Below are 57671 nucleotides of genomic sequence, written 5' to 3' on the forward strand. Positions count from 1 at the left end.
CTGTTGCTGTTGCTGTTGCTTTTGAGCCTGTTCGACAATCTCTAGATTCTTCTTCGCATAAGCATGTTCAGGGTTGCTTTCAAGAATACGTTGATACTCTTGGATCGCTTGGTCGTACTTACCTTGTTGGGCTTGGGCGTTAGCAAGGTTGTAGCGAGCATCTTCACCAGAAAGGTCTTGCAGCGTCTGCTCTGCGGCTTCGAAATCACCGGCTTTGTATTGAGCAATGCCTTTCCACTCTTGTTGGGTGAACTGTTCAGCAGCTTGTTGGAAGTCCTCGTCCTGATACAGCTGATAGCCTACTTGATCATCGGTTTTCCACGGGTTCGCAAACGCAGTATTTGGTTGGCTAAAAGAGATAACTCCAGCTAAGGCACACCAAATAACCCCTTTCCTGAATAATCCAAGTGCCGGAAGTAATAGCAAAGGCAGTAACCAGAAACCGTTGTTCACTCTGGTGTTGAGTGAGTTCTTGGTCTTGGTTACTTCCGATGTTGTTGCAACGCGGTCGAGGTAGCTCGCGATGTGTTCAACATCTGAGTTATCAAATTGAACTTCAGTGAACGTGCCACCATAGCTGCGTGTAAGCTCGCGCATGTTCTTCAAGTTGGTTCTTGCCACCACGGTTTGTCCTGAGTCGCTTTGCAGCATCGACCCCGTAGGTAACGAGATTGGCGCACCGTTTTCACTCCCTACAGCTAGAATCGACAATGTCCAATCGTTGCCAGAGAGTAGGGAGTCGATCTGCTTCTTCTCTTGGTCATCGATGTCATCAGCAATCAATACCAAATCACCTTGGTAGATCTTCGCGCGAGTCATCATATCAATCGCAAGCTTAACGGCTGATGCGGCATCACCACCTTGATAAGGCATGATATCTGGCGATAGGTTAGGCACTAGGTTTTTGATGGTGTTGATGTCTGACGTTAGCGGGCTAATGGTGTAAGCATCCCCAGCATACGCCACCATGCCTGTTAGCCCTTCCTTCCATAATGAAAGCAGATCAAGAGCCTTGTATCGCGCTTGAGTTAAGCGATTCGGCTTAATATCGGTGGCATACATTGACATCGACATGTCCATGATCACAACTCGTGCCTGCGTTTTTTCAAAGCTTGGTTGTTCGTTTTTCTCGAAGCTTGGCCCAGCTAACGCAATAACGCCGACCAGCCACCAAATACCGAAGTAAGTACTGCGATTTTTCGATGGCTTGCTTGATTCTGGCGCCAAGTAACGGGCGATGTGTGACGCGAGTAATCCTTGTTTGGACTGTGTCTTGCTCAGCCACCAAATAGCGGGCAGCACGGCAAGCGCCAAGAACCAATATGGGTAGATAAAAGTAAAGTTAGACATTGTTTCTCCTAATGGCTAACAGCATAAATGCGAAGAACATTGCCGCCGACAGTGGCCATACAAACCACTCTTGTTGCGGTCGCCAGATCTTAGTGGCGTTCGTCACGGGCTCTAACTGGTTAATGGTGTCGTAAATCGTCGCTAACTCTTTGCTGTCACGCGCTCGGAAGTACTGACCGCCGGTGCGTTTGGCAATTTCTATTAGTGTACGTTCATCCAAGTCTTGAGCAGTATTGACTTTGCGCGTCATGAAGAACTCTTTGACCATCATCTCGCCTGCACCGACACCCACGGTGTAAATCGTTGCGTCGTATTTCTTTGCAATATCCGCCGCTTCTAATGGGTCTAATACCCCGGCGGTATTACTGCCGTCGCTGAGTAGAATCATTACACGTTGGGGCGCATCGCTATCGACAAAGGTTTTGGTGGCAAGACCAATACCATCACCAATCGCTGTTTGAGTACCAATCAGCTTTAACACCGCTTGATTGAGCTGTTGTGAAAGCGTATCTCTATCTAGCGTAAGCGGGGTCTGCAAGTAGGCGTGATCAGCAAATAACACCAGTCCAACTCGGTCGCCTTTTCGTCGCTCAATAAAGTCACTCAATACGCGTTTCACCGCCGACAAGCGGTCGATGTATTCGCCATTGAACTGCATGTCTTCTTGGCTCATCGAATAGGAGAGGTCGACAACCAACATCAAATCACGATGTTTCGGTTGAAACTCTACCGGTTCGCCATACCATACAGGGCGCGCGCTCGCCGTAACCAGCAGAAGCCAGATAATCACGGACAACGCCTTTGGTAAGCGACTGCTCGGTGTTTTGGTATTACTGTCTTCTGGCAGAAATGGAAGTCTTAGGACATGGCTTGATTCTGACTTTGGTGAGAACAAGTAAACGAGCAACGGCAGTGGCGCGATGAAGAACATCCACCACCAAACGAACTCGATGTTTAGCAAGTCCCCGCTTAGAAACATAGGGCTTAGAAAATCACTCATAAAGACCTCGCTTAGGAGGAAGGGCTTTACGAAGCCAAGTTTCGCAATCATTAACTAATTGTTGTTGAGCCTTTTTCTGTTCGTCGTTCATAAGGGCTACATCTTGATAGAGCGCTTGTTGCCACTGGGATTGTTTTGCTACAAATAACGGCTTCGCCAATTGCGCATCTAAGAACTTCAACCAATCATCACCAGACAAACCTGCAATTTTTTCACGAGGGAAATAGCTCAGTGCTGCTTGACGAACGATGTCTTGAGCTTTGCTCGGAGACAAGCCATCTTGGGACTGACTATTACTAAAGTAAGACAGCGCTTCTTGTTTCGCCTGTTGATTGTTTTTTCTACGTTTTAGAATGAAAAACACCAAGGCAATCAGGAAAATGGCTGTGATAATGACTGCCCACCAACCCCACGCCAAAGGCCACCAAGTCGGGGCGTCTGGCGCAATCACCGGACTTAAATCTAAGGGCTGTTTCATGACTGAGCTCCTGATATCTGGCTCATGAGTGACTGCGCACTCGACAGCGAGCTATAAGGTATCGCGAGAGATAACCCCATCTGTTGCAGCTGCTGTTTCTTAAGCGAAAAAGCATGGTTAAGCTTTTGCTTTTCTTTATTAGAAGAGAAATTAAACCATTGAGTTTTGCTGCCATCGGTGACCTGTTTAGAGCCTTTATAGGTGGTTTCACCTTGCTCTAGCGGGTCGTAGAAATGCACAAGACGTACTCTGTTGTGTCGGCGAATTTGACTGATAAGTGAGTAGTCACTTTCTTGGTAACGCACAAAGTCACTGAGCATAATAATATCGCTTCCTTTAGGGCAAAGCTGGTGCAGAGATTTCAGTCCATGCTCTAAGGTCGTGTCATTATGATTGTCGTGATTAGTCAGTGCCGTATTATTGATTTCTATGACTTTTTGCAAAATACGCAGTGGAGCATGGTTGCTTGCACTTGGCTTAATCTCAATGACCTCTTTGCCAGTATCGATCACCGCGCCAATTCGATCTTTTTGAGCCACAGTAAGCCAGCACAGTTGGCTAGCAAAGTGTGCAAGTTGAACCGATTTCAGCAACAAGGTTGAGCCGAAAATCATACTGCTTGATAGATCCAAGAATAAAATGACAGGCTGTTCTCGTTCTTCAGAGAAAAGTTTGGTATGCGCTTTGCCCGTTCTGGCTGTTACACGCCAATCAATGCTGCGAATGTCATCTCCCGCTTGATATTGACGAACTTCAGAGAAATTCATCCCGCGACCTTTACGGTTGCTCTCGTGTTGGCCGTTAAGCTGTGACCAAAGGCTCTTGGCGGGAGGCAACCAGCGAACAGACTGCGCTTTGTATTGCAGAAGTTCGTCCAGGTTTAACGTGACACCGTCACTATGGTTGGGTAGTTGATTATTCATGCGCGTATCCCTATGCGCTGCCAACCAATGAAATAAGGTGTGCGATCACTTGGTTTGCGGTGACACCTTCAGCTTGTGCGTGGTAGCTGCGCAGTAGACGGTGGCGTAACACAGGGAATGCCATCGCTTGAACGTCTTGTGGAGTGACGTAATCTCGTCCTGCAAGCCAAGCGTGAGCGCGGGCACAACGGTCTAACGCAATGGTTGCACGCGGGCTGACACCCATGTCTAACCATTGATCAAGTTGGTCACTGTATTGCTTAGGTTGGCGAGTCGCCATAACCAGTCTGATGATGTACTGCTCAATGGTGTCTGCCATGTGAATGTTGAGCACTTCTTGGCGCGCTTCAAAGATCGTTTGCTGAGATATCTGTTGTGGCTGAGCTGATTCGTTACCTTGAGCCTCACCACGGTTGAGTCGTAAGATCTCAAGCTCGTTTTCCATATCTGGGTATTCAACCTCTAGGTGAAGCAAGAATCGGTCTAACTGAGCTTCCGGTAGCGGGTAAGTCCCTTCTTGTTCAATTGGGTTCTGTGTTGCCATTACCAAAAATAGCTCAGGCAGCGCATAGGTTTTTCGACCGGCAGTTACTTGTTTTTCTGCCATCGCTTCCAGCATTGCCGCTTGAACTTTCGCTGGAGCACGGTTGATCTCATCCGCTAGAATCAGCGAGTTGAAAATCGGGCCTGATTGGAAAGTGAACTCCCCAGTCTCAGGGCGAAAAATGTCGGTACCCGTCAAATCAGCTGGCAACAGATCGGGAGTGAATTGAATACGGTGGAAGTCACCCTCAACACAGTCAGCCAATGATTTTACTGCGCGAGTTTTTGCTAAGCCGGGAGGTCCTTCAACGAGGATATGACCATCTGCTAAAAGGGCGATCATCAGTTGCTTAACGAGCTCTTTTTGACCAATGATTTGAGACTCTAGATAGTTTTGAAGGACTTCGAAATTTGTTTTGTGCATTTTGGACTCTCTGGGTATCCATTTGATTTTTATTTTGAGTATTGGTCACTGATTTCGAGGAAAAAGTTCCAGTACATTTGCGTAATTTATTTTTTCAAAATTGGAAATATTTACAAGTGGTTAGCTAAAAACATCGTTAGGTTGTGATTATTACTATATCAATTGGTTTTTATATACAAAAGCTCGGCGGTGGGGAGTGGTTTGAGTTCGGTTGGGTCTCAGGGGGTGAGAACTAAAATTGACTCTCGACAATGCGGTATTTGCTTAGTTAATTCATGCTCAAGGTGAATATTTCTAATTGTTACATCATATTTGCAGTTTTTTGAGAAGAAAGTCTCTAGTTTTATTGGTTGTGGCCGATACATCACTCAGATTGTGCATTGCTTGTTGGAGTGCACTAAAAAAGTCCTGTTCAGGGTATACCAATAACGAGCGATTCTTTTTAAAGGTCCAAATATGTTTAAAACTAACTCTCTGAGTATCAAGCAAAAAGTTGTACTTGGAATTACCTTTGCGGTTCTTGCATCGACAGTGATTGTCGGCGCAATGGCACAACAACAAGCAAGAGATGTATTAAGTCATCGATTGATCGATATTGAACTTCCAGGAATGCTAGAGCGAATCAATGGTGAAATTGACCGAGAAGTCTCTCAGCTATTACTAGCGGCGGAGCAAATTGCTTCAAATGAATTTATTTCTGATGCTATCGAATCGACCGATCGCGATCCCGCACTAGAAAATAAACTGGTGAAACAGCTGAACAATGTTCGTAACCAGTATCAGTTGAACGATGCCTCAGTGGCGAACCGTCAAACTGCTTACTACTGGAACCAAAATGGCTTCCTACGTCAGTTAAACCAACAGCAAGATGGTTGGTTCTTTGGCTTTACGCAATCTGGACAGCCGACCATGGTGAGCATGTTCCAAGAAGCCAATGGCGAAGTGAAGATGTTTGCTAACTACCAACAGCCTTCTGGTTTGGCTATGTCTGGTCTATCAAAGTCGATGGATGACATGGTTAACCTGCTGAACGGTTTCAAGATTGAAAATACCGGTTTTGTCTTCTTAACCGATAGCCAAGGTGATGTTCAAATTCATCGCGAGCGTTCTCGCAGTGACTCTTCACTTCAACAACTTTACGGTCCTCAAGCAAGCCAACTACTGAACAAGTCGGGCTTCAACCTGATTACTACAGAAAGCCAAGGCCAAGAGCTGTTCGTGGCGAGCTTGTATGTGTCTTCAATGGACTGGTTCGTTATTGGTGTGGTACCAACCGGTGAAGTGTTTGCTGAGCTTGATGCGACTGCGCAGAAGATGCTGATCATGACTGCGGTTGTGGCGTTAGTCTTTATCCTAATGGGCGTAGTTCTGGCGAACAGCATTACTCAACCGATCAAGCTTTTGGCTAAGCGTTTCGGCGACTTAGGTGAAGGCGACGGTGACCTTGCACAGCGTATCGAAGTGAAAGGCAACGATGAAATTGCACAGCTTTCAAAAGGCTTCAACGGATTCATTGAAAAGATTCACGAGTCGATGAAAGAGGTGTGTTCGACAAGCCAAGCGCTTCAAGTGGCGGCAGAGAGTGTTTCTAGCAAAGCCCACATCACCCACGACAACAGCCAAGAACAGCGCGACCAAACGCTTCAAGTGGTGGCTGCAATTAACCAAATGGGTATGACCATCAGCGAGATTGCATCGAACGCGGCAACCGCAGCAGAAACGGCAACTCAAGCTTCAGGCAATACGGAAGTAGGCCGCTCTGTGGTGAACAAAGCAAAAGACGCGATCAGTCGTTTGGCGCAAGATATTGAAAGCACAGGTCAGGTAGTAGAGCAACTGGCTTCTACAACTCAAGACATCGGCTCTATTCTGGGTGTTATCCGTGATATTTCAGAGCAAACTAACTTACTTGCACTGAACGCTGCGATTGAAGCCGCACGTGCCGGTGAACAAGGTCGCGGTTTTGCTGTCGTAGCAGATGAAGTACGTAACCTAGCAAGCCGTACTGCAGATTCAACGGAAGAGATTCAGAAGATGATCAACCAACTGCAAAGCGATGCTAAAGATGCGGTAACGGCAATGAGTGCGGGTAAGGTGATTACCCTTGAAGGTGTATCGGCTTCGGATGAAGCGGTAGACGTGCTGAGTGGCATTTCAGACCGTATCGTTGATATCACAGACCGTAACACTCAAGTGGCAACGGCAACGGAAGAGCAATCAACCGTAGTTCACACCATCAACCAGAACATTGAAGAGATTAACGCAATCAACGAAGTGACAACGAGCACGGCTGAGCAACTTGCTGAAGCGAGCCAAGAGCTTCGTGATCTATCGTCTCGTCTAGATAAGATGGTTGGTTTATTTAAGCTTTAATTCTTTCAAGCTGTAACATGGCTTAGAAAGGGATATAGACGAAGAGCTGGATTCATTTCATCGTGAATTCAGCTCTTTTTATTTACGGGCTTGTTTTCTTCTAACTGACGTTCGCTTGATCTGGTTTCGGGCTTTGCACTCAATCGCCCTAGCATCATAGGGCGTAAATGAGTAAAATCTGGTTAGGTTTAATATTTAGGTAAGTATCATGAGCGATTTTGAAAAAGAACTAGAGCAGATGACTCAAGAGATGGGCGATGAGCCTGAGGTGAAACTGCCATCACTTGAAGAGCAAAAAGCAATTGTTGCTGAGTTCAAGCGACTAGAAGCGGAAGGCAAACTGACTCCTGAAGTGTTAGAGAAGCATTTTGGCCAGTTCAACAAACAGAATGATACGCCAATTCACTAAGTTGATTTAGACAGGTTTCATGTCTGAAAGAAGTGATATTAGCGGTTGGGTTCATAGCCTAACTAACAGATAAAGGTCTAGCGCTTGCTAGACCTTTTTTATTGCCGCTAGCGAAAGACCGAGTGGCTGACTCATGAACTATTCAATGTAAGTGAAACTCGTATCCAACACATAAAAATATCCAGCACATAAAAAAATCCCCCTTACTGAGTAAGAGGGATTCGATATGGGCAAGTTATATCCTAAAAGGCTAAGCGATTAGTCTGTGCCGTATTCTTTGTACAAACGACGACATGCGCGGCCATCGCTGTGGAACAGGTGACAACGGTGCGCTGGAATACCAATCGCCAACTTGTCACCTGATTCGATTTTCAACGTGTCTGGCTGGCGATAGATAACATCAGCATCGGCACTTTCAAGGTTTAGGTAAACCTGAGTTTCGTTACCTAGTTTCTCTACCATCATCACGTCAGCTTCAATCGTCGCGTCACCTGATTCAGCAGACATCAAGTGTTCAGGGCGAATACCCAGAGACATACGATCGCCAGCATTGACAGTCGTACCATCAACAGGGATCCAGAAAGTCATGCCATTAGAAAGTTGTACCAATACGCGTTCTGCTTCAGCTTGTTCAATGTGTACCGACATGAAGTTCATCTTCGGTGAGCCAATAAAGCCAGCAACGAAACGGTTTTGAGGGTAGTGGTAAAGGTCAAGCGGCTTACCGACTTGAGATACATAACCACCATCCAGAACAACGATCTTATCCGCCATTGTCATCGCTTCCACTTGGTCGTGGGTAACGTAGATCATGGTACAACCCAGTTGACGCTGTAGCTTGGTGATTTGCGAACGCATTTGAACACGTAGCGCGGCATCTAGGTTTGATAAAGGCTCATCAAGTAGGAATACGTTTGGTTGAGAAACCAGAGTACGACCAATCGCAACACGTTGACGTTGACCACCAGAAAGCGCTTTAGGTTGGCGCTCAAGAAGGTGACCAAGCTGAAGGATTTCTGCAGCATGTTCAACGCGTTTGTCGATCTCAGCTTTATTTGCGTTTGCTAGCTTAAGACCGAAAGACATGTTGTCGTATAGGTTAAGGTGAGGGTAAAGCGCATAAGACTGGAATACCATACCTACGCCACGCTTTGACGGTTCAACGTCATTCATGCGTTGGTCGCCAATGTACAAATCACCAGACGTAATGTCTTCTAGACCTGCGATACAACGTAATAGCGTCGATTTACCACAACCTGATGGTCCAACGAATACTACGAATTCACCTTCGTTGATGTCTAAGGTTACGTCCTTAGAAATCTGTACATCACCATATGATTTATAAACGTTTTTTAACGTGACACTCGCCATCTAGCTTGTCCTCGATCGATCAAATTTTAAGTTTTACTGCTTATCATTATAAGAAATTTTTGGGTCAGCAGTAACTGTAGGAATTGGTAAGTATTGAATGAGTAAGAAAAAAGTGGGTGAGACTTGGCTTCTTTAACCAAGCCCACCCGTCATAGCCAAACTGATGCCCATTTCCCCCACATCCAGCTAAACCTCCCCCGTGATTCAATCACAGATTTAGCTCGATGCTAATATAAGACACCAGCGGGCAGTGAAGCCAACTAAATGAATAATGCGTCAACGCATAACACTTGCCGGTAAAGGGTTCTTACTATCCACTCTTGGATGAATGCAGTTTCGGTGAAATGGCGTAAGGGTACATCCTCCCAATGGGAAATTAACTAGGGGGAGTAGGAGGGGAGGAGTAGATATACGGGGTTATTAATAATTGGCGATCCAGTTCAAATAAATCCACCACGTAACGGTGATGTTGATCACGATGAGTATACGTTTTGTGATTGCAGTCTCTAATCTGACCGGATGGCGATCACGAATTTAAGCCATAATAGCTAGGGCGTAGTGGCTAGGATGATGAGCTAGGGGCTGTTTTCTCAGATCATATCCTCCGAAAACTGGCTCATCTTGGTAGATGTGCCCTACGTATAAATATAAAAAGGATATTCACATGAAAAACGCTCTAAGCGCTGTAGCTCTAGGTACAATAGTTGCTCTGGGTTCTTTTGGTGCAAATGCTGCTATCGAAGAAGGACAACTAACAATCTGGGTAGGTGGTGACAAAGCTTATGAAGGCATGGCTGAAGTAGGTAAACGCTTCGAAGAAGATACTGGTGTTAAAGTAACCGTCGCTTTCCCTGACAAGCTAGAAGAAAAATTCCCTCAAGTAGCAGCAGCTGGCGATGGCCCAGACATGATCTTCTACGCACATGACCGTTTTGGCGGCTATGCAGAAGCGGGACTTCTTGTTGATATCAAACCTTCTAAAGAGACTAAAGAAGGTATCGTAGACTTCGCATGGGACGCTGTTTCATACGAGGGTAAAACAATCGCATACCCTGTTGCTGTTGAGTCAGTTTCCCTAATTTACAACAAAGCACTTGTTCCTAACCCACCTAAGTCTTGGGAAGAAATCCCAGCACTTAACGCTGAACTTCAGAAAGACGGCAAGAAAGCGATCATGTGGCCTTTACGTGGCGGCGCTTACTTCACATGGCCTCTACTTGCAGCTGACGGCGGCTACGCATTCAAACAGACTGCAGAAGGTTACGACATTAAAGATGCGGGCGTAGCGACTGAAGGTGTTCAGAAGTCTCTAGGTTTCATCGAGAAGATGGTACAAGACAAAGTTATCTCTGCAGACATGGATTACTCAGTAGCTGAGTCTGAATTCGTTGCAGGTAACGTTGCAATGACAATCAACGGCCCTTGGGGTTGGGAAAACATCAAGAAAGCTGGCGTAGACTACGGCGTAACAACACTACCTAAGTTCAACGGTAAAGCGTCTAAACCTTTCGTTGGTGTATGGGCGGGTGGTATCAGCACTGCGTCTCCAAACCGCGATCTAGCTGTTGAGTTCATGGAAAACTACCTACTAACAGATGAAGGTATGAAGAGCCTGAACGACGACAAGCCACTAGGCGCTGTTGCTCTTAACTCTTTCCAACGTCAACTAGACAGCGATACTCGTATTGCAGCAACAATGGACAACGCGATGAACGGTGAAATCATGCCTAACATCCCTCAGTTCACAACATTCTGGTACAGCATGGAAGAAGCGATCGGCAACGTAGTTGACGGCCGTCAATCAGTAGACCAAGCACTAAAAGCTGCTGAAGGTCGTATGGTTAAGTAACACCCAGGCACTACCTTTTAAGGAGAGGGTAACCTCTCCTTACTTTTCTATTTTTTATCTATATCGCTAGCAGGTTCCTCTATGCAGTCAGTTCAAGGTACAGATGCTATCCCAGCACCATCAAGCCTTCCAGGCAGTAAAAGCGTCTTCATTAAATGGGGGTTGCTTGGTAGCGTTGGCTTAATAAACGGCTACGCTACAATTCTAATGTATTCTCGCGGTGAGCTCGCTTTTGCGCTGCTTACAGTGATCTTAACGGCTTTGGCACTTTACATTTTTGGTAGTAAAAAAACTTACGCCCACCGTTATATTTACCCAGGTATTGCCGGAATGATCTTGTTCATTCTTTTCCCATTGGCATACACCGTAGGGCTTGCGTTTACTAACTACAGCGCGAAAAACCAACTTTCTCTAGAGCGTACTCAAACCGTTCTTTTAGACCGTTCTTTCCAAAGCGGTGAGAGCTACCCATTTACTTTGTACAAGACAGATGACGGTCACCAGATCGTTGTAAAAGATGGCGATCAACTGTTAGCGACTGACGTATTTTCTCTAGACAATATGACAGAAACAGAGATGGACCTATCTGTTATTGAGTCTGCGCAAGGTGAAAAAGAGAAGATCAAAGCGATCATTCAAAACCGAGCAGCAATCAGTGGTGTTGATTTCAATCTACCTGACGGTGGTGACATCCGCATGAGTGGCTTACGTAAGTTTGCTTCTGTTGCTCCGCTTTACACGCTACAAGACGATGAAGAAACGTTAATCAACAATGAAACGGGTGAAGTTCTCAAGCCAAATATGGATGTGGGTTTCTACCAGCCTGTTGATGCAAATGGTGAGTTTACGGGTAATACCATCTCTCCAGGTTTCGTGGTTAGCATTGGTACGCATAACTTTGAGCGTGTATGGAAAGATGACGGCATTAAAGAACCGTTTATCAGCATCTTTATTTGGACGGTTATCTTCTCGGTATGTACCGTAGCGTTCACGCTAGTTATCGGCCTTGTATTGGCTAACATCGTGCAATGGGAAGAGTTGAAAGGTCGTTCTATTTATCGTGTTCTACTGATTCTGCCTTACGCCGTACCCGCGTTTATCTCGATTCTTATCTTTAAGGGTCTATTCAACCAAAGTTTTGGTGAGATCAACATGGTGCTCGAGAATATCTTCGGCTTAAGCCCGAACTGGTTCTCAGACCCTATCTTAGCGAAAACCATGGTGTTGATGGTTAACACATGGCTAGGTTTCCCTTACATGATGATTCTATGTATGGGTCTGCTTAAAGCGATTCCTGATGATTTATACGAAGCGTCAGCAATCGATGGTGCGAACTTCCTTGATAACTTCAAGCGCATTACGTTCCCATTGATGATTAAACCGCTTACACCGCTATTGATTGCAGCGTTTGCCTTTAACTTCAACAACTTCGTAATGATTCAACTATTGACGAACGGTGGCCCGAACATGATTGGTACTTCTGAGCCAGCGGGTTACACAGACTTGCTTGTAAGCTACACGTACCGAATTGCATTCGAAGGCGGCGGCGGTCAAGACTTCGGTCTAGCAAGTGCTATCGCAACGCTTATCTTCCTATTGGTTGGTGCACTAGCGTTACTAAACCTTCGTTTCACTAAACTGTCTCAAGATTAAGGAGCACGACAATGGCTATGGTACAAGGTAAAGGCCTTAAATACCGAGTGTGGGCAACGCATGCAGTGTTGTGGTGCTTCTTGGCAATGATTATCTTCCCACTACTGATGATCATCGCGATCTCGTTCCGTGAAGGTAACTTCGCAACCGGTAGTTTGATTCCAGATAACCCATCATTGGAACACTGGAAGTTAGCATTGGGTATGTCAGTAACGAACGCAGATGGCTCGGTAACGTCACCTCCGTTCCCTGTGCTAACTTGGTTATGGAACTCAGTGAAGGTTGCAGGTATCACATCGATTCTGATTGTGACACTGTCTACGACATCGGCTTACGCGTTTGCTCGTATGCGCTTTAAAGGTAAGAACACAATCCTGAAAGCGATGATGATTTTCCAAATGTTCCCAGCAGTATTGGCTCTAGTAGCAATCTACGCGCTGTTTGACAAACTTGGTCAATACATTCCGTTTTTAGGCTTGAACACACACGGTGGTCTAATCTTCTCTTACCTAGGTGGTATTGCACTGCACGTATGGACGATTAAGGGTTACTTTGAGACGATTGATAACTCTCTGGAAGAGGCAGCAGCCCTTGATGGTGCAACGCCTTGGCAAGCATTCAGACTGGTTCTACTACCGCTGTCTGTGCCAATCCTAGCGGTTGTGTTTATCCTATCTTTCATCGCGACAGTGGGTGAGGTGCCAGTAGCGTCTATCCTACTTACAGATGTGAACTCTTACACGCTAGCAGTAGGTATGCAGCAGTACCTATACCCTCAGAACTACCTATGGGGTGACTTTGCGGCAGCGGCTGTACTATCAGCACTTCCGATTACTATCGTGTTCTTACTTGCTCAACGTTGGTTAGTTGGCGGTTTGACGGCAGGTGGTGTAAAAGGATAAGCTGTACTCTATAAGAAAGAAAAAGAGCGACCGTTAGGTCGCTCTATATTGGCATTTTTATTACATCATTTGGTTTGGCCGCCGATCAGTAATAAAAATAACCCTCAGGTTACGCATAGCTGGCTACTAATCAGGTTCCTTACGCTATTAATGATTAGTGGTTTTTGTAACTCTAACCCAGGTATTTACTTGGGTTTTTTTATGCTTGGTGATTCTCTTCTTAAGTATAATATTCCCGCCTTTCAACAACACCTCAGCCCAATTTACATGCGACGTATAGCGTAAATATTGAGTGCTCATACTTAAATTACACTTTGATATGTGATCTACGTAAACTATTCTCCAAAGTCCGGAGGTTCTATGGCTAACAAGCTTAATGTGAAAGCTTATGTTCAATTGTGTCGGTATGTAGCAAAAAGATGACAAACAATTACGTGTTTTAATGGTTTCCTATTCATTAATATTATTCTGTTTCGAAACCCAGTGAAAGGGACTGCATTGGTGACTAAAGGATATGGAAAACGATAAATAATATTTTTAGATAGGCAGTTAAATATAATGTTAAGAAAAACAGTAATCACAACAACTCTCCTTATGCTGACTTCTGCGGTATATGCAAATCCATATATTGGAGCATCTGTTGGACAAGCAAATTTCGATAGCGCTAACTTTTCTGTTGATTCTGTATACGGTTCTGACAACACATCATTAAAATTAGATGACGACTCCAGTTTAGCGGGCAAAATCTACGGCGGTTATCAGTTCAATCGTTATATTGCTTTGGAAGGTTCCATAGGAGGTTATGATGCTTTGGACAGTGGTTCAGTGACAGTCGGAGACATGAAATTTGCAGCGATTCAGCCTAAAGTTATTTTACCGATAAATGATCGTTTTAATCTTTTTGCAAAAGCCGGAGTCGCATATTTTAATGCTGAATTCAAGGTCAGTAATTCCTTCGTTGGGGCAACTGGCCATTCAACATTCTCTGATACAACAATGACGGGTATGTATGGCTTGGGCGCAGATTTCTCACTGACAGATAATCTTCGCATTGAAGCAACGTGGGATTATATGAAACCGGATCTAGAAGTCGCAAAAGTGCTTGGTGCTACTGCTTCTGTCGATGCTGAAATTAGTGTTTTTTCTCTTGGAATGAATTACCACTTCTAATATTGAGAATCTAAGGGGGCTAGGAATATTTAGCTCCCTTTGCTATGTTTTAGCTGAGATAAATAGCAGTGGAATTGTTGTGAATGATGTAAACCTTAGACACTTAGATCAGTTGCTTAAACATTTTGAGATTCATTTATGTCATCCTATAGGTTTAGGAGAATTAGAGGTCGCGTTGTGTACTTCTAAACGTAATGTGTCAATTGTTATGAGAAAGCTGTCCGAACAAGGTTGGATAGAATGGATCCCCGCAGTCGGTAGGAGTAATCCGAGTCAACTTACGATTAAAAAATCGTTGCAACAAGCGATTACCGAATTATTGATTAACGAACTAATTAAAGGCAGTTTTAAATTAGTATCCCGCCTCGTCGACCTCTACGGTTCGACAGCCGTCCGAGCTCTTACTATAGCAACTGAACAACTCAATCAAACCAATGAATCAAGCAATGCTGTATTGATAGCTTCCTATCCGTGGGTAAACACTATTGATCCAATCAAAACGTTTCGTCATGCAGAATTACATATAGCAAAAAGTGTATATGATGTATTGTTGATTCAAACCCCAGATGGTGAATTAATGCCTTCCTTAGCTCACGACTGGGTGATGGAAGGTAAAACGATTACTCTATGGTTACGCCCCGGCGTTTACCGACACGACGGTGAGCTATTAAAGGTTCAAGACGTAGTTTGGAGTATTAGACGTTTAATTGAGGGGAACGGCCCTATTAAAGAGTTATGGCAATGCGCTGAACGTGTAGATGTAATCGCCCACAATTGTTTAGCTATTACTCTCAAGTATGCCAACAAGTTCTTTCCTTACATGTTAGCTATGTCTAATGCATCGATAGTTTGTCGAGATCAGCAAAGCTTTGGCGATAAATATAGTTACTATATTGGAACTGGGCCGTTCAAGATTGAACACTGGTGTGAAGACAGTATTCAACTTCGAGCGCATAAAGACTATTTCTCTACTCGAGCTTTGTTAGAACGAGTTACTTTGTCGCATGCTGATGCAGATATGCAAAACATGATTAGCTTTAACTGTCCGTCAGACCAAGTAGAAATTCAAAGTATAAGTGCTTTACTCTATTTAACTTATCGAGAAAGGTTTGACTCGAATATCTCTCGAGATACATGGTGTCAATTAGCTGATTATATCCATCAGCAAAAACAGCTATATGATCCTATTAATGCGGTCGAAAGCTTGGCTTTAGATGCCTGTAAAGCTAAGCCAATGATAACTCCCCCCCCAAGATTGAGAGGAAAGGTTGTCTTGGCCGAGCCCAAATGGACTATTCCATACTTAATTCGGAACTCTGAATGGTTACATAATGTTATCCGTTCAACAGGACTTGAATTGGAAGTTGTTATCGTCAGTGATATTAGTCACCCTCATTTTGTGTCTGAAATAGCTGATATTCTCCTAATTGAAGATGTAATAGAGACACCCGTTGATTACGGAACGTACGAATGGTTAAGTGTGTCAACGGGATTACGATTTAGCTTCGACCGTTTTAAAATGGATGAGCATCAAGCTAAGATAAAACGAGCTATAGGTGACGGTTCACCAAGTAGTGAATTGATGGAGATGGAAAGGGCTTTACGTTTAAGTTATACCTACTTACCGTTATTTTCCGGTTATGAGGAAATGTCCAGGACTCAACAAGTAAGAGGGGTTCAAGTAAGAAACACAGGATATAGTGACTTTTATCGACTTTGGGTCGAACAGTGATTATTTAGGTTAGAACTCTTTACTAGAAGGAGCACAACCTAAGTGTTGCAACAACACATAGATACTTTCTTGATCGAGTGCCACGCGACGAAATAGATCGGCAAATGTCGGATCTCCACCGAAACACGTTTGGATATAGTGGTTGATTTCATTGCTGTCGTAGCCTTCGACGTACAAAGTTCTAACCCATTGGTACTCAACAGCCTTTAAATTGTTCAGTGTAGACTCGCTAAGAGTGGGGCGTATGACGCTCAAGAGTGGCTCCAAGAAATTCAAATGCATCTATTATGATTGGCGGTATTTAATCAGAGCAAAATGACGACTTTATTACAGTCAAAATAAATCAGTGAACAAGTGCCGATTCATTTCAACCTTTGGCTGGGTATCACGCTCTTATCGTCTGTATTGGGTGTGCAGCGGATTTGGCTGTGTAGAGCACGAAGGTATCAAATAGATCAATGCCAAGCAGGCGCTTGGCATTGTAATAAGGTTTTGTAGGGGGAGGGCAGCTGGTGGACCTTACTTAAGGTACTTCACGTGAGCTTCCATCTCTTCACCAATCTGTTTTCGCATGTTCATTAGGCGAATAGCCGAATCTCGTAATTCGATGTCTTCTGGCGTCTCTGGTATCCACTCTGGCACTTTAGTCGGATTACCATTCTCATCGACAGCGACCATAATAACGATACAGTGAGTTGTTAGGCGGTTATTGAGCTCTTTAGGGTCGCTTGCTTGCACGTCGATAGCGATATGCATTGAAGATGAACCTGTGTAAATGACCTTTGCACTTACTTCCACAAGGTTGCCTACATGAATTGGGGCAACGAATCGAATTCCGCCTGCATAGGCTGTTATACAGTATTTACCGCTCCAACCTGCGGAACAAGCGTAGGCTGCTAAATCGATCCACTTCATTGCTGCACCACCATGAACTTTACCACCAAAGTTCACATCCCCGGGTTCAGCTAAAAAACGCAGAGTAACGTCTCGTTTACCATCTTGTCGGCTATTGCTACTGCTCATCTATCTTCCTTCATTATTATTTTGCTGCGTAACATACTTGTTACTTGCTAGTAACAATATACTTAAGATGATAGAAATTAAAGCGGATAATCTCATGGTTAAGACTATTTTTTTCAAACAGATGATCAGTTGATGAATATTGGTGCTTAAAGGCGTATCAGGCGTATCAGGCGAATGGCAAACATGGATGAAGTTATATCAAGCAAGAGAATAGAAATACTGATTAAGTCACTAGATAGGTCGATTGCAAAAAAAACACCTAGCGTAATGCTAGGTGTTTCTAAGCCGTGTGGTACTCATGTCGGTACTTTTTTGTGTTAGCCAACCAACCGCTGTTGATTTGGTTTAGTTAAAGTGGCTGTATCTCAGATACCACTAAAGTGGTAGTGATTATTGTTTTCTTATCAGCTCACTTTTACTGTTTTAAAAAGTATAGATCCTTCGCGTAGATATTTCCTTTCGGATTATTGTTTGGGAAGCCTTTTAGTGTATTTCGCACTAATCGTGTGTGATTGTAATGATATAAAGGTATAACTGCTGAAGAATAGTTGAGTAACGACTCATCGTGCTGATATAAAGTAAAGCGTTTAGACTAATCTTCCGTTTTACTCGCTTGCTGTAAGGGCTCATCATAGTATGGATTACAGTAGCCACTCTCATTTGCTGTGTGAAACGTGAGTTTGAATTTTTACCCTAATGTGAGCGTTGGGTAATGCGTTTAGCTTTGTTGAGGGAGAGGAGCCTCAAGCCTTGGTTTTCTTCTGATTTGAGCAAGGATGACACCTGAAATCACCATCACACCACCAATGATGTGGAACTGGTTAATCTCTTCGCCAAGCCATGTCGCGGCTAATACGATCGCTACAACCGGAAGCAAGTTCATGAACATCGCGCTTGAGTCAGCACCAATGGTGTCAATCGCTTTCACCCACATCCAAGGCGCTAAAATCGAAGCGGCAACCGCTGCGTAAGCTATCAATGGGAGCGCTTGTTGCGGTGGTAAAAGTTGTTCGCTGGTAAGCCAAAGTGGCGTAAGCATCGCGACAGCAAACAGACCCTGAATGTATATCACCACCCAGCTACTGATTGGCATTATCCAGCGTTTCAGTAGTACACAGTAAGAAGCATAAACAAAGGCTGCAATTAGCATATAGCCATCGCCTTGAGCCAATTCTTGATGCATGAAGAATAACGGATCGCCTTTGCCTAACATCAGGGCTAAGCCTGATAGTGACAACACACCGCCAACAATACTCAAACTAGAAATCGACTTGTGCAGCAAAGGGACGCTTAAAAATACACTGACCAATGGAACCAAAGAAGTGATTAATGCCATGTTAGAGGCGGTTGTGGTTAAGCCTGCGTAGTAACCTAGAGATTGGTTCAACACCATGCCCAAAAAGCCGAGGAACGCTAATTTAGATAAGTTTGGCTTAATGACAGCCCACTGCTTCATCACTGGGCGAATACAGAAAGGCGTGAGAATTAACATCGCAAAAAACCAGCGGTAAAAACTCATTGCGCTAGGTTCTATGGTGCTTGCAGCAAGCTTGTTGACGATTGCATTGGCGCCCCAGATACAGACTGTAAAAAATGGTAATAGGTAATGCATGTGAATTCCGTGGCGAATGAGTTGATGCGGCTAGTTTGACAGGTCGTTATACTTACAAGTATCTTTATAAAGACATTAAGCGCGATAGGAAGACAAGTTTGAAAAAACACTCCAGAAACCTTCATCCATCCTTATTAATTGATAAGGCACCATCCAACGTATTTATGAATTTTGAAGCGTTTCTTTCGAACACTGAAACCCGAGTTCATAGCCACTCATGGGGACAGGTTCAATTGATCAGTGGTGGTATATTAGAGATGGAAGCGGAAAGCACTCGATTTCTAGCGCCACCACATCTAGCGATTTGGGTACCGGCCGGGGTGATGCATTGCAGTTATAACCGTAAGCCTTTGGACTACTGTTCACTAAATATCGCCCCAGAACTCACGCAACACCTGCCAGATAAAACCAGCCTTATAAAGATCACGCCGATTGTGTCTTCTATTATCGATGATTTTCGCGATCGTGGGATCAATGTTGCGGAAACCGAGCAAGACCAAAGGCTCGTTCAGGTACTGCTTGACCAACTTGCGCAGCGTGAGGTTGAACACCACTTCTTGCCTTCAACCGATAATAAGTATCTAGCGCCTATATTGGCTTCTGTTGAAGAGAACCCAACCGATGAAGTGACGCTGAAAGATTGGGCTGAACGTGTCCACACCACGGAAAGAACCCTTTCTCGCCACTGCCAGACCGAGCTTGGAATGAGCTTTACCGAGTGGCGACTGCGAGTGCGCTACCTATACTCAATGGACTTGTTGAGAAACGGCCAATCGGTTAAAGAGGTCGCTCTTACATTGGGTTATAACCAAGCAAGCCCATTTATCACCATGTTCAAACGTTACGCGAACCAAACGCCAGAGCAGTATAAGAACCGTTTGTTGTAGCTCGGTCTTGTTGCCAAAAGAACGGATGTTTGCGCTAGTTAGTGCGTAGATAGACCACAAGTGAATAGATAGACCATAAGTGAATACGTGCAGTATGAGCTTATGGAATCGCCCCTAACAGCCCATATATTTCGCTCTGTTGTTCGGTGACATCCTCATAGTGTTGGTTCAATAGAGCACTGTTGCTGCCCACTTTGAACAGTATGTACGTTTCTCCGTCGACCTCGAACCAATTGAAGGTTCCATGCTGGTTATACGTGGTCATTGTTTTGTTTATCTTCATGAGATATACATTAGCAGCGCAAGACATGCAGACGTACATAAGCCAAAGAAAGAAAAGAAAAACCACGAGCCTAATACTGTTTTTTCTTTTCCTACCTCTTCATTACTTTGCTGCCAACCAAGTTCACGAACCTGATCCTTGGTAAGGTTTAAGTCTAGTTTCTCGATGTATCTGTTGAGTTCGTCATTGTGCACTGAGCTAAGCATGTTCTATCTCCTCTAACCATTTGATTGGTATTTTAGGGGAGCCCAGTGTTTGGTTAAATTAGATATTTTTCAACAGGCGTTAAGGTAAATAGAACATATGGAATAACAAAAAACCTCCGTGGTGGAGGTTTTGGTTGAAAGTGTTTTAGTTGATGGTTATCGCGATGTATTTGTTGTTAGATTCCACCTGTATTAATACACAATCTAATACCCAGTCAACTCCATATAGCCAGACCCAGAATGAGAACCTTTGATTTCAATTGGCCCTTCCCAATAAGGAACCGACAGCGGCATTTTGGCATTTGGATTGAGTGCCGAGACGGTCAGTTCTATTTGCTGGCTTGGAATCGAAACTTGCCACTCTGTTGGGTAGTCACGCCCGTCGATTTTAGTTTGCTTGATGGCGGTTAAGCTGATGTCTTGCTGCTTAATCGCGATGCCGGAGCCATCTTGATTCATCAACCTCGCATGAGAATAGCTGGCTTTGCCTGTAGCTGAGTTTCGAAGTTGAAATACCACCAAGCTGGTTTCATCACTCAGCCTTAGCGCAAACCAATCCCAACCTTGTTGCGAGTCGAGTAAAAACTGCGAGCTCCATTCTCTGTCTATCCAACCTTTGCCGGAAACTTGATGGGTGACGCCATCAATAGTTACCTCGCCCGATACATTGATGAATGGTTGGCTGTAGTAATAGGAAGCCACTTTGCCATCGCTACTTTTAGTGCTGTAGCCTTGTTCGCCTTGCTTTTGATATGGCGCGTTGTTGGTTAACTTAAGCGAATATCCAAATTGACCCGAGTTAGCGACCAATGTAGCTGGGAACAGGTCATCGGTCGTCGACGTCCATTGCCAATCATCGAGGTAAACACGAAACGGCGAATCGCTTACACCCGCGAGTTCAGCTTGGTCACGTGACCATTTTTCATCGGCATAGTGTTTATTTTTAGTGGTGACAGCGCTGTGCGCCATGTAAATCTGCTGACTTTGCCACGTAGTTTCCTTGGTGCTATTGCCACTTTCATGTGGTGCAGCCGCAAAGCGGAACTGTGTCCATTGCACACCTAACACATTGTCTTCTTCATCAATTAAGTTTGCGGTTAAATACCACCATTCATGACGAAAATCTGGATGTGCTTGATGGTCGGCAGGGAAGGCGATGTCGATACCTTTAACTACCGGTGTGAATTGATCAGTCTCTTTTTGTGTTTCATCGTCGGTTTGTTTTCCAGTACCGAGTATCGAACCCATATTTTGAGCTGATGGTTGAGTGGACTCCTCACACCCTAAAAGGAGTAAGATGCCAAGTGTGAGAACGAAAACTCTCATTGATCGATTCATCACAACACCTCACTTTGCAAGCTGGATACCACGGGTTTACTGACCAAACGCCACAGTGGGATCAAGGTCGCAATCACAGCCACTAAAATGGTGATGGCTGCGATGCTGAGTGCATCACTCCAATTCCACACATAATTTAAACTCCAACCAAAGGCGCGCAGGGTAACGATGTCCGTCAACACATAACCGACCATAGCGCCGAGTGGTAAGGCGATAACCAGAGTGAAGGCGACCAGAACAACGATTTGCCCGACCACCATCGCCATCAATTTTTTCTGACTAACACCGAGCGCGTACAACCTTGCAATGGCGGCTTTGCGTGCATCGAGCAACATGAAACAGGCGCAGAACAACCCAATCACCGCCACCATTAAAGTGACGCCATTAAGCGCCCGAGTGATAGCAAAGGTTTGTGAGAAGATATCTAAAGCGATCGATTTGATCTGTGCTTGATCGTAAAGCTGGCTAGGGTGCAAATTGAGTTGTTGGCGTAGCTGTTCGTACACCACTTGTGGGTCGCCAGATACTTTGATTCCCAAGCTGGTGGGTAAGTCAGTAAACCCGCTTTCGAGCCATAAATTAGGTGCAAGCAACACTTCGCCATTCGGTGAGCCGTAATCATGGAAAATCGCCCCGACGATGAGTGTTTTGTCTTGGATCGCGTCGAGCTTTAGTCGGCTTCCAAGGGACAAGCCGAGCTTCACTGCCGTAGGTTCGCTGATCGCCACGAATTCACCTTGGTAAAAGCGCGTCCAGAAATCATCAAGGTGGGATTGAAATACCATGGTTTGCTCAAGTGTGTCTTTGTCTTTGGTGCCGAGCAAAGTAGGTAAGCCCTGCAAGTTATCGTCGACATAATATTGCTTATAAACGGTTTCAACATTTTCAAACTGCTCTAACGCACGTTCCACATTCGCGATTTCACCTTGAGCAGGGCTAACGTAAATATCGGCATGTAAGCGCTGTTCAAGCCATTGCTTTAACGTGGATTCAAAGCTGCCGACTAAGGTATTCATTCCCATGTTAGCGGTGACGGCGAGAAGCAACGCCATCATGGCAAGTGAGAGAGGGGAGATAAGTTCACGCAGCTCAGCGAACAGATATTGTATTAACCCCGATTGGGTACGTTTTTCGCTCCAGTTCGCTAGCACGCTGAGTGTTTTGGGCAAATACAAAGGAATCGACACCACTAACACACCGAGCCATGCCATGGTGAAGCGATGATGTTCGCTCAGCCATAACCCTGCTAACGCGACAATGGTTAATACTGACCCGATAACAAACAGCTGATTTTCGTTAGACGTTTCCGGCGCTTGATAGAAACCACCATGGGAAGAGAGGGGTTGTCGCACTCGCTGTTTAAAGTGCTGCCAACACGCGACAAGCGTTGCGGCTAGCGTGAGTAGCAGTGCCTGCACTAACCATTGCCACTGCCATGTGCCGGGAAGCAGTGTTGCACCATAAAGTTGCTCAAGCGTTATTGCGACGGTGGGATGTAGCCAATGGCTGAGTTGAATGCCGAGAATGAAACCAAGCGACGCGCCCTGTGTGACTAAAACAGTCAGCTCGACTAACAGAGCTGAAAATACGATGCTTGGCGCAATCCCAGCTTGTTGAATTTGTACCAACAGCCGATTACGTTTCAGCAAACTGTACTTCACACCGTTGTAAGCGATGAACAGGCCAACCAAAAACGCCAACAAACTCATGGCGGTGAGGTTAAGGTGAAAGCTATCGGTAATTGAACCGAGATCCGTGCTTTGGTTGTTGGATATCCATTGCCCTTGCTCGCCAATAAGGCTTTGCCATTTATCCTGAGCATTGCTGTTAGTGTCGCTCTTAGTGTCAAAAATAGCGATGTAGCTCAGTTGCCCTTGTTTGTTAAGCAGTTGCTGAGCGAACCCAATATCCATCAACATTCGGCTACCTAGCTGCCATTCATCTGGTAGCACTACCACTTGAGTGAGCACTTCATCCAAAGTGAGTGTGTCTACTCCTCCCAAGTTCTGGTGTTGCGACTGGCTCATCATCACAATGGGTTCACCCGCTAAGAGTTGCGGCAAAGGTAAGGCATTGTCGAACAGGGAAATGTTTGGTTCTTTGGTTTGAGTGTTGCTTTGTTCGTCGATGCGAGCGTGACGAGATCTTGAAGTGAGGGCGGCGATCAACTCACTGCCTTGAACTGACCAACGTCGACCTTGCTCGTCTCTTACTCGCCCTTCAATAACAGGTAGCGCTGCGCTTAATCCACTTTGTCTTAAGCTGAAGTAGAGCGATTCCGGCAAATAGTTTTGCCCTGCTGGTGGAATGATAAGGTTCTGCGCTTGAGCGCTAAGTTGCTCGGTCGATTCTGCATAACTGCGCTTGGCATTGAGGTTGATGGCTTGCACTGCGACAAACAAGGTGACCGCTAACACAATGCCGATCAGAATCGCTGCGGCTTGCAATGGTGATTGACGATAGTGCGCCGCGAATAGATTCAGAGTCAGTTTGGTATGGGTGAGCTGGTTCTGAGCAAAGCCAGTTTGCTTCATTGAATGACTCACAACGTTGCTGCTCTTGGGGTTAGATCTACGTTCCTTAAACAACCATCGTCTAACACCAATTTTGTCTGCATAAAGCTGGCGCATTCTGGGCTGTGCGTAACCAAAAGCACCGCAGTGTTGCCTTGAGTGGTGATTTCACTCAGCAGCTTCATAACCTCTAACCCTGCTTTGTGGTCGAGGTTGCCTGTGGGTTCGTCGGCAAGCAATAGTTTGGGTTTATGGGCTAGCGCGCGCGCTATTGCGACTCGTTGTTGCTGACCGCCAGAGAGGGCGGATACGTGTCTTTCGAGTAACTCGTTGATACCCAATGCATCAACTAAATAATCGCACCAGTCGCTCCATTTTTGTTGATTCAAATGGAGCGGGAAGGCGATGTTTTGTTTTACGTTGAGTGGGGTTAGTAAGTTGAACTGTTGAAAGATCACGCCTAGTTTTTGATGGCGGAATCGGCTCCACTGTGGATCTCTCCAATCTGATGTGTTCTCGTTATCGAGCCACAACTCGCCACCAGTTAGAGGTTCAAAGCCCGCGATTAGGTTGAGTAAAGTACTCTTTCCACTGCCACTCGCCCCTGTTAAAGCCACGCTTGCGCTTGTCGCCAAAGCGAAGTCGACATTTTCCAGCACGTGATGGGTATCGTTGCCATCAACAAAGCTTTTGCTGGCATGTGTAAGTGTGACAATTGGGCTTTCCATTTCCTTTCCTTATAACCAAAACTTACCATCAAAAGGTGTCGTTACTTGTGGCAATTATTGAAGCGACAAGCTCTATAAAACTGTAGACAACAATTTCAAACAATAGAGCGATTTATATCGAATTATTAATAACTTGTACTGCAAAAAGAGGGGAATAGATCAGTGTGAGATGGAATACAGGTGTAAGTGGGAGCTTAGAGTCACCTAGGAGGCTTTTGGGGCTGTTTATAGATAATAAATATCTATGTTAAAAATTGTCCCAATTCCAATTCGTTTTAAAAGAAAACGCCCCCGATTGGTTGAAGCCAATCAGGGTTAGTAAGGCCCAAGAAAATCTAGTTACTTGGACTTTATTGCGAGGATTAATTTTGCTAAGGCACCTAACAAAGCAGCGATAGCGAAAACCAATTCAGGGTTATTCATATTATTACCTATAAAGAAGCTCTCGCCTTATGTGAGAGATTCTTCGTATTATCAACATGCATGTGATGGAAGGCAAGATAAAGAAATGGGGCTACCTGTGGATAACTATCTGATTTATTGGGTTTTACTAAAAGGGGGGGAGGCGGTGTAGCCTTCAAGTTGCAAAGTACTTGCTTACAATAGTAATGAGTGTGTCAAAGAGTCTGCTTTTACTTCTATTTTTCAACGTCACTTAACATGGATCGTACTCAACTTTCCGTAATCAACGACCTAACCACGCTCTAAGCGTCGTTAAGTCGTTATTGGTTTGAGGTCAGGGCTTAATTGAGCGCTTTGATCAGAGTGATTTCGCGTTTGATTTGCTTACTCTCTTGCTCAGTCGCCTGCGCCAGTTTCTTTTCGCGTGTGGTTATGGCTGCTTGTTTGGCTTCGTCAGATTTGAACATCAGTTCTTTTGCGTTGATAGAAGCGATGTTTGTGTAGCGGCCATCGTCACTGGTTGGGATTGATATGGTTTCATCATTAATCAATGACTTCACTATCTCACGCTGTTCATTGTAACGGTTCTCTAACCCCGAAAGTGTCCATCGTTGTTGAGGCTTGCCTTCATACTGACCGTTCTTTTCTTCTTTAAGATACTTGATGGTCATGTTACGGATCGTGCCTGCTTCTTCTCCATACTCTGCTTCCGTATCAAAGAGTACAGGGAATGATTCACCTTCTAGCACGCCGCCTTTCTTGGTTAGATGACCCATTCGATAGCTATTCATACCAATACGGATTTCTGTTTGATCAGTAACCGGTGTGCCATCAGCAAACGCGAGGTTGGTGATGCGTGTACCTGCAGGCTGAGTAAGGTCGATGGTATAAGTCACGCCCGCGAAGAAGTCATTGGTCGAGTATTTTGATGCTCTGCGTTCAGGGTTAAAGCTGTAGGTCACATCACCGGGTTGCACTGAGTTGAAGTAGCCCGCAGACCATTCCATGTAGGTTCTTAACTCTTTGCCTGTCATCTGGTAGACAGTGATTTCGCCACCTGCGTATTGGTAGTTGTACGCGATGTCTTTGGCTTTGATTGGGCCAACACCAAGCTCTGCATTGTCGTTGTCTATTTGAAGTGCGATGACATTGGCCTTGGGTGCATAGAAGAAGCTCGCTTCTTGGTATAGCGCACTGATGCCTGTGTCTTGAACATGGACTTGAGGGATACCGCGGATTTCGTTTTCTGGGACTAAATCAACGCCGGTAAGTTGAGCGACAGGTCTGTTCGCCATTTCTCGGAGTTGTTTGTGGTAAGGCTGGTATAACTCGTCCATATTCTCATCAGAGTCGATACCTTTAATTTTATAGGTGAAGCTGTCTTTGTTGACGAGAGTGAATGTGCCATCGCGCTCTTCAAATTGAAGATCGATACGAGATAGGGCGCGGCCATATCTGTCGGGTTCAGTAATAATAACGCCATTTACAACGGCTTTATCGATGCGAGTGTGCATGTGGCCAGCGACGATGGCATCAAGCTCTGGGTTTGCATTGGCAATGTCGGTGACACCGGTGTCGGCAATGTCATTCTCGTTCTCAATTCCCATATGGGCAACCAATATGATGGCATCCACTTTATCATCAATCTCTTTGACGATTTTCTTCACTTCCAAGGTTGGATTAGTGAAAGTGACGCCTTCTAAACGGTTGGTACCTTGCGCAAAGACCTCCGTCATTGGGGTATCCATTCCGATCACGCCGATCTTAATGCTACCGCGTTCTAGGATGGTGTAACCAGGCAGGAATGGGTTTCCGTTTTTGTTCTTGATGTTGCCACCGAGAGACTGCCCTTTAAATTGGGTAACGGCCCTGTTGAGGGTTTTGAGGCCAAAGTCGAATTCGTGGTTACCTAAAACCCACACATCGTATTTCATGTGATTAAAGCCAAGCATCATTGGATCAACGGGCTCGTCTTTGAAGGTTTCTACGAAGTTGCCTTGGATGGTATCGCCAGCGTCGACAAGGATAATGTTAGATTGCTCTTTGCGGATCTCACCAACTTTGGTCGCGATTTGGCTCAAGCTACCACGAGTGTTGAGTTTATCTGCCACGTAATCCCACGCCATAAAATGACCGTGGATATCTGAAGTACCCAGTATCGTGACATCGTGTATATCGCCATCAGCTGCAAAGGTGGGAAAGGCTAGAGAGAGTAGGATGGCGCTTGATAGTATGTGTCTTTTCATAAGTATGTTCACATCGTGGTTTTAAGTATGACGCTACCATATAGAATCGAGGTTATCTTATGGGTAATCAGTATCATATTTCTATTGATATAACTAATTGATGTTTCAAATAAATGTGATTCATGACCATCTCGTAACCACTTAAGTTATGGAGAAATGCACCACAACTCTTCGCTATCTTTTCAATCTTCGATTTCTTTAATCAAACTTCCTAAGCGATGGTGTATTAACAAGCACGCTTGTAAGCTGTTGAACGTCTTGCCTGTTGAAATAAACAAGGTATATATCGTCCAACTCTCACTTACTGTGGCAGTAAGATGATCTTGCCCTCTAGGCGTGTGGTTTTCGATTCAATGAGATCAATCGCGGTTTGCACTTCATCGAATGGTAGATAGCGGTCAACGTCGAGCTGAATGTCGTTTGTGATGAAGTGATCTAGCATGGTCGTGAACTTATCACGGCGAACATCTTTACCTTCTGCTTCCTCCCAATAACGCAAGAAGAAGGTGCTGAAATCGATGTGTTGGTTTTTCGCGTACTCAAAGAAGCGTGGCTCGTAAAAATCCAACGACAGCGTCCCATAGTTGATAAAGCGCCCGTTGTTGCCAAGGGTGTGAACAAGATCGGTTCCGGGTGAGCCGCCAATCGCATCAAAGGCAACGGTTGGCATAGGCAAGCCTAATGCCTTAATTTGAGAAACTAGATCAGCGTTCGCATCTATCACCCAACAGGAAGTGGCAGGGTATTGTGTCTGCTGTGATGTAACGACAATGATGTTGAAGCCGAGTGATGCTGATAACTGGGAGAAGATCTTACCGATGGCTGAACTGCCCGCGTTGATGATCAACACATCCTCTTGGGTCAGCTTGGCTATTTCTGTCGTTAGCACCCATGCGGTTAGCGCATTAATGTACAACTGACAGGCGTAGCCATTGTCTAAATGTTGAGGAATTTGGAACAGATCATCTGGTGATACATCGACATAGTTCTGCCATGTTCCACTGGTTGCCACAAGCACTCGCTGATTTACTGCAAACTCAGCACTGCTGGATTCTACAACTCTTCCTACCGCTTCAAATCCCGGTACTCTCGGCGGCTGGTGGCTATGTTTGTACTGCCCAACACCATAAATCGACAACAGATCACTAGGGTTGATGTTAGTGGCTTCAATTTGTACGCGAACTTTATCTTTGTCTAGTACCCCTAAAGCGACATGTTCTAACTTGAGAGATTCTTTTGGCTGACCGAAACGGAACTGGCTAATTCGGGTGTTTTGTTTAGTGTCAGTCATAGTTAGGGCACCTTTATGGATTATGAGTACTGCATTGATTTTAAGTGTAGCGTGTTCATAAACAACCTTGGGTCGCTAATATTGCTTAACATAGCTGGCGTCGGTAAACAGTCGTCATCAACGTAGTCGACATAGTCTGCCGCCGAATCGAAGATCAAAATATCCAAAGCCAAACGATCCAAGCCATATCGGCCTCGGTGGATCATATCCGCTGAAAACACCAATAAGTCACCTGCGGCTAACGGTATCTGCTTACCACCAGAGATGTCATCGCTGCTCACTTTGCCGTTTTCTTCTTGGCGAACATTGTACTCTTCTTCGTTATCCCAACGTTTGTGCGTGCCGGGGATAAGTTCCATGCCGGGCTCATCAAAAAGGGGCACTCGCAGATGCAATACTTGGGTTTCCATGATGACTTTCATCTGGTCATCAATGTCGTAGTCGTATTGACAGTCACGATGCCAGAAGTCTTTTTGCTGCGGGTTTACTGGGTTGAAGAACAGCTGTGTATTCATGAATGCCGGCTTGTTCGGAATCACCGCATCAACCACATCCATCACTTGTTTCGAGCTGATGAAGTCGAAAAGCACGCTTCTATCGTCGGCAGGCAAATACTCGCTTCCCGTAATTAAAGACGAGTTAAATGCTTCTTCTTTATAGAATTCTTCGTTGTCTGCTTTCCATGATTCATGAAATTTCAGCACGACTTTTCTAAGCGATGCAATTTGAGCTTCATTGAAATAATTTCTGATAACAAAGTAACCATGTTCGTCGTAACGGTCACTTAATTGTTGGCTGTTTTCTACCACTGATTACCTTCGTTCATTCTTTGCTGTGCAATAACCACAGATTTCTTGGGCGCATAATGCCAGACAGTCGCCATTCAACCAAGTAACGAGTGCAGAAGCCTGTAGATTCCGTGATGCTATGGAGCCATGTGTGGGCGAGTTTTACATGCCTATCCAGATCATGTACTCATGCGACAAGAATCTCTGCATATGTGATCTATCCCTTATTTTATAAAATACAAAGATTCATATAGTGAATGTTTCTTTGGTTTGTATGATTATTAACCATGTTGTGATTTGGTTTGCGTATGGAAGATAGAAAATCATGGATGGTTTTTCGCTGGATATGAGAACACTTAATTTTATTATTATTTTGTTCTCTTTCATTTACTGTATTGGCTTGTTGTTATTTCAATTCACTCAACAGTCCATTAAAGGGCTTTCAATCTTTTCCATTTCAATATTTGTTATCGGAACTGGGCCGTTGATGTTGAGCCTAAGAGGGGAGTTCCCTGATTGGGTCACCGTTATTGGTGCCAATATGGTCATTGCGCTTGGTTTTCATCTCGCCTTGTATAGCTTATGTCTGTTTCGAGAATACTCTCTCAAATGCACCTACCTCAGTAGTCTAATGATGTTGACTCTTTTGCCATGTTTTATTTACTTCACGTTCTATGAGCCTTCCATAAAGGCTCGAATTATCCTCATTAGTTTATATCTGGCTTTTGTGACTCTTTGCACTGCCTTTGCGGTATTAAAGGGCCGGCGTGATGACTTGACTCTAGGTATTCGGATGATGGCCTTGTCATTTACGATATATGGCGGGTTTATGGTTTTTCGAGTTGTGGTGACGCTATTTTCAACTGAGCTCCAGGATTTCATGGCGGCCACTCTCATTCATCAACTTGCCTTTTTAGTGAGCATCGTTCTTATTGTGTCGATGAGCTTTACAATGCTTTGGCTGATTAACGCAAGGTTGCTTAGTTCTATTCACGAGCTGTCCTACAGCGATCCTCTAACGGTACTGGGAAACCGCAGAGCATTAGATGAGATGGTTCCAGTTATCATGAAGCAGGCGGAAACTGCACCTGTTAGTGCCATTATGATGGATATTGATAATTTTAAGTCGATCAATGACCAACACGGACACATTGTAGGTGATCTCGTGATCAAGTCTTTTGCTGAAATGGTTCAAAGTGCAATCAAAACATCGCCAACAGCCAGTGCGTTTCGTTTTGGCGGAGACGAGATAATGATTTTATTGCCCAATGTTAATTTCCTACAAGCACAGGCTATTGCTTGTAAGCTGCGATTATCTATTTCAGAGATCTCAGCCGTACAAGGGAATGAGATGTTTCTGACGTCGAGTTTCGGTGTCGCTCAGCTTCACCCACATGAGAATTGGGATGGGTTTATTACTCGAGCCGACAAAGCGTTATATCAAGCGAAAACAAACGGTCGCAATATGACTTCAATTTGTCCTAGTCATATTAACGAGATCGTCACTGCCACATCACCAATACCGCTGCAATAGAGAGTAAGATGAGTGCAAGAATGTCTTTGCGTGCGATGCTTTGTCCTAACCAGAAGTAGGATATCAACACCATGAAGATCACTTCGACTTGCCCAAGCGTCTTTACGTACGGAACGGCTTGAAGTGACATTGCGCTAAACCAACCCAGAGAACCGATAACACTCGCTAGGCTTGTCATTACGACCAGTTTCGACTTCTTGAATATCAGGCGCAGCGTGTCGCGTTCTCTGAAAAAGAGATACGTACAGATAATCACTGTCTGAAGGGAAATGACGAGGAACAGCACCCAAGCAGCGCTATGAGGGAACGGCAACCCAATACTCAAACTTGCTTCCCGTACCCAAAGAGACGTTAAAGCAAAGGCGGTGCTGCACGCCATACCTAATAAGAACACTTTTGGGGACAAGCTTCGCCAGCCAGAAGCGCTACTCATGATTAGCACGCCTAAAGTACCAATAAGTACGCCGACCCAACCTGTTAGTGTCAAAGCAGTACCAAAAAACAATACGGATAGCACCGCAGACACGGGGGCTTCACACTTGGCTAATCCTGCGCCTATCGCATAGTTTTCTAGCTTGAACAGCATCACCATTAAGCCGGTCGCGAGGATCTGCATGATGGCGGCAGCAACAATATAGAAAACAAACTCACCCGAAAAATCCGGTGCGGAGACTGGCTGCCATTGATAGAGGGTGTAGAGGTAAATAAGGGCGATTGGGCCAGCCCAAATAAAACGCGCCAACGTCACGCCAGCCACGCTCATGGTGCCACTTAATTTACTTTGAAAGGCATTGCGCCAAGATTGGCTAAAGGCAGCAAGGAGAGTAAAGGCTATCCAACTAAAAGACATGACGCGTCCATGTGTTATGTAATTTGCTGATTATATTAACAAATAAAACCAATATAAGAAGCAACTTGTTCTTTTAATAAGCAATAGTCAGTTGCGTGAATCGCTCGGTTTTGAAGAATATTCGGTCTTTAAAACTTGCGCTGTAAACCTTAACGGCTTCATTTACTTGTCACTCGACATCAATCGATTGTTTAGAAAATCGCTTCTTTTCTGTTCTTGAAGTAGAACAGCGCGCTGATCAAAACGAACAGTAAGGTGAAGTAATAGAAAAAAGAAGACAGTGAGGCCAAGAAGGCAAGGTTCTGTTCTATTTCTTGTTCGGTGTAGCCCTGAGACACCAACTTATAGTAGTAAGCGTACAAGATACCGATCAGACCGTATCCGAGGTTAAACATCAAACCTTTGAAACTAAGAACGGTGGCTCTGTTGTGTGATTCGGTTTTTTTATTCAGGTGGTAGCTGATGAAAATGTTCATCGTCATGATGATAAAGATTAATACTAGTGCCGGAATGACTCCGTAAATCGACCAACCTAAACTGATCCAGTAATAAGTCGCCATGCTTGCCAATCCCATAACCACAATGAAGGTTTTAGGCTCAATACTCTCTGCTAATCTTCGGCTTTGTCCTGCCAATATAATCTTAAGCAAGCTGATACCCGCACCAATAAAACCAAAGTAGATAATTGGAATATCAATGGCCAGATAGTATTGGCTGTTCATGGTTAGGAACATGCGTGAGGTGTGTTCGAATAGGCTGTAGTAGAGCAAGATGAACAGCACGTAAGGCGTAGCGAATACCCATTTACCTGCATCGATCGTCAATTTAAGACTTGAGATGGTGGTTGCCAATTTGGTTTGGTCGCTTGGCATCAGCTTTTTCTCTTCGCGCATATTAATCGCGGCATAGATAGCGATCATCGCTACAAATAGGGTGGCGAACACAGGAATACGCATCAGATCTTTGGTGCTTTCTGGTTCGGCTAGTCCAAGGAAATGAAAGATGTTCGTCATAAAATTCACGTCGTACATCGCCGCACCAATTAGAGTGACAAAGATACCGACAGTTGAGGCGACACGAAGCTGGATTTGCAGCACTCGGGGCCACAACTCTTCATTGCCTTGTTCCTTTAAAGTGTCGTAGGCCAATGCCTCGTCAGCACCGCTGGCCAGTGCCATCGCTAAGCCACTGAGAATCCGGTTAATCAGAAAAACAATGAACACCAAGTCGGGGTTTCCGGTTGGTACTAGCGCGATCATCGCGATCTCAACAAACATCACGATCGAAGACAGCACCACCAGTTTCTTGCGGCCTAAGGTATCAGCGAATGCACCCGACGGTACTTCAGCAAGCACAATAGTGGCTGCCCAAACTACATTGAGTATCGCGAATTGAGAAAGGGTTAGCCCGTAATCTAAATAAAGTAGGGTGAATATAGGGTAATAAAAACGCGCAAAGTAGCTGCCTCTAAACATTAAGAAGTAGCGGACATTGGGAATTTTAAGGATCTCTTTGAGCGTCATGATAATTTCAGTAATTTAGATAACACATTATTATGTATAACCCTTTTACTCTTTTAAATCATGAATTGTTGTCAAATCCCTACAATATCTGGTTTGGGTGATCTTCGAGAGCATGGTTCATGGTGGGTTATAGGCTTCTGTTCTCCAAATCACTTCCCCCCATTCATTTAGTTTGTGGTGCTCGTTTCACTTGTTCGACTGATTTTGGTGCAAGGTCGAAATTCTACAACGTCGCTCTCGCATTTACATATTATTGTATGATTTAATTGTTGGTAGTAATGATACGCAATGAATCCAATGTAATTGAGGAAGCGAGCATGATCTTAGAGTCATTCAGTCTGGAAGGTAAAGTAGCGATAGTGACTGGCTGCAATACGGGTCTTGGGCAAGGCATAGCATTAGGCCTAGCGGAAGCTGGTTGTATGGTTGTCGGTGTTAACCGAACAGAACCTGAAGAGACTATTGAAAAAATGAGTGCAGCAGGCCATTCGTTCTTAAACGTGAGTGCTGATCTTCTCGATCAAGCGTGCATTCCAGGGGTTATAGAGCGCACTTTGGCTGAGTTTGGCCAAGTCGACATTCTCGTGAACAATGCAGGAATTATTCGCCGCCAAGATGCTATTGAGTTCTCAGAGCAAGATTGGGATGACGTAATGAACGTGAACACCAAGACAGTGTTCTTTATGTCTCAGGCTGTTGCAAAGCAGTTTAAGGCTCAAGGTACTGGCGGAAAGATCATTAACATTGCATCGATGCTCTCATTCCAAGGTGGTATTCGAGTTCCTTCCTATACGGCTTCAAAAAGCGCTGTGATGGGAGTGACACGTGCTATGGCGAACGAATGGGCGCGCGACAATATCAATGTGAATGCGATAGCACCCGGTTATATGGAAACGAACAATACTCAAGCTCTGCGTGAAGATGCTGAGCGCAATCAAGCGATTCTTGAGCGTATTCCGGCTGAGCGTTGGGGTAAACCGCAAGATATCGCAGGTCCTTGTGTGTTCTTAGCATCATCAGCATCGGATTACATTAATGGCTATACCATTGCTGTTGACGGTGGTTGGTTAGCACGCTAGTTGGTTTTTTATTCTAAATTTTGAGTTTGCAGCAATCTTGCAGGAGAAGATAAATGAAAATCGCTTTAATGATGGAAAACAGTCAGGCAGGTAAAAATGCCATGGTTGCAGCTGAGCTAGAGTCAGTGGCGGGTGGCATTGGTCACGATGTTTTCAACTTAGGTATGACCGACGAGAATGATCACCACTTAACGTATATCCACTTAGGTATCATGGCCAGTATTCTGATCAACTCAAAGGCTGTGGACTTTGTTGTGACGGGATGTGGAACAGGGCAAGGTGCTTTGATGTCACTGAACCTGCACCCGGGTGTGGTTTGTGGTTACTGCCTAGAGCCATCAGATGCTTTCTTGTTTAACCAAATCAACAACGGCAATGCTCTCGCTCTCGCTTTTGCTAAAGGCTTTGGCTGGGCAGGTGAACTCAACATTCGTTATATCTTTGAAAAAGCGTTCACAGGCGAGCGTGGTAATGGGTATCCACTAGAACGTGCAGAACCACAGCAACGTAATGCAGCAATTTTGAATGAAGTGAAAGCGGCGGTGGTAAAAGATAACTTTATTGATTCTCTGAGAGCTATCGACCAAGATCTAGTGAAAACAGCGGTTGGCAGCGAGCGTTTCCAACAATGCTTCTTTGAGCATTGCCAAAACCAAGAAATCGCTGATTATGTTCGTTCACTTTTAGATTAATTAGAGCGTTTAGTTCTGATAGAGCCAGCCTTGTTCGGCTGGCTTTTTGATGAATAATTAAAGCAATGTAATGAGACAAACAGTAATCAACTGGCTAAATTGCGATTCGTGTTTTCCTGCATCTACTCTTCATCTTCGGTTTCTTTGGAAGCATTTGAGGCACAGCCTTTCTCTAGCCAGTTATCGAGCACGCGTTGCAGTGCCTTCAAAGAGGTTGGCTTCTCTAAGCGACCATCCATCAGTTTGCTGATCATATCTAACTCGTGTTGTCCTGATTCGCCAGACAAAGCAATGATTGGTGTTTGAGGTGAGCGTGCCTTGATGATTTGGCTTGCGTCAAAACCATTCATTATCGGCATTTGTACGTCCATTAAGATCAAATCGACCTTGTGTGTTTTGAACAGTTCGACGGCATTCTCACCGTTTTTGGCTTGTAAGCTATTGACGCCAAGTCGACTCAAGTACATTTGAACAAGCGTGCGTTGTACTTCTTTATCATCGACGATCAGTACGGTTGGAGCCAAATGATTCCCTGGGGTTAGCGTGCTTGTTGGTTCTGAATTTTGCGTTGCCGCTTGGTTGTCTGGCTTAGCTTCAGCGTTGGTTTTGTTTTCAGTTGTGGTTTGATTACTTTTCCAATCATTGAAGTAAGGCGTACGAAGTGCGTCTGCTTTGGGTGCATTGGGTACTACCGGGAAGTACAGGTGGAACTCAGTAAACTCCCCAAGTTTAGAGTGGCACTCAACTCGGCCGCCAAATGAACGCATCACACGTTGGCAATAGCCAAGCCCTAGGCCGCTACCACCGCTTTTTTGGTAAGAGAAGAAGTCATCAAAGATCTTATGTGCAATGGCTTCGTCAATGCCAGGGCCGGTATCTCGGAATATCAGAACGTTCTCGTAAGGCCCTGTGTTGGTGCTGATCTCAATTTGGCTTTCTGGATAAGAATCAAAGTAATAGATTGCATTACGTATCAGGTTGAAAATAACGAAATTGAATAAGGTTTCATTGAGCTTTGCTACAAAATCAGCGTGTTGTGGTAAACGAATGCGTTCAATGATCTTTTCATTCTCAAAACCATAGTGGCTTACGGCTTGATCTACGGCTTTGTGGATAGAGGTCATGGCCACAGGGCCGTGTTCAGGCGTACTGTCACTGACTTCGCGCAGGATGATATCAATCAGTTGTCGCCCGCGTTGAATCGCCGCTTGGCCATTCTCAATATCCTTTAGGATTTGTTTAGCTGGGGCTTGGTTATCAATGTGCTGTTTTAACACCTCAAAATGCAGCTGCACTTGAGCCAGCGGGTTACGCATTTCGTGTGCGATAGAATTAGCAAGCGCGCGACTTTGGCGAATGCGTCTATCGGCTTCAATGGTGCTTTGTACACGAGTTAACAAGGTTTGCAGTGCAGAGATCTCTTCGTTAGAGAACATCTGATCGTTGCTCTTGTGTGACGATACTAACAAGTGCGTGACCGATTTCCCCTGGCCAAACAGAGGCATCACCAAAGCGGTATCGTTGGAGCTCATTTTGTCATACAGGGCTTTGATTGAGCGCTTGGCTGGTGCGGTGTAATCAAGCTCCTGAGACAACTCATCGAACACTAAAACGGACTTGTTAGTAGACAGATAATCTTCGTAGAAGGTTTCGTTGTAGTTGCTGTTGACTAGACGTAGCTTATCTTCTGGAATTTGCAGTAGGCTACCCAAACGACGCATTGCATCATCAATTGATAGCTTGAAATCCTCTTCTAGCGCGAGGATCTGTTGTACTGGCGTTTTCTTGTTTCCGTAGATAAAGAAGGAGGCGTAGTCGCTCACACGTTTGTAGAGTAAATGCCAAGTGATGCCGATAACCGCGCAGATCGGGATAGCAATGAGCCATTGGTTATCGTCTGTCAGTGGGATAAATATCGCGCCAAAAGGTATCACCAAAATTACACACACCAACAGCGCATTTAGGCTCATGTACGCAAGGTATTTCACGCTGTAGAAGCGAGAGGTCAGCAGGGCATAGCCAACGAACAACATTTCACTTATCGACAAAGCTGGTGGCAGCCAAGTGAGCGAGAAATCACGCAAGAAGTAGGTCATGCCTAGGTGGATCGTCGCAGTAGACAGCATGAAGACTAAAATGCCTGCGATCATGTAGTTGGTTTTGGCTAAGGTTAGCTTGCTGCTGTTGGCGCGCATGGCCACCAGGTTGAGTAGTGTTAGCACTACAAAGCTAATCATCCCAATGAAGAAGTACGGCGTATGCGGTCCAAACTCAATCACGAACTGGCTTGGGCCTGCAATGGTGACGTGTTCAACGGTTAACCCTGGACTTAAATTGATAAAGAAGGAGTAGACGGTCAGGGTGACGAAAATGGCTTGCTGCCACACATGAACCTTACCATTACGTTGTTCAGCGGCGAGTTTGCACGAGAAGTAATAGGCAAAGGCAAACGCAAAGAACGAGGCGAGGTTGGCAAACTTTGCGGCGAACACGGCGGCCGAGGCCCCAAGTTCCGGTAATAAGTCGGTATGGAAATAAGCGTTACTGCTGATCCACGCAACAATGCAGATCGAATACGCGATGTAAGGGGCATGGTGTGTCCCTGCGATCACTTCGTTCTTCTGTTTCAGGCGATAGCAGTAATAGAACAACCACATGACAACCACAGCCACGGTTGCAAGCAGTGTGATTGCTTTTGCATAGATGATCGCCTCTAGGCCGAAATCAAACATGTTCATCCTTTTTCACCGAGCTAGTTTTTCCTGCCGAGCGCGACTTTTCTAATGACTTTCTGCTTTCTCGCACTGCGCGTTTGTAGCTTCGAAAATCGACATTATTGAACGCTTTTACCATCATCTCAAAATTCCAGAATCCACGATAAATTGTCGTGCCATCGTCATTTAATTCGCAATATCCAGAATGGAAGTATGCATTGGAATCAATGGTTTGATAAAACTGAAGCATGAAAGGTTGCTCGATAATAGTGAAGCCAATCTTATAGCCTATTTGGTGTAACACACTCATCAGCTCTTTTTGAGAAAGGTAGAGGAAATAGAGCTTTTGTTGGGTATTGCCACTGACTGTCAGACGTAACACCTCACACAGGGCATCTTTGTCGGACAATTGTAACTGGAATTGTTGGTCAAATTCTGGGAGAGAGTAACATTTTGACAGTGTAGGCGGTGTGAAAAGTTGTAACCCTGCGAGTTCATCGTTGCCGTAATTGGGTAAACAGTATTGCCATTGCTCATTGCTGAACGGCGGTGCGTAACTTAGCCAAGTGTCATTCTTAGACCAGTCTTGAATCAGCGCAGAGGAAACCAGTGTTGGAAAGGCTTCATCGACTGGATGCTTGAGCAGAATAAAATGCTTGCCTGCCTGAGAAAGGTGTAATAAAGGCAGCATCTCAAACCATTTCTCGCCCTTGATGAACACCTCGAGATTGCTTAAAGCAATGGCATCGCTGATTGGCATTCCTTGTGGGTGACTCGGTGTTTGTACCAAAAGTGGCTCATGTTCTATCTGTTCGATGATCGCACCGTAATAAGCACTGTCATTGATAGGGAGGTCGACATGAGAAATGGAGCTTGGATTTAATGGAGATTTTGCTTTGATCGCAGCAATTTCACACTCACACCAGAAATCTAGCCAATGCATATAGCACTGCCCTACAGCCTGCTCTAGAAGAGCAATCTCTGCAGATAGTGTATTTGGATAGCGCAGAATCAGATCGCGGTAGTCCATCACCTCAAACAATACAGAGTAGCTTTTGTTTTGATGCTCTGGGAAAAGCAATTCTAACTGGCTTCTACGATATTCAGTCACGTTTTGAAAAAGCTCAGTGCGCTCATGTGGCTGATAAGTGTTGATGACGAGCTCTATCAGCGCTCGCTGTTTTATTTCGATAGACAGACTGCTAGCCAACAGTGAGCCTAAAGACGACGTTAATTTCATGTTTAACCTAGCCTAGGTTTATATAATTATTTTTATTTGATCTGCACTATCATAGGACACTGATTTTAGGTATGTGTTTGAAGTTACGTTACTTTGAGAGAGCCAATCGTAACTTTACTTGTGTCCATGGTGTGAGAAGTAAGTTGCATAATCGGGCGAGATTTTACTACTTGCACTCACCCTCAACAATAAAGATTTTCCATATTTGAATGAATTCAAAGATGAACAAAATACATTATTATCAACAACTTGTAGGGTTGGATCACAGTTTTAAAATCAGACATGATTAAGTCGAGCATAAACTTTTGGATTTATAAAATAATTTCAAATATCTATTTTTTGAACCAATATCATAATCGACATCAAGATGAGCTCATCTTATTAATCGTGATAGGAATGTTTTTGGTGTGAAGTATGTAATTATCTGATTGATTATGTCTGTATTATTACTCGCTTATTCTCTCGCTACTCATTTTAATGATTTAAATATCAGGTGGATAAAAGCAGAGCTCCAGTGCTCGTCTTGTTTTCCTGACAATCTCCTGTGTTTATAGAGTAGTTACACCATAATCTCTGATGAAGTGATGACATTCGAGGTTTAAGCTTGCCTGCATATGAAACATTATTGCGAGTAATCCCTCGTAAATGATTGAGGTAGAGAGAATTTATGAAGAACGTACGATTAACATCATTACTTGGAACAGCAACCTTGTTTAGTGTCGTGGCGTTAGCTGGGTGTAGTCAGAAATCAGAGGTACCAACTCAACCGCAAGAGAATGCGAACCCCATCTGCAGCACTAAAAACCTGACGGGTGGTTGGTCGAAAAGTGAGATAACACCAGAAGCCAAGCAAGCTTTAAACGCAGTTCTTAGCCAAATGAACACTTCAGCTGAGCTCAAGCAGATCTTGAGTGTTCGAACTCAGGTTGTCGCGGGTTTTAATTACGCTATTGAGTTTGAAATGGATAATGGTGAAGTGTGGAACACCATCGTTTACCGTTCTCTACAAGGTGACATCGAAATGACGCAACCTGCACAGAAAGGTCTTCTGTGCTCATAATCTAGATGCGTCTGTATCTTGTGAGATAGGCTTATAGCAAATAAAAATGGCTCCGTATTGGGAGCCATTTTTGTTTTTAAGAAGACTGATTTGTTGAACGTTTTCAGTCGGCCAACTCGGGCTCAGCTAACTCCTGAACACAAGCACGGCTGATGTCTTCATCAATGTAGGCCATACCGAGTTTATTGAGGTAGTCCATGCGATCAGCAGTGCGAAGCTCGATGTCGGGGCCTGCAATGTTATTGGCTTGATAAATTTCAGTGAGGTGAGACATGAATTGCTCGCCCACACTCATCATCAATAGACTCATTGCTCCTACGTCCGGTCTTACTTTGGCACGTTGCTTTTCAGATAAGTTTACCGCTAATACGATAGGCTGTTCTTCACCTTCGAAGCGAACGCCTCGCTCACGAACGGTTTGTTGAGCCCAGTAATATGCCAGTTCTTTGCTCTGGGTGAGAAACACTGGCTCAACCGATTCGGTGTAGTTGTTGCCGATGGTCGCCATAGTTTTTGAAGCTGCTTCGTTGAGCGCTTTGTCTCCAGAACGTTTTAAACCTTGGCCTTGAATAGAAGCCAATAAAGCGGAAGATGTGCCGTGATACCAAGTATCACCCGTCGCGAAACCATTCTCTGATAACAGTGTTTTTGCATCTTGTAGGTGTGTAGGTATTGAAGTCATAGGCACTCTCAAAAAATAAGAATCTTAACAAATAGGAATCTGAACAAATACGTATACAGTTAGCTTAAACAGAAGTTGTTCGGTTAACCGTGGTGTGGAACACAAATCTGAGGCTTTGAGATAAAGCTGGCAGTACAAGCTTTATCTCAAAGCCTTCCCCCGGATCTTACGTAAGTAAGAGAGAAGGACGGGGGAGGCTTTAGCGTTAGCGGTTAATCAAATTGATTAGACGTATTTGCTTCCCCCGCGGCTTTTAGTGCATTCTCACCCGCGAAGTATTCTTTGTGATCATCACCCATGTCTGAACCAGACATGTTTTGGTGTTTAACACATGCGATACCTTGGCGGATTTCTTTACGTTGAACGTTAGCAACGTAGCCCAACATGCCTTGGTCACCGAAGTACTCTTTCGCAAGGTTGTCGGTTGACAGCGCTGCAGTGTGGTAAGTAGGTAGAGTAATTAGGTGGTGGAAGATACCTGCTTCACGAGACGCATCTGCTTGGAATGTGCGAATCTTGTCATCAGCTCGTTTAGACAATTCAGTTTCGTCATATTCAGCACTCATTAGGCTAGCACGGTCGTAGGCAGAAACGTCTTCACCAGCTTCAACCATTGCGTCGTATGCTTGTTGACGGAAGTTTAGTGTCCAGTTGAACGATGGAGAGTTGTTGTATACCAGTTTCGCATTAGGGTGTACTTCACGAACGCCATCCATCATCTCTTTGATTTGGCCGATGTGAGGCTTCTCTGTTTCAATCCAAAGTAGGTCGGCACCAGCGTTAATTGCTTCAATACAGTCAAATACACAGCGGTCTTCACCAGTACCTTGACGGAATTGGTACAAGCCAGATGGTAGACGCTTAGGACGTACCAGCTTGCCTTCACGGTTGAAGCAAACGTCGCCTTGTTTCATGTCAGCTACATCGATCTCTTCAACATCTAGGTAAGAGTTGTAGATGTCACCTTGGTCACCTGGCTCTTTCACTACTGCGATTTCTTTGGTTAGGCCTGCACCTTGTGAATCGGTACGAGCAACGATGATGCCGTTGTCGATGCCTAGCTCAAGGAAAGCGTAACGAAGTGCACGAAGTTTTGCGTGGAAGTCAGCGTGTGGAACCGTTACTTTACCGTCTTGGTGACCACATTGCTTCTCATCGGCAACTTGGTTTTCGATTTGTAGACAACATGCACCTGCTTCAATCATTTGCTTAGCCATTAGGTATGTCGCTTCTGCGTTACCAAAGCCTGCATCGATATCCGCGATGATTGGCACTACGTGTGTTACGTGGTTGTCGATTTTGTCTTGAATGCGGTCTTGTAGGTCAACATCGCCGGCTTCACGAGCTGCATCTAGTTCACGGAATAAACCACCCAGCTCACGAGCATCGGCTTGGCGTAGGAAGGTGTATAGTTCTTCTACTAGGCCTGCAACCGATGTTTTCTCATGCATTGATTGGTCTGGAAGTGGACCAAAGTCCGAGCGAAGTGCTGCAACCATCCAACCTGAAAGGTATAGGTAGCGTCGGTCTGTCTTGCCATCAAAGTGCTTCTTAATAGAAATCAGCTTTTGTTGACCGATAAAACCATGCCAGCAACCTAAAGATTGAGTGTATTGAGAGCTGTCTTTGTCGTAAGCCTCCATATCCGCACGCATGATATCTGCTGTGTATTGCGCGATATCTAGACCTGTTTTGAATTTGTTTTGAGCTCGCATACGAGCAGCAGATTCAGCATTGATTGCATCCCATGGAGCACCTGCAGCGCTTTTTGCAACTTCTATCATTTCGATATCTTGTGTAATTTGCGACATAACTATTCCTTAGTTTCACGTGGGGTATGGTTGCCAAATTGGCTTGGATTAAAACTTTGCTATGGACAAAGAATAACCACGCATGTGATAATTTTGTTAATTTATAGTTATTATATTCGGTATTTTTCTTATGAATATTGCTCGTATAGACCTTAATTTACTTGTGTATTTAGACATGTTGCTACGTGAAAGAAACGTTACACGAGCGGCAAATCAATTAGGAATAACTCAACCAGCCATGAGTAATGGACTGCGCCGATTGCGTGATCTGTTTGAAGACCCGCTATTAGTAAGAACAAGTGAAGGGATGATACCGACCGAACGCGCGCATAAGTTGCAGCCACTGATTCGAAACATCTTGGCGAATGTAGAGAAGACACTGCAACCGACCACAGAGTTTAATGCAGAAGACAGTGAACGCGTGTTTCGTATCATGGCGAGTGACTATGCAGAGTCGACCATTATTCAACCTCTTCTGAAAAGGTTAAGTGAGATAGCACCGAAAATACGACTGGATATCATGACGCCAAGTGACGTGAGTTATCAGGATGTAGAGCAAGGTACCGTTGATATAATTATCAACCGATTTGACGATATTCCTCAGTCGTTTCACCAGATGAGCCTCTGGCACGACGGGTTTTCTTGCCTATTTAGTTGTGACAACCCGATCGCCGACAACTTCGATATTTTGTCTTATTTAAAGGCACAACATATTTGGGTAAGTAAGACAGGTATGGGAACGGGAGTGGGAATAAACCCAAGTGAAGCACAAAAGCTTGGTTGGATAGATGAGGCATTAATGCGCATCGGTAAAACCCGTAACATCACGGTGTTTACTCGACACTATTTGTCGGCGATTCTCTTCGCTCAGCAGAAGAACCTTATCCTGACTATTCCTACCAAAGCAGCTCAACTGCAGCGCAATAATCCTAGATTGTTGATCAAGCCTGCGCCATTTGCGATTGAACCCTTTGAGGTGAAGATGGCGTGGAGTCCATTGTTACAAACCAATCCAGACCACCAGTGGATGCGTCGTTTGATTAAAAGTGTCGCTAACGAAATCGAGAGTGGAGTAACGGAATAACACAGTTTTTAGGGTATTTTTTATATGAATATCCAATATAACTGGCATAAATTAGCTAAATTCATGTCCGTTAAGTAAGTTTAAGTCAGTAAAGTAAATTTGAGCTAGTCACGAAAATTTATTGAGTAGCCATAAATTAGTTTGAGAGAGATTTTATGAGCAGTCGTATTCAACAGGGAAGCTTGAACATTGATAGCACCCTCTACCAATTAATTAATGAGCAGGTGATTCCTGGAACAGGCATTGTCGCTGAAGACTTTTGGCAATCATTTGCAACCATCCTTGAAGATTTGGCTCCAAAAAATCGCGCATTGCTTATCAAGCGTGAAGATCTTCAACATCAAATCGATGTGTGGCACCAAGAGCGTGCGGGTCAAACACTGGATGCTGCAGAATATAAACAGTTCCTACTGCAGATCGGTTACCTTGTACCTGAGGGCGATGACTTCCAAGTAACGACTGCCAATGTTGAGCCTGAAATCGCAACACAAGCTGGGCCGCAGCTTGTAGTGCCTATCATGAACGCGCGCTTTGCACTTAACGCAGCCAATGCGCGTTGGGGCAGTCTATATGATGCGCTCTACGGAACGGACGTGATCAGTGAAAGTGATGGCGCGGAAAAGGGCGGAAGCTTTAACCCTGCTCGTGGCGCTAAAGTAGTGACTTATGCTCGTGAGTTCCTTGATGATGCAGCGCCATTAAACGGTGTCTCTCATAAAGACGTGACCAAATACAGCATCAGTAACGCTAGCATCGGCAATAAGCTCATAGCGACACTCGATAACGGCGAAGAAGTCACTCTCATTGATAGCGACCAGTTCATTGGCTATCAAGGTGACGCAAGTTCCCCTTCGTGCATTCTTCTTAAACACAATAATCTGCACATCGAAATTCAAATTGACCCAAGCGCACCGATTGGTAGCGTTGATGTGGCGGGTATTAAAGATGTGTTGGTCGAAGCTGCCCTAACAACCATTATGGATTGCGAAGACTCGGTTGCTGCAGTTGATGGTGAAGACAAAGCATTGGCTTACCGTAACTGGTTAGGCTTGATGAAAGGTGATCTGCAAGAATCACTAGAGAAAAACGGCAAAACTATTGTTCGTAACCTTAATCCCGATCGCCAATACACCAGCGTGACGGGTGGTGAGATTTCACTAAAAGGCCGCAGCATGTTGTTCATCCGTAATGTCGGCCACTTGATGACTAACCCTGCGATTATTGATGCCGAAGGTAATGAAGTGCCTGAAGGCATTATGGATGGCATGATCACTTCGTTAATTGCGATGCATGATTTAAAAGGCAACAGCGCGTACCAAAACTCGACTGCGAACAGTATCAACATCGTAAAACCTAAGATGCATGGCCCTGAAGAAGTCGCCTTTACTAATGAATTGTTTGGCCGTATTGAAGATGCATTAGGGCTAGATCGATTCACGATAAAAGTCGGCATCATGGACGAAGAGCGTCGTACTTCGGTTAACCTTAAAGAATGTATTCGTGCAGCTAAAGATCGTGTTGTGTTTATCAACACAGGTTTCTTAGACCGAACGGGTGATGAGATTCACACCAGTATGGAAGCGGGACCATTCGCTCCTAAAACACAGCTGAAAACCATGACTTGGATTGGCGCATACGAAGATCAAAACGTTGATCTTGGCTTAGCTTGTGGCCTGCAAGGTAAAGCCCAGATTGGTAAAGGTATGTGGCCAGAGCCAGACAACATGGCGAAGATGATGGATGCGAAAATCGGACATCCACAAGCGGGTGCTAATACTGCTTGGGTTCCTTCTCCAACCGCCGCGACTTTGCACGCGCTGCACTATCACAAGGTGAGTGTACCAAGCCGTCAGAAAGAGCTTCGTGAGCGAGTGAGAGCCAATGTTGATGATATTCTTACTATCCCGCTACTGGGCAACCAAAAGCTGACTGCGCAAGATATTCAAAGTGAGCTGGATAACAACACACAAGGTATTCTGGGGTACGTGGTTCGTTGGATTGATCAAGGCGTTGGTTGTTCGAAGGTACCTGATATTAACGATGTCGGCTTGATGGAAGACCGAGCGACGCTGCGTATTTCAAGCCAACATATTGCGAACTGGTTACGTCACGGCATTTGCGAGGAAGCTCAGGTAATGAAAACCATGAAGCGCATGGCCGCAGTGGTGGATGAGCAAAACGCTGGCGACCAGAGCTACCGTAACATGGCGCCTGACTTTGAAAACAGCATTGCATTTTCAGCGGCGTGTCAGTTGGTATTCGAAGGCTGTGCTCAGCCGAGCGGTTACACCGAGCCAGTACTGCACGCGATGCGTCTAAAACTGAAAGCACAGGAATAGCGAAGCAACCGAATAACAAAAATAGAGAATGTAAAATACTAAAAAAAGAAACCCCCTTTAACCGAGCCCAAGGTGCCGCGCTTTTATAGCGCGGCTTTTTTTTGATTCATTTTTGTGGTGGGAAGGGGGGAAGTGGGGCAGGTTAGTGCTCACTAAGACTTAATTATTTCCGAGCCCTAATCACTGCCAGAACTTAGTTACTACCAACCTTATTTTCCGCCAAAGCAAAGATACTTAATGTCCATGTACTCATCGATGCCTTCTTTCGCACCTTCACGGCCAATACCTGATTGTTTCACACCACCGAAAGGCGCGACTTCGGTTGAGATTAGACCATCATTAATGCCGACCATACCGTACTCAAGTGCCTCTGCGATGTTCCATACTCGATGAATGTTCTGACTGTAGAAGTACGACGCTAATCCATAAATGGTATCGTTGGCCATCTCGATAAGCTCTTCGTCCGTGTCGAATTTCATCACAGGCGCGACTGGGCCAAAGATCTCTTGTTGAACGATGTCCATGCTGTGTTTTACATCTTTAAGAACAACAGGCTGAATGAAAAGCCCATTAAGCTCCTGAGTTGGCGTCACAGGCGCAGCACCTTGTTCAATCGCTCGGTTTATCAAAGCTTGGATGTTGTTCTTCGCATTCAGGCTGACAACAGGTCCAATCGTGACACCCTCATCTAAACCGTTACCAATCTTAAGCTGCTGAACCGCTTGATCGAATTTAGCCACAAACTCATCGTACACTTTACTGTGAACGTAGAATCGGTTCGCACAGACACATGTTTGACCTGCATTACGGAACTTCGACGCCATTGCGCCTTGAACGGCCGCGTCGATGTCAGCATCGTCAAACACAATAAAAGGTGCATTGCCACCGAGCTCCATAGAGGTGCGTTTGATGCCTTTTGCCGCTTGAGCCATCAAGATACTGCCCACACGGGTCGACCCAGTGAAAGAGATTTTTTTGATAAGCGGATGCGAAGTGAATAGGTTGCCCACTTGCTCTGGGCTTTCACCAAGCACTACTTGGAGCAGATCCTTAGGGATACCCGCTTGATAAGCCAATTCAACCACAGCAAACGCAGAAAGCGGTGTCTCATCTGAAGGTTTCACGACAAAGCTACAACCCGCTGCTAAGGCAGGAGCCGCTTTACGAGTGATCATTGCAATCGGGAAGTTCCATGGCGTAATCGCACATGCGACACCAATAGGCTGCTTGATGGTCACCAAGCGTTTGCCAGCGACTGTGCTAGGAATGGAATCACCATAAGTGCGCTTCGCTTCTTCTGCAAACCATTCAATGAAGCTCGCGCCATACACGACTTCACCTGTCGCCTCGGCTAACGGCTTGCCCTGTTCCATTGTCATGATTCGAGCAAGGTCATCCTTGTTTTCGAGGATCAACTGGTGCCAGCGATGAAGTAGTGCAGCACGAGATTTAGCAGGGATTTTTGCCCACTCTTTCTGCGCTACATGAGCTCGTTCGATCGCGCTCGCTAACTCTGTTTCTGATGATACCGGTGCGTGCCCGATGAGTTCACCCGTTGCTGGGTTTGTGACTGCAACTGCGTTGTTCGCTTCTGTCACCATAAAAGAGAGTAAGTGCTGGTTATCAATGTTTAGCATCGTGATTCCTTTGTCGTGATTACTTTAGACGTGTTGCTGATGTGCGGGTTGGCGTGTGTTCAGATCACTTCGACCAAATGTTGATTAGTCGCAGATTGTGGTCGTTAATTCGATAGTTTTGAAGCCCTTGTTTGCGCGAGCATTGTTTACCAAATCAAATCATTGTTTATCAAAGTAGCATTTTCGAAATCCATGATCAGCGAAGTTATGGATTTCGAAATTCTCTAAGAAAGTGCTTACTGCTGACTCCAATTATCAGCTTCGATCTTCGCTAGCGCTTTTGCTGCTTTTTGAAGTGCAGGCAAGAATTTTATTGCTTCATCCGGTTTAACTCGAATCACAGGAGCTTGTATCGCTAGGCCTAGGTTTGATTGACCTGTTGGTGATGGGATCAGTACTGCGATACAGACTAAGCCTGGCAAAAACTCTTCATCATCAATAGCAAAACCTTGGATTTTCGCTTCTTCGATGTCTTTCTCTAGAGTCGAATAGTCGGTAATCGTGTTTACTGTGTATTGAGTCAGCGGCACATTTTCAATTAATCGTCTGCGCTGCGACTTAGACATGTGCGCTAAAAACAGTTTGCCAGTAGCCGAGCAGTGCACGGGAACGCGAGAGCCGGGGTGCAGGTGAAAGCGGAGTGGGGCTTCAGTTTCTGCACGATCGAGATAGATGATTTCGCCACTTGAAAGAGCGGTCAGGTTACAACTCTCACCGACTTCTGCTCTCAGGTTCTCAAGGATAGTGCGTCGCGCGCTGTGCATGGTGCTATTCAAAAGTAGGTTTTCGGCAAGTTTTCTGAGTCGAATACCTGAGCTGTAGTGTTTTTCGTCGCCATCTCTTTGAATGATGCCCGCCGCTTCTAACTGTTGAAGCATTCGGTGCAGCGTGGGTTTTGGCAATCCGGTCTCTTCGACTAAACCTTGCAGAGAAATAAACTCGTCTTTTTGCGCTATCACCTCTAATAGTGCAAAAAGTCGGAGGGTCGGTGTATCCCCTTGAACTTGTGGTGTTTCTGTTTGCATACAGTGATTCATCCTTGCGATATGTCTATGCCTAAGAGTGTACATACCAAATCATTATTCTTCAATTATCTGAATAAAATTTGATCTTTTTTATTATTCCAATAATATTAAATATAAATTATGGAACAATTAATCTCAATAAATGGAATTTAAAGATGAAGGCGATTGAACGGATTATTGATAAAGCTCATTTAGATCGTAAGCGTGTTGTTTTGAGTGAAGCGGAGGACCCGCGAGTGCTAGCTGCTGCAAGAATGGCAATCGACAAACAGCTCGCTCACATCACACTTGTGGGCGATGAATCGGCGATCATCGCTGCTGCAGAACTTCACCATATTAACCTCGCTGGCATTCATATTGTTTCTCCACAAGCGTCGCCACTCAAAGAGGTGCTCGCTGAGCGGCTGTATACATTGAGAAAAGCTAAAGGCATGACCTATGATGACGCCCTAGAGCTGGTTCAAGATCCACTTGTTTTTGCCAATTTGATGGTCAGAGAAGGGCTGGTAGACGGCACAGTTAATGGCGCGGTTTATACCACGTCTGATGTGGTGCGAGCTGCGCTGCAGATTATCGGCCCTGCACCGGACAGCGAATTGGTGTCGAGTTTCTTCTTGATGATGTTGTGTGAGCCTTTCCATAATCTTAAAGGCGGTATGATTTTCAGCGATTGTGGTTTGGTTATTAACCCCAATGAAACCGAGCTGGCATCGATTGCCGTAGCGGCATCAAACAGCGCTCAAACGCTCCTGATGGAAGAACCTAAAGTCGCGATGCTGTCGTTTTCGACTAACGGCAGTGCTAAACACGAATCGGTTGATAAGGTTCGTAATGCCGCTCAACTCGTGAAGCAACGTTGTCCCGGAATCGCCGTCGATCAGGACGTTCAACTCGATGCGGCAATTGTCACTGAAATAGCGGCGAAGAAACTGCCTGATTCAGAGGTCAAAGGCCAATCAAATGTGTTGATATTCCCCAACTTAGAAGCGGGGAATATCGGTTATAAGCTTGCGGAAAGGCTAGGTGGTGCGGTTGCGATTGGCCCGTTGCTGCAAGGGTTAAATCAACCAGCGAATGATTTGTCCAGAGGCTGTAGTGCCGAAGATATCTTTAATGTCATTGCCGTTACCGCGGTACAAGCGCAGCAAGTGAAAGCGTCTGACTCTATGGCTGACACTGAAGCTGATGTTGAAGAGAGCGAAGAGTCGGAGTTTGAATTCCGGTATTAACACTCGTTGCTTAAACTAATGCTGAATCTTGCACTCATATTTACCCCAAATAACCTAATTAGGATAGCTAATGGAGTTACCTGTTTTACTCGCCATTCTTGCCACCATTGCGGTGGGTACCTATTTCCAAACTGTCACCGGATTTGGTCTCGGTATCATCGTGATTGGGTTAACGGTCAGCCTTAATTTGGTATCCCTACCCGTTATTGCCGCGGTGGTCAGTATTGTGACCTTGTTCAATTGCTTGGTGGCGTTGATGGGTAAGCCACTGCTTGGGGAACTCAAGATTCTGGTGGTGTTAGTCATCGGTATTATTCCCGGCGTATCGATGGGCGTGTACTTGCTGGACGCGTTGAGCGAATCGGCAACCCAAATCCTACGAGGGTTATTGGGTGCCATGGTGTTGTTCGCAGGCTTGAGCTTTATGTTTAAACCTAAAACCAGAAAGGATTGTTCGGCAACCGTATCTTTCCTTGTCTCAGGATTTAGCTCTGGGTTAGCGGGTGGGTTATTTGGGATGGCAGGTCCACCGATTGTTTATCATCTCTATCGGCAACCTTTTACGCTCGATTTGGTGCGAAGCACACTGCTGATGGTGTTCGCTTGTACGTCGATGTCCCGTACGGTCAATGTCTATGCGGCAGGCGACATGGAACAGAGCATACTGTGGTTATCCGCTATTGCTGTTCCTCTGGTGGCGCTTGTCACAATGTTTGCTCGACGTTTTCCACCACCGTTGTCCAATGATCAGCTCAGAAAGCTAGTGTTTACGGTGTTAATGCTGATAGGCGGATATTTGATGGCTGTCTCTGCATGGTCTTTGTTTGCAGCTTAGAACGTCTTCTTTATCAAAGTCACCTTTGAAGGAGGAGGGCTTGATTCTCGTTTAATGCTTGATGAAACCCTCCTCACTGACACGTCAGCGCTTTAGCATCTCAAAGATGCTCCTAGATAGCCCAAACAAGCAGCTCTCTTGTACATCTAACGTGATGTTGCTGCGATAGTACGGGCTCAAATCCACGCCCATTCCCACACCATGAATCTCAATACCGTTTTTGGTCGACTCACGTTCAATCACTTGTTTGAGGTGGTTATCCAAATAGAACTGATCGTTGGCGGTGCTGGTCGCGGTATCCATTGGGCAGCCGTCTGAGAACACGATCAAAACCTTTCTCTGGGCGGTGTGCTGCTGCAATCGATGGCTAGCGAACTGAACCGCTTCGCCATCAATCCCTTCTTTAAAGATGTCGGCTTTACGAAGACTCGCAATGCCAAGGCGAGCGCGTCTCCAATGCGTATCAAAATCCTTGAATACAATATGACGAACTTCGTTTAAGCGGCCTGGGTGTTTCGGTTGGCCCTGTTTAAGCCACTGCCGATAAACCTTGCCACCGTTCCAGTTATTGGTAGTAAAGCCAGTAATCTCGAAAGGGATGTTGGCCAGTCCAACAGATTTGAGAATTGTATCCATCAGTAGGCTTAACTTGTGACTGTGCTTTTGCATTGAGCCTGAGCAGTCCATCAAAAATGTGATGGCACATTGATGAGATGTACCGATGTCAGGCTGATAAAAGACAGTTCGATCCAATGGCGATGTGACGAGCTTGGTGATGGTAGTGGCATTAACAATGCCTTCTTCTAAATGGCCCTGACGTCGGTTCCTCTGTGGTGTGGCAACAAAGCTAGTAAGCATAGCGGCTAAACGGCGAGTGTTTACTTGTCTCGCCATGATGTCATCGGTGAGCTTTTGTCTCAGTTCGAGTAATAGGGCGCGCCTGACGAGTTTGTCTGCGGCGATGACTTGATCAAATTCTGAATTAAAGACCTGATAATTGGCGCCCGACAATTCAAAAACCTTGCTACTGCCCGTGATGTCAGTATCGACGTCTTGATCTTGAATGTCTCCATCAACGATAAGGGCAAGCTGCGCAAGGATTTTTATGTCTTCTTCAACGGTTGGCGTAGCCGAGTTATCGCTGTCTTGCTCTTGGTTGATGAGCTCTTGTGCAAGGGCTGCCAATTCGTTGGCGCAGTGAGCAAACTGTTGTTGGTCGGTTCTATGCTGCTTCAAGAGCTTCAGGCTATGCCCAAAAGTAGGCACGATACCGGCGCGAGTCGATTCAATGGTCTCAGCGATAGGCTCAGACACCGGAACGCCAGTTAAACGGGTGTGGATGACTTGCATCAGTGTAAACAGCAACATGCCTATTCGTGATTCGGTAAAGCCATTTTGATGATATTGGTCGCTCCAATACGCAAAGTTAAATTGGATACTGGTGGTCACGCCTTTTAGATAAGGCGGGACTTGCGATTCAATTCGTACCTGTTCGCAGAAATCGTATAACAGACGTTCTATTTCGTTTTGAGGGCGCAATGAATAATGGAGGTCAGCGTCTGAAAGCAAGAGTCGTAGTGCCGATGAATCGATCTTGCCTTGCATCGATAGCTTGCTGTTTTTCAGCTCATGACGAGACACAAAGGTGAGATCGTTGGTGTGAGCAGACTGGTAATAACAGGGTTTACTGCCTTTATAGAGTCGTTCTCCCCGATAGTTCAGATCGAGTTCACCACTGATTGCTCTGGCGACAGACACACCAATATCGAGGATCTTTTTCTGCTGAGAAGAAACATTGGCCATGGTTTACGACTCCGAGTGCGAATAGTTTTGAGTATGCGCTTCCAAGGCTTCACCAAAGCAACGGAAATAGTATTCGCTAACCAGTTCTTTCTCTTCGTCTTCGCAGCGATTTAAGAATGAAAGCCTAAATGCCGTCGGTACATCGTCGAATATTTGGATGTTTTCAGCCCAAGTGAGCACTGTACGCGGAGACATCACAGTCGAAAGGTCGCCAGCCCGAAACCCGTTACGCGTTAATCCTGCGGTGGCGATCATTTTCTCTATTAACTGCTGGCCATTTTCATTATTCAGCTCTGGAAGCTTAGATAACACGATTTTGGTTTCATGTTGTGGGTCTAAATAGTTGAGCGTAGCGATGATGTTCCATCTATCTAACTGACTGTGGTTAAGCACTTGAGTACCCGAATACAAACCTGAAAAGTTACCCAAGCCAAGCGTGTTGCAGGTAGCAAACAGGCGGAAAGAAGGGTGAGGCGTGATCACTCGGTTTTGTTCTAAAGAGGTGTATTTTCCGTCTTGCTCTAATAGCTGCTGAATCACAAACATCACATCAGGGCGACCAGCGTCGTACTCATCTAATACCAGCGCGATGGGCTGTTGAATGCTTTGTGGAAGAATGCCTTCTTTAAACTCTGTCACCTGCATTCCATCTTTAATGACGATGCTGTCTTTACCAATGAAATCCAATCGACTTAAGTGCCCGTCTAGGTTGATCCTCAAACATGGCCAATTCAATCTCGCGGCAATTTGCTCAATGTGAGACGACTTGCCCGTTCCGTGTGTGCCTTGTATCAATGTGCGACGATTGGAGGTGAACCCCGCCAATATAGCCAGCGTCACTTCAGGATCAAAACAGTAATTTGGGTCGACTTTCGGCACATATTCACCTGGATGTTCAAATGCCATCACCGTTAGGTTGCTGTCTATGCCAAAGCGTTCTCTCACGCTTACCGGCTGCGTTGGTACCAATTCCGCCTCTTTCATCATATTTCCCTCTATATAGCTCATCACTTGTCGCTGCTATCGCGATATGTCATCGATTATTAACAGCTCCAGTTAAGTTAACGGCACTTTTTGTACGAAAAACTACCAATAATGTGATCCAGTTTTATTAATTAGAATGAATTGTTCCAATTTAATATAAAAAGTTGACGCGCAAAAATTCTACTACTAAGGTGAAAATGAATTCGAAAAAGAGACAATTCATTCCGAAAAATGAAATTTTGGTTAACTCAAGGAGAATGGAAGAATGAGCGAGCAAGAAAAACGTACGGTTGTTTCCGGCACAGTAACAATGACACCATCAGAAGCGTTCGTTGAAACTATGGTTGCTAATGATGTTACCGATATGTTCGGTATCATGGGGTCGGCATTTATGGACGCAATGGATATCTTTGCTCCTGCTGGCATTCGATTGGTCCCAGTAGTACACGAGCAAGGCGCTGCCCACATGGCAGATGGTTACTCTCGTGTATCTGGTCGCCACGGTGTGGTTATCGGGCAGAATGGCCCAGGTATCAGTAACTGTGTAACAGCAATTGCAGCTGCGTTCTGGGCACATAGCCCGGTCGTGATTGTGACGCCAGAGACAGGCACTAAAACAATGGGCTTAGGTGGTTTCCAAGAATGTAACCAGCTTCCAATGTTCCAAGAGTTTACTAAGTATCAAGGACACGTAACGCACCCAGATCGTATGGCGGAATACACAGGTCGATGCTTCGACCGTGCGATGAGTGAAATGGGTCCAACTCAACTGAACATTCCACGTGACTATTTCTACGGTGAAACTCAAACCGAGATCCCTCAACCAGCACGTTTAGACCGTGGCCCAGGTGGTGAAAAATCTCTGAACGAAGCGGCAGACTTGATTGCTGAAGCGAAATTCCCAGTCATCATTTCTGGTGGCGGCGTGGTAATGGCTGATGCCGTTCAAGAGTGTGCGGCACTGGCAGAACGACTAGGAGCACCCGTAGTAAACAGTTACCTCCACAATGACTCGTTCCCTGCTAGCCACTCATTATGGTGTGGTCCTCTAGGCTATCAAGGTTCGAAAGCAGCAATGAAGTTGATGGCTCAAGCGGATGTGGTTATTGCTTTGGGTACACGTCTTGGTCCATTTGGTACGTTGCCTCAACATGGTATGGACTACTGGCCGAAGAACGCGAAAATCATTCAGATTGATGCCGACAACAAGATGCTAGGTCTGGTTAAGAAGATTTCAGTTGGTATCTGTGGTGATGCGAAAGCAGCTGCGGTTGCTCTATCTGAAAGATTGGAAGGCCGTGCATTGTTGTGTGATGACAATAAAGGCGCTCGTCAAGACACGGTCGCAACAGAGAAAGCACTTTGGGAAAAAGAGCTTGATGAGTGGACACACGAACGTGACTCGTTCAGCTTGGATATGATTGAAGAAAACTCACACGAGACTCCGTTCTCTGGTGGTGAATACCTTCACCCGCGCCAAGTATTGCGTGAGCTAGAAAAAGCGATGCCAGAAGACGTAATGGTCTCAACCGATATCGGTAACATCAACTCGGTGGCAAACAGCTACTTACGCTTTGAAAAACCACGTAGTTTCTTTGCGGCAATGAGTTTTGGTAACTGTGGTTACGCGTTCCCGACCATCATTGGCGCGAAAGCAGCAGCACCTCATCGCCCAGCTATCTCTTATGCAGGCGACGGTGCGTGGGGCATGAGCCTGATGGAAACCATGACATGTGTTCGTCATAACATTCCAGTGACAGCCGTGGTATTCCACAACCGTCAATGGGGTGCAGAGAAGAAGAACCAAGTCGACTTCTACAACCGACGCTTTGTTGCCGGTGAGCTAGATAACCAAAGCTTTGCTGAAATCGCACGAGCAATGGGCGCTGAAGGTATCACGGTTGATAAGCTAGAAGATGTAGGTCCAACCTTGCAAAAAGCCATCGACATGCAGATGAACGAAGGCAAAACAACCATCATTGAAATCATGTGTACTCAGGAGTTGGGCGACCCGTTCCGCCGAGATGCGCTATCAACACCGGTTCGTTTCCTAGATAAATACAAAGATTACGTATAAGTCGTAGGAAGTTTGTCCGGCCACGGTATTTTCGAGAGTGTTAGAGAAAGTGCAATCGAGAATGTGGTCGGGCAATATTAACGGGTATTGGCAATGTACTTAAGTGAATACCGGCAACCCGTATTTCAATAATCCTTAGTCAAACGTTAGAACATGAATTAAATGGCTGTTGTACATATAAGTGGTTTTAGTTATATAAACTTTGTCGTTCCTTATTAATCGACCCTTAGCTAATTGCTCCTTAGTTAATGGTTTTATAACTGTTAGTTATTGATGAGGATATATGGCCATTGATAAAGACATATACCTATTGTCATTTTTAAAATCATTCGTAACGATACTGATTAACCATGATAGTTAATTTTTAATTGTAATAAATTTAAATTAAGTGACCTATTACATGCATGCTGTGAACAATAAACGTTATATAAGCTCACTCGAAGAGCTGTATAAAATAATTAATTCATTAATGAATGAATGCAGTGACCAACGTGGTTTGATGTATAACGTGTGTGATTATGAAAATAATAATCTAATGCCAAGTTTAGGCCGTTCCAATCGTAAGAACATACGCCGTGTCGAACAAGAGCTTCTCTCGACCGTGAGAGTTTACGGTGGTCACTCGCTGAGTTCTAACGACATAAATGACTGGTTATTGATGTGTTTAGCCAAAAAGCAGGGCTTTCCCACCCGTTTACTGGAATGGACCGATAACCTGTTAAATGCGCTTTGGTCGGTGTGTCACAGCCAAAGTAAAGACTGCATAAACATAATTAAAGCTATTGATTATCAGCGGGTTAGTGTTTTTAGCTCGCCGTGTAATATCAACAAAACTCAGATATTTAATGTGGCGGATTGCGATCAGCAAGAGCCGCGCAAGGACAAGTGGTATTCCATTCACCCATTTAAGGAAGGTGGCAATGATGCCATTCAGCCTCTGTACGATGAGAAAGAATATTCAAACGGTCTAGTGTCCGTTCATATTCTTCCATCAGTAAAAGTAAACCTGATAAAGGAGTTAATATCCATGAACGTTTTAAATGAACCGACTGATTATATCGAAGAGAAGCTAACCGATATAAAAAATGAAGCCCATATAGATAACAATCAAGTTATTAATAAAGGTGAGGGGAATATTGAATTACAAGTGAATACCCATAACCGTAAACTTGAGCAGTATGGCCGAAAGTACCATCAAGATTTTGACTTCGACTAAAGTCTAATATTTCTAATTATTTTATTTAGACCTCGTATAAATCTAGTGAGTGACTGTGTAAATAAAATTAGAACACTAATTAATTTATAAAAAGATGAAATCTGTGAGCTTAAAGATTGTTTATAAAGTAACTCGAAGTTAGAGTGATGAACCTTGTTATCAAGTTGTTAAATTTTCACAGATCTAGTTTAAACACTCTAATAAAAAAGTGGCGCAAAGCTACTGAAATCTAAACCAATAACGAAAACATAAAGGATTCTGGAATATGAATATGCAAACCAATGCGGCGACATTCGTGCTGGAAAACCAAGTCGACACCGCCTTTTTACAGTCTTTTAGTGATGCGTGGAATAACCATGATATTGAAGCGCTAATGTCGTTTATGACCGAAGACTGTGTCTTCCACACCGTGGCAGGAGAAGGCGAACTTGGAAACACTATCGAAGGGTACGAAGCCGTTCGCAATAGCTTTGAATTGGTTTGGCAGAACTTTCCAGATGCAGCTTGGATCGACCCTGTCCACTTTGTGTGTGGTGACCGCGCGGTAAGTGAATCAACGTTCTCTGCGACTAACCCTGATGGCACTGTCATCGAAGCTCGTATGGTTGATGTGTTTACCCTGAAAGATGGAAAAATCAGCGTAAAAATCTAAGCCCAGACGATAAACCGATTCTCACTGAGATGTTAAATCTAGCCAAAGAAAATGGTCGTGGCGTTTACACCTATCGATGGTTAAATCCGCTGTCGAGCAAAGTGGAAACTA

General features: G+C 44.9%; 46 protein-coding genes and 2 pseudogenes (1 of these 48 running past the window's edge). 20 read left to right on the forward strand and 28 right to left on the reverse strand.

Going from position 1 to position 57671, the window contains the following annotated elements; all coding sequences use genetic code 11:
- The 5 genes from AB4274_RS02625 to AB4274_RS02645 form a co-directional block, all read right to left on the reverse strand.
- Positions 1-1350 (reverse strand): VWA domain-containing protein (locus AB4274_RS02625; protein ID WP_372110869.1); only part of this gene is annotated, 1350 nt, incomplete at its 3' end.
- Positions 1343-2350, reverse strand: a complete 1008-nt coding sequence (locus AB4274_RS02630; RefSeq protein WP_017060042.1) for a VWA domain-containing protein — start codon at positions 2348-2350, stop codon at positions 1343-1345. The genes AB4274_RS02625 and AB4274_RS02630, both read right to left, overlap by 8 nt.
- A complete protein-coding gene (locus AB4274_RS02635) occupies positions 2343-2828 on the reverse strand; it encodes a DUF4381 domain-containing protein (protein ID WP_065583800.1) in 486 nt (161 codons plus the stop codon). Before AB4274_RS02635 ends, AB4274_RS02630 begins: the two co-directional genes overlap by 8 nt.
- Entirely contained in the window at positions 2825-3751 is a 927-nt protein-coding gene (locus tag AB4274_RS02640) for a DUF58 domain-containing protein (protein ID WP_017060044.1), read from the reverse strand. Before AB4274_RS02640 ends, AB4274_RS02635 begins: the two co-directional genes overlap by 4 nt.
- Positions 3752-3761: 10 nt before the next feature.
- Positions 3762-4718, reverse strand: coding sequence for an AAA family ATPase (locus AB4274_RS02645; protein ID WP_372110872.1), 957 nt, complete (start codon positions 4716-4718; stop codon positions 3762-3764).
- 456 nt (positions 4719-5174) lie between these two features.
- On the opposite strand from AB4274_RS02645, the gene AB4274_RS02650 reads away from it, so the two are divergent.
- Positions 5175-7091, forward strand: coding sequence for a methyl-accepting chemotaxis protein (locus AB4274_RS02650; protein ID WP_065583801.1), 1917 nt, complete (start codon positions 5175-5177; stop codon positions 7089-7091).
- A 208-nt stretch (positions 7092-7299) separates the two neighbouring features.
- The gene (locus tag AB4274_RS02655; protein ID WP_010431457.1) at positions 7300-7500 is read left to right on the forward strand and encodes a hypothetical protein; all 201 of its coding nucleotides are present in this window, start codon (positions 7300-7302) and stop codon (positions 7498-7500) included.
- 258 nt (positions 7501-7758) lie between these two features.
- On the opposite strand, the gene malK is transcribed toward AB4274_RS02655, so the two are convergent.
- A complete protein-coding gene (gene malK / locus AB4274_RS02660) occupies positions 7759-8871 on the reverse strand; it encodes a maltose/maltodextrin ABC transporter ATP-binding protein MalK (RefSeq protein ID WP_017060047.1) in 1113 nt (370 codons plus the stop codon).
- A 664-nt stretch (positions 8872-9535) separates the two neighbouring features.
- Between malK and malE the strand changes: the two genes are divergently transcribed.
- The 5 genes from malE (at position 9536) to AB4274_RS02685 (ending at position 16177) form a co-directional block, all read left to right on the forward strand.
- The gene (malE, locus tag AB4274_RS02665; RefSeq protein WP_017067915.1) at positions 9536-10720 is read left to right on the forward strand and encodes a maltose/maltodextrin ABC transporter substrate-binding protein MalE; all 1185 of its coding nucleotides are present in this window, start codon (positions 9536-9538) and stop codon (positions 10718-10720) included.
- Positions 10721-10801: 81 nt separating this feature from the next.
- Positions 10802-12373 carry a maltose ABC transporter permease MalF gene (gene malF, locus AB4274_RS02670; protein ID WP_017060049.1) on the forward strand — a complete coding sequence of 524 codons (1572 nt, stop codon included), beginning with the start codon at positions 10802-10804 and terminating at the stop codon, positions 12371-12373.
- A gap of 11 nt (positions 12374-12384) precedes the next feature.
- Complete coding sequence (malG, locus tag AB4274_RS02675; protein WP_017060050.1) at positions 12385-13275, forward strand: maltose ABC transporter permease MalG; 891 nt, start codon at positions 12385-12387, stop codon at positions 13273-13275.
- 558 nt (positions 13276-13833) lie between these two features.
- Complete coding sequence (locus AB4274_RS02680; protein ID WP_372110876.1) at positions 13834-14445, forward strand: outer membrane beta-barrel protein; 612 nt, start codon at positions 13834-13836, stop codon at positions 14443-14445.
- Positions 14446-14524: 79 nt separating this feature from the next.
- Positions 14525-16177 (forward strand): ABC transporter substrate-binding protein, encoded by a 1653-nt coding sequence (locus AB4274_RS02685; protein WP_372110878.1) that lies wholly within the window; start codon positions 14525-14527, stop codon positions 16175-16177.
- Positions 16178-16186: 9 nt separating this feature from the next.
- Here AB4274_RS02685 and AB4274_RS02690 read toward each other — a convergent pair whose 3' ends face one another.
- From AB4274_RS02690 to AB4274_RS02705, 4 genes and pseudogenes are all read right to left on the reverse strand, one after another.
- Positions 16187-16459: a hypothetical protein gene (locus AB4274_RS02690; protein ID WP_019822928.1), complete on the reverse strand. Its 273-nt coding sequence runs from the start codon at positions 16457-16459 to the stop codon at positions 16187-16189.
- A gap of 237 nt (positions 16460-16696) precedes the next feature.
- Complete coding sequence (locus AB4274_RS02695) at positions 16697-17200, reverse strand: acyl-CoA thioesterase (RefSeq protein WP_019822926.1); 504 nt, start codon at positions 17198-17200, stop codon at positions 16697-16699.
- 415 nt (positions 17201-17615) lie between these two features.
- A pseudogene (locus AB4274_RS02700) lies at positions 17616-17870 on the reverse strand (peptide ABC transporter substrate-binding protein); the annotation flags it as partial.
- Positions 17871-17918: 48 nt separating this feature from the next.
- Positions 17919-18812: a DMT family transporter gene (locus tag AB4274_RS02705; RefSeq protein ID WP_372110881.1), complete on the reverse strand. Its 894-nt coding sequence runs from the start codon at positions 18810-18812 to the stop codon at positions 17919-17921.
- Positions 18813-18910: 98 nt separating this feature from the next.
- Between AB4274_RS02705 and AB4274_RS02710 the strand changes: the two genes are divergently transcribed.
- Positions 18911-19699: a helix-turn-helix domain-containing protein gene (locus AB4274_RS02710; protein ID WP_029235520.1), complete on the forward strand. Its 789-nt coding sequence runs from the start codon at positions 18911-18913 to the stop codon at positions 19697-19699.
- 100 nt (positions 19700-19799) lie between these two features.
- Here AB4274_RS02710 and AB4274_RS02715 read toward each other — a convergent pair whose 3' ends face one another.
- From AB4274_RS02715 to AB4274_RS02750, 8 genes are all read right to left on the reverse strand, one after another.
- Entirely contained in the window at positions 19800-19982 is a 183-nt protein-coding gene (locus AB4274_RS02715; RefSeq protein WP_017060054.1) for a hypothetical protein, read from the reverse strand.
- A complete protein-coding gene (locus AB4274_RS02720; protein ID WP_048609786.1) occupies positions 19979-20188 on the reverse strand; it encodes a hypothetical protein in 210 nt (69 codons plus the stop codon). Before AB4274_RS02720 ends, AB4274_RS02715 begins: the two co-directional genes overlap by 4 nt.
- 204 nt (positions 20189-20392) lie before the next feature.
- Positions 20393-21526: a lipocalin-like domain-containing protein gene (locus tag AB4274_RS02725; RefSeq protein ID WP_372110884.1), complete on the reverse strand. Its 1134-nt coding sequence runs from the start codon at positions 21524-21526 to the stop codon at positions 20393-20395.
- The gene (locus AB4274_RS02730; RefSeq protein WP_372110925.1) at positions 21526-24060 is read right to left on the reverse strand and encodes an FtsX-like permease family protein; all 2535 of its coding nucleotides are present in this window, start codon (positions 24058-24060) and stop codon (positions 21526-21528) included. The genes AB4274_RS02725 and AB4274_RS02730 overlap by 1 nt, the downstream gene beginning before the upstream one ends.
- Positions 24061-24068: 8 nt before the next feature.
- Positions 24069-24767: an ABC transporter ATP-binding protein gene (locus tag AB4274_RS02735; protein WP_102321294.1), complete on the reverse strand. Its 699-nt coding sequence runs from the start codon at positions 24765-24767 to the stop codon at positions 24069-24071.
- Between the two features lie 743 nt (positions 24768-25510).
- Entirely contained in the window at positions 25511-27415 is a 1905-nt protein-coding gene (locus AB4274_RS02740) for a bifunctional UDP-sugar hydrolase/5'-nucleotidase (protein WP_372110887.1), read from the reverse strand.
- Positions 27416-27716: 301 nt separating this feature from the next.
- The gene (locus AB4274_RS02745; RefSeq protein WP_372110890.1) at positions 27717-28706 is read right to left on the reverse strand and encodes a zinc-dependent alcohol dehydrogenase family protein; all 990 of its coding nucleotides are present in this window, start codon (positions 28704-28706) and stop codon (positions 27717-27719) included.
- Positions 28707-28726: 20 nt separating this feature from the next.
- Complete coding sequence (locus tag AB4274_RS02750; protein WP_017059991.1) at positions 28727-29515, reverse strand: phytanoyl-CoA dioxygenase family protein; 789 nt, start codon at positions 29513-29515, stop codon at positions 28727-28729.
- A gap of 304 nt (positions 29516-29819) precedes the next feature.
- Here AB4274_RS02750 and AB4274_RS02755 point away from each other — a divergent pair, with 304 nt between their 5' ends.
- Complete coding sequence (locus AB4274_RS02755; protein ID WP_372110893.1) at positions 29820-31028, forward strand: GGDEF domain-containing protein; 1209 nt, start codon at positions 29820-29822, stop codon at positions 31026-31028.
- Here AB4274_RS02755 and AB4274_RS02760 read toward each other — a convergent pair.
- Both AB4274_RS02760 and AB4274_RS02765 read right to left on the reverse strand, forming a co-directional pair.
- Positions 30997-31878, reverse strand: coding sequence for a DMT family transporter (locus AB4274_RS02760; protein ID WP_017067924.1), 882 nt, complete (start codon positions 31876-31878; stop codon positions 30997-30999). The genes AB4274_RS02755 and AB4274_RS02760 overlap by 32 nt on opposite strands.
- A 191-nt stretch (positions 31879-32069) precedes the next feature.
- Complete coding sequence (locus AB4274_RS02765; protein ID WP_372110896.1) at positions 32070-33401, reverse strand: MFS transporter; 1332 nt, start codon at positions 33399-33401, stop codon at positions 32070-32072.
- Positions 33402-33718: 317 nt separating this feature from the next.
- Here AB4274_RS02765 and kduD point away from each other — a divergent pair, with 317 nt between their 5' ends.
- Both kduD and AB4274_RS02775 read left to right on the forward strand, forming a co-directional pair.
- Entirely contained in the window at positions 33719-34480 is a 762-nt protein-coding gene (gene kduD / locus AB4274_RS02770) for a 2-dehydro-3-deoxy-D-gluconate 5-dehydrogenase KduD (RefSeq protein WP_017059987.1), read from the forward strand.
- A 53-nt stretch (positions 34481-34533) separates the two neighbouring features.
- Positions 34534-35172 (forward strand): RpiB/LacA/LacB family sugar-phosphate isomerase, encoded by a 639-nt coding sequence (locus AB4274_RS02775; RefSeq protein WP_017059986.1) that lies wholly within the window; start codon positions 34534-34536, stop codon positions 35170-35172.
- A 122-nt stretch (positions 35173-35294) separates the two neighbouring features.
- Here AB4274_RS02775 and AB4274_RS02780 read toward each other — a convergent pair whose 3' ends face one another.
- Positions 35295-37904 carry a response regulator gene (locus tag AB4274_RS02780; protein ID WP_372110898.1) on the reverse strand — a complete coding sequence of 870 codons (2610 nt, stop codon included), beginning with the start codon at positions 37902-37904 and terminating at the stop codon, positions 35295-35297.
- Complete coding sequence (locus AB4274_RS02785) at positions 37897-39126, reverse strand: acyl-homoserine-lactone synthase (protein WP_372110901.1); 1230 nt, start codon at positions 39124-39126, stop codon at positions 37897-37899. Before AB4274_RS02785 ends, AB4274_RS02780 begins: the two co-directional genes overlap by 8 nt.
- Before the next feature lie 667 nt (positions 39127-39793).
- Between AB4274_RS02785 and AB4274_RS02790 the strand changes: the two genes are divergently transcribed.
- On the forward strand, positions 39794-40186 hold the full coding sequence (locus AB4274_RS02790; RefSeq protein ID WP_372110904.1) for a cystatin domain-containing protein: 393 nt from the start codon (positions 39794-39796) through the stop codon (positions 40184-40186).
- Positions 40187-40289: 103 nt separating this feature from the next.
- Here the strand turns inward: AB4274_RS02790 and AB4274_RS02795 are convergent, their stop codons facing one another.
- Together AB4274_RS02795 and AB4274_RS02800 are read right to left on the reverse strand one after the other, a co-directional pair.
- On the reverse strand, positions 40290-40868 hold the full coding sequence (locus AB4274_RS02795; RefSeq protein ID WP_017067975.1) for a hypothetical protein: 579 nt from the start codon (positions 40866-40868) through the stop codon (positions 40290-40292).
- Positions 40869-41080: 212 nt separating this feature from the next.
- Positions 41081-42679 (reverse strand): isocitrate lyase, encoded by a 1599-nt coding sequence (locus AB4274_RS02800; RefSeq protein WP_372110905.1) that lies wholly within the window; start codon positions 42677-42679, stop codon positions 41081-41083.
- Between the two features lie 130 nt (positions 42680-42809).
- Here AB4274_RS02800 and AB4274_RS02805 point away from each other — a divergent pair, with 130 nt between their 5' ends.
- Positions 42810-43763 carry a LysR family transcriptional regulator gene (locus AB4274_RS02805; protein WP_012600244.1) on the forward strand — a complete coding sequence of 318 codons (954 nt, stop codon included), beginning with the start codon at positions 42810-42812 and terminating at the stop codon, positions 43761-43763.
- Positions 43764-43918: 155 nt separating this feature from the next.
- On the forward strand, positions 43919-46102 hold the full coding sequence (locus AB4274_RS02810) for a malate synthase G (protein ID WP_372110908.1): 2184 nt from the start codon (positions 43919-43921) through the stop codon (positions 46100-46102).
- 209 nt (positions 46103-46311) lie between these two features.
- Here the strand turns inward: AB4274_RS02810 and AB4274_RS02815 are convergent, their stop codons facing one another.
- Together AB4274_RS02815 and AB4274_RS02820 are read right to left on the reverse strand one after the other, a co-directional pair.
- Complete coding sequence (locus AB4274_RS02815) at positions 46312-47739, reverse strand: NAD-dependent succinate-semialdehyde dehydrogenase (RefSeq protein WP_372110911.1); 1428 nt, start codon at positions 47737-47739, stop codon at positions 46312-46314.
- Positions 47740-47975: 236 nt separating this feature from the next.
- Positions 47976-48764: an IclR family transcriptional regulator gene (locus AB4274_RS02820; RefSeq protein WP_017065657.1), complete on the reverse strand. Its 789-nt coding sequence runs from the start codon at positions 48762-48764 to the stop codon at positions 47976-47978.
- Between the two features lie 155 nt (positions 48765-48919).
- Here AB4274_RS02820 and pta point away from each other — a divergent pair, with 155 nt between their 5' ends.
- Together pta and AB4274_RS02830 are read left to right on the forward strand one after the other, a co-directional pair.
- Positions 48920-49993, forward strand: coding sequence for a phosphate acetyltransferase (gene pta, locus AB4274_RS02825; protein WP_050632872.1), 1074 nt, complete (start codon positions 48920-48922; stop codon positions 49991-49993).
- A 70-nt stretch (positions 49994-50063) separates the two neighbouring features.
- Positions 50064-50828, forward strand: a complete 765-nt coding sequence (locus AB4274_RS02830; RefSeq protein ID WP_372110914.1) for a TSUP family transporter — start codon at positions 50064-50066, stop codon at positions 50826-50828.
- 84 nt (positions 50829-50912) lie between these two features.
- Here the strand turns inward: AB4274_RS02830 and AB4274_RS02835 are convergent, their stop codons facing one another.
- Positions 50913-52631 carry a cobaltochelatase CobT-related protein gene (locus AB4274_RS02835; RefSeq protein ID WP_372110916.1) on the reverse strand — a complete coding sequence of 573 codons (1719 nt, stop codon included), beginning with the start codon at positions 52629-52631 and terminating at the stop codon, positions 50913-50915.
- 3 nt (positions 52632-52634) lie between these two features.
- Positions 52635-53618, reverse strand: a complete 984-nt coding sequence (locus tag AB4274_RS02840) for an AAA family ATPase (protein ID WP_372110919.1) — start codon at positions 53616-53618, stop codon at positions 52635-52637.
- 262 nt (positions 53619-53880) lie between these two features.
- On the opposite strand from AB4274_RS02840, the gene xsc reads away from it, so the two are divergent.
- From xsc to AB4274_RS02860, 4 genes and pseudogenes are all read left to right on the forward strand, one after another.
- Positions 53881-55692, forward strand: coding sequence for a sulfoacetaldehyde acetyltransferase (gene xsc / locus AB4274_RS02845; protein ID WP_372110921.1), 1812 nt, complete (start codon positions 53881-53883; stop codon positions 55690-55692).
- Between the two features lie 400 nt (positions 55693-56092).
- Positions 56093-56908, forward strand: coding sequence for an FRG domain-containing protein (locus tag AB4274_RS02850; protein ID WP_372102746.1), 816 nt, complete (start codon positions 56093-56095; stop codon positions 56906-56908).
- Between the two features lie 265 nt (positions 56909-57173).
- Positions 57174-57560, forward strand: a complete 387-nt coding sequence (locus tag AB4274_RS02855; protein WP_372110923.1) for a nuclear transport factor 2 family protein — start codon at positions 57174-57176, stop codon at positions 57558-57560.
- Positions 57554-57671, forward strand: a pseudogene (locus AB4274_RS02860) (hypothetical protein); its annotated part runs 74 nt beyond the window's last position; the annotation flags it as partial. The gene AB4274_RS02855 and the pseudogene AB4274_RS02860, both read left to right, overlap by 7 nt.

The sequence above is a fragment of the Vibrio sp. 10N.261.55.A10 genome (genome assembly GCF_041470825.1).
Classification (GTDB): domain Bacteria; phylum Pseudomonadota; class Gammaproteobacteria; order Enterobacterales; family Vibrionaceae; genus Vibrio; species Vibrio crassostreae_C.

Excerpts from the sequence above, each read along its gene's own strand:
- AB4274_RS02630 (WP_017060042.1), bottom strand. The coding sequence starts at position 2,350 with ATGAGTGATTTTCTAAGCCCTATGTTTCTAAGCGGGGACTTGCTAAAC.
- AB4274_RS02635 (WP_065583800.1), bottom strand. The coding sequence starts at position 2,828 with ATGAAACAGCCCTTAGATTTAAGTCCGGTGATTGCGCCAGACGCCCCG.
- AB4274_RS02640 (WP_017060044.1), bottom strand. The coding sequence starts at position 3,751 with ATGAATAATCAACTACCCAACCATAGTGACGGTGTCACGTTAAACCTG.
- AB4274_RS02645 (WP_372110872.1), bottom strand. The coding sequence starts at position 4,718 with ATGCACAAAACAAATTTCGAAGTCCTTCAAAACTATCTAGAGTCTCAA.
- AB4274_RS02650 (WP_065583801.1), top strand. The coding sequence starts at position 5,175 with ATGTTTAAAACTAACTCTCTGAGTATCAAGCAAAAAGTTGTACTTGGA.
- AB4274_RS02655 (WP_010431457.1), top strand. The coding sequence starts at position 7,300 with ATGAGCGATTTTGAAAAAGAACTAGAGCAGATGACTCAAGAGATGGGC.
- malK (WP_017060047.1), bottom strand. The coding sequence starts at position 8,871 with ATGGCGAGTGTCACGTTAAAAAACGTTTATAAATCATATGGTGATGTA.
- malE (WP_017067915.1), top strand. The coding sequence starts at position 9,536 with ATGAAAAACGCTCTAAGCGCTGTAGCTCTAGGTACAATAGTTGCTCTG.
- malF (WP_017060049.1), top strand. The coding sequence starts at position 10,802 with ATGCAGTCAGTTCAAGGTACAGATGCTATCCCAGCACCATCAAGCCTT.
- malG (WP_017060050.1), top strand. The coding sequence starts at position 12,385 with ATGGCTATGGTACAAGGTAAAGGCCTTAAATACCGAGTGTGGGCAACG.
- AB4274_RS02680 (WP_372110876.1), top strand. The coding sequence starts at position 13,834 with ATGTTAAGAAAAACAGTAATCACAACAACTCTCCTTATGCTGACTTCT.
- AB4274_RS02690 (WP_019822928.1), bottom strand. The coding sequence starts at position 16,459 with ATGCATTTGAATTTCTTGGAGCCACTCTTGAGCGTCATACGCCCCACT.
- AB4274_RS02695 (WP_019822926.1), bottom strand. The coding sequence starts at position 17,200 with ATGAGCAGTAGCAATAGCCGACAAGATGGTAAACGAGACGTTACTCTG.
- AB4274_RS02705 (WP_372110881.1), bottom strand. The coding sequence starts at position 18,812 with ATGCATTACCTATTACCATTTTTTACAGTCTGTATCTGGGGCGCCAAT.
- AB4274_RS02715 (WP_017060054.1), bottom strand. The coding sequence starts at position 19,982 with ATGAAGATAAACAAAACAATGACCACGTATAACCAGCATGGAACCTTC.
- AB4274_RS02720 (WP_048609786.1), bottom strand. The coding sequence starts at position 20,188 with ATGCTTAGCTCAGTGCACAATGACGAACTCAACAGATACATCGAGAAA.
- AB4274_RS02725 (WP_372110884.1), bottom strand. The coding sequence starts at position 21,526 with ATGAATCGATCAATGAGAGTTTTCGTTCTCACACTTGGCATCTTACTC.
- AB4274_RS02730 (WP_372110925.1), bottom strand. The coding sequence starts at position 24,060 with ATGAAGCAAACTGGCTTTGCTCAGAACCAGCTCACCCATACCAAACTG.
- AB4274_RS02735 (WP_102321294.1), bottom strand. The coding sequence starts at position 24,767 with ATGGAAAGCCCAATTGTCACACTTACACATGCCAGCAAAAGCTTTGTT.
- AB4274_RS02740 (WP_372110887.1), bottom strand. The coding sequence starts at position 27,415 with ATGAAAAGACACATACTATCAAGCGCCATCCTACTCTCTCTAGCCTTT.
- AB4274_RS02745 (WP_372110890.1), bottom strand. The coding sequence starts at position 28,706 with ATGACTGACACTAAACAAAACACCCGAATTAGCCAGTTCCGTTTCGGT.
- AB4274_RS02755 (WP_372110893.1), top strand. The coding sequence starts at position 29,820 with ATGGATGGTTTTTCGCTGGATATGAGAACACTTAATTTTATTATTATT.
- AB4274_RS02760 (WP_017067924.1), bottom strand. The coding sequence starts at position 31,878 with ATGTCTTTTAGTTGGATAGCCTTTACTCTCCTTGCTGCCTTTAGCCAA.
- AB4274_RS02765 (WP_372110896.1), bottom strand. The coding sequence starts at position 33,401 with ATGACGCTCAAAGAGATCCTTAAAATTCCCAATGTCCGCTACTTCTTA.
- kduD (WP_017059987.1), top strand. The coding sequence starts at position 33,719 with ATGATCTTAGAGTCATTCAGTCTGGAAGGTAAAGTAGCGATAGTGACT.
- AB4274_RS02775 (WP_017059986.1), top strand. The coding sequence starts at position 34,534 with ATGAAAATCGCTTTAATGATGGAAAACAGTCAGGCAGGTAAAAATGCC.
- AB4274_RS02780 (WP_372110898.1), bottom strand. The coding sequence starts at position 37,904 with ATGTTTGATTTCGGCCTAGAGGCGATCATCTATGCAAAAGCAATCACA.
- AB4274_RS02785 (WP_372110901.1), bottom strand. The coding sequence starts at position 39,126 with ATGAAATTAACGTCGTCTTTAGGCTCACTGTTGGCTAGCAGTCTGTCT.
- AB4274_RS02790 (WP_372110904.1), top strand. The coding sequence starts at position 39,794 with ATGAAGAACGTACGATTAACATCATTACTTGGAACAGCAACCTTGTTT.
- AB4274_RS02795 (WP_017067975.1), bottom strand. The coding sequence starts at position 40,868 with ATGACTTCAATACCTACACACCTACAAGATGCAAAAACACTGTTATCA.
- AB4274_RS02800 (WP_372110905.1), bottom strand. The coding sequence starts at position 42,679 with ATGTCGCAAATTACACAAGATATCGAAATGATAGAAGTTGCAAAAAGC.
- AB4274_RS02805 (WP_012600244.1), top strand. The coding sequence starts at position 42,810 with ATGAATATTGCTCGTATAGACCTTAATTTACTTGTGTATTTAGACATG.
- AB4274_RS02810 (WP_372110908.1), top strand. The coding sequence starts at position 43,919 with ATGAGCAGTCGTATTCAACAGGGAAGCTTGAACATTGATAGCACCCTC.
- AB4274_RS02815 (WP_372110911.1), bottom strand. The coding sequence starts at position 47,739 with ATGCTAAACATTGATAACCAGCACTTACTCTCTTTTATGGTGACAGAA.
- AB4274_RS02820 (WP_017065657.1), bottom strand. The coding sequence starts at position 48,764 with ATGCAAACAGAAACACCACAAGTTCAAGGGGATACACCGACCCTCCGA.
- pta (WP_050632872.1), top strand. The coding sequence starts at position 48,920 with ATGAAGGCGATTGAACGGATTATTGATAAAGCTCATTTAGATCGTAAG.
- AB4274_RS02830 (WP_372110914.1), top strand. The coding sequence starts at position 50,064 with ATGGAGTTACCTGTTTTACTCGCCATTCTTGCCACCATTGCGGTGGGT.
- AB4274_RS02835 (WP_372110916.1), bottom strand. The coding sequence starts at position 52,631 with ATGGCCAATGTTTCTTCTCAGCAGAAAAAGATCCTCGATATTGGTGTG.
- AB4274_RS02840 (WP_372110919.1), bottom strand. The coding sequence starts at position 53,618 with ATGATGAAAGAGGCGGAATTGGTACCAACGCAGCCGGTAAGCGTGAGA.
- xsc (WP_372110921.1), top strand. The coding sequence starts at position 53,881 with ATGAGCGAGCAAGAAAAACGTACGGTTGTTTCCGGCACAGTAACAATG.
- AB4274_RS02850 (WP_372102746.1), top strand. The coding sequence starts at position 56,093 with ATGCATGCTGTGAACAATAAACGTTATATAAGCTCACTCGAAGAGCTG.
- AB4274_RS02855 (WP_372110923.1), top strand. The coding sequence starts at position 57,174 with ATGAATATGCAAACCAATGCGGCGACATTCGTGCTGGAAAACCAAGTC.